Annotated in this window: 36 protein-coding genes, 1 tRNA gene and 2 pseudogenes (1 of these 39 running past the window's edge); 11 read left to right on the top strand and 28 right to left on the bottom strand. The window is 46.4% G+C overall.

Going from position 1 to position 57,671, the window contains the following annotated elements; translation table 11 throughout:
* Nucleotides 1-160: 160 nt before the first annotated feature.
* The 7 genes and pseudogenes from HF894_RS11195 to HF894_RS11225 all read right to left on the bottom strand — a co-directional run.
* Nucleotides 161-592 (bottom strand): annotated as a pseudogene (locus HF894_RS11195) (right-handed parallel beta-helix repeat-containing protein); the annotation flags it as partial.
* Between the two features lie 141 nt (nt 593-733).
* On the bottom strand, nt 734-2,437 hold the full coding sequence (locus tag HF894_RS11200; protein ID WP_021848331.1) for a RagB/SusD family nutrient uptake outer membrane protein: 1,704 nt from the start codon (nt 2,435-2,437) through the stop codon (nt 734-736).
* Between the two features lie 30 nt (nt 2,438-2,467).
* Nucleotides 2,468-5,296 (bottom strand): SusC/RagA family TonB-linked outer membrane protein, encoded by a 2,829-nt coding sequence (locus HF894_RS11205; RefSeq protein WP_204972418.1) that lies wholly within the window; start codon nt 5,294-5,296, stop codon nt 2,468-2,470.
* 35 nt (nt 5,297-5,331) lie between these two features.
* Nucleotides 5,332-7,296: a RagB/SusD family nutrient uptake outer membrane protein gene (locus tag HF894_RS11210; RefSeq protein ID WP_204972420.1), complete on the bottom strand. Its 1,965-nt coding sequence runs from the start codon at nt 7,294-7,296 to the stop codon at nt 5,332-5,334.
* Nucleotides 7,297-7,314: 18 nt separating this feature from the next.
* A complete protein-coding gene (locus tag HF894_RS11215; protein ID WP_204972429.1) occupies nt 7,315-10,494 on the bottom strand; it encodes a SusC/RagA family TonB-linked outer membrane protein in 3,180 nt (1,059 codons plus the stop codon).
* An 860-nt stretch (nt 10,495-11,354) separates the two neighbouring features.
* On the bottom strand, nt 11,355-13,469 hold the full coding sequence (locus HF894_RS11220; protein WP_021848335.1) for a RagB/SusD family nutrient uptake outer membrane protein: 2,115 nt from the start codon (nt 13,467-13,469) through the stop codon (nt 11,355-11,357).
* Nucleotides 13,470-13,504: 35 nt separating this feature from the next.
* Nucleotides 13,505-16,648, bottom strand: a complete 3,144-nt coding sequence (locus HF894_RS11225) for a SusC/RagA family TonB-linked outer membrane protein (protein ID WP_204972431.1) — start codon at nt 16,646-16,648, stop codon at nt 13,505-13,507.
* A gap of 433 nt (nt 16,649-17,081) precedes the next feature.
* Here HF894_RS11225 and HF894_RS11230 point away from each other — a divergent pair, with 433 nt between their 5' ends.
* Nucleotides 17,082-18,215 carry a glycoside hydrolase family 88/105 protein gene (locus HF894_RS11230; protein WP_021848338.1) on the top strand — a complete coding sequence of 378 codons (1,134 nt, stop codon included), beginning with the start codon at nt 17,082-17,084 and terminating at the stop codon, nt 18,213-18,215.
* 182 nt (nt 18,216-18,397) lie between these two features.
* Here HF894_RS11230 and recO read toward each other — a convergent pair whose 3' ends face one another.
* Nucleotides 18,398-19,126 carry a DNA repair protein RecO gene (gene recO, locus HF894_RS11235; RefSeq protein WP_204972433.1) on the bottom strand — a complete coding sequence of 243 codons (729 nt, stop codon included), beginning with the start codon at nt 19,124-19,126 and terminating at the stop codon, nt 18,398-18,400.
* A 295-nt stretch (nt 19,127-19,421) separates the two neighbouring features.
* On the opposite strand from recO, the gene HF894_RS11240 reads away from it, so the two are divergent.
* The 6 genes from HF894_RS11240 (at nt 19,422) to HF894_RS11265 (ending at nt 24,388) form a co-directional block, all read left to right on the top strand.
* Nucleotides 19,422-19,493, top strand: a tRNA-Glu gene (locus HF894_RS11240).
* Between the two features lie 40 nt (nt 19,494-19,533).
* A complete protein-coding gene (rpsT, locus tag HF894_RS11245; RefSeq protein ID WP_075318430.1) occupies nt 19,534-19,788 on the top strand; it encodes a 30S ribosomal protein S20 in 255 nt (84 codons plus the stop codon).
* Between the two features lie 187 nt (nt 19,789-19,975).
* Entirely contained in the window at nt 19,976-21,949 is a 1,974-nt protein-coding gene (gyrB, locus tag HF894_RS11250; RefSeq protein ID WP_204972435.1) for a DNA topoisomerase (ATP-hydrolyzing) subunit B, read from the top strand.
* 479 nt (nt 21,950-22,428) lie between these two features.
* The gene (locus tag HF894_RS11255) at nt 22,429-22,656 is read left to right on the top strand and encodes a winged helix-turn-helix domain-containing protein (protein ID WP_021848104.1); all 228 of its coding nucleotides are present in this window, start codon (nt 22,429-22,431) and stop codon (nt 22,654-22,656) included.
* Nucleotides 22,657-22,660: 4 nt separating this feature from the next.
* Nucleotides 22,661-22,879 carry a winged helix-turn-helix domain-containing protein gene (locus tag HF894_RS11260; protein ID WP_075318428.1) on the top strand — a complete coding sequence of 73 codons (219 nt, stop codon included), beginning with the start codon at nt 22,661-22,663 and terminating at the stop codon, nt 22,877-22,879.
* A 159-nt stretch (nt 22,880-23,038) separates the two neighbouring features.
* Entirely contained in the window at nt 23,039-24,388 is a 1,350-nt protein-coding gene (locus HF894_RS11265; protein WP_204972437.1) for a retropepsin-like aspartic protease, read from the top strand.
* Nucleotides 24,389-24,409: 21 nt separating this feature from the next.
* Here the strand turns inward: HF894_RS11265 and HF894_RS11270 are convergent, their stop codons facing one another.
* The 3 genes from HF894_RS11270 to gpmI form a co-directional block, all read right to left on the bottom strand.
* Nucleotides 24,410-24,730: a DUF3784 domain-containing protein gene (locus HF894_RS11270; protein ID WP_246593225.1), complete on the bottom strand. Its 321-nt coding sequence runs from the start codon at nt 24,728-24,730 to the stop codon at nt 24,410-24,412.
* 15 nt (nt 24,731-24,745) lie between these two features.
* The gene (locus tag HF894_RS11275) at nt 24,746-25,327 is read right to left on the bottom strand and encodes a DUF3109 family protein (protein ID WP_204972439.1); all 582 of its coding nucleotides are present in this window, start codon (nt 25,325-25,327) and stop codon (nt 24,746-24,748) included.
* 324 nt (nt 25,328-25,651) lie between these two features.
* A complete protein-coding gene (gpmI, locus tag HF894_RS11280) occupies nt 25,652-27,169 on the bottom strand; it encodes a 2,3-bisphosphoglycerate-independent phosphoglycerate mutase (protein WP_204969278.1) in 1,518 nt (505 codons plus the stop codon).
* A 321-nt stretch (nt 27,170-27,490) separates the two neighbouring features.
* On the opposite strand from gpmI, the gene HF894_RS11285 reads away from it, so the two are divergent.
* Nucleotides 27,491-29,713 carry a TlpA family protein disulfide reductase gene (locus tag HF894_RS11285; protein ID WP_204972441.1) on the top strand — a complete coding sequence of 741 codons (2,223 nt, stop codon included), beginning with the start codon at nt 27,491-27,493 and terminating at the stop codon, nt 29,711-29,713.
* A 229-nt stretch (nt 29,714-29,942) separates the two neighbouring features.
* Nucleotides 29,943-30,869, top strand: a complete 927-nt coding sequence (locus tag HF894_RS11290; RefSeq protein WP_075318423.1) for a magnesium transporter CorA family protein — start codon at nt 29,943-29,945, stop codon at nt 30,867-30,869.
* A 4-nt stretch (nt 30,870-30,873) separates the two neighbouring features.
* Here the strand turns inward: HF894_RS11290 and HF894_RS11295 are convergent, their stop codons facing one another.
* Nucleotides 30,874-31,479, bottom strand: a complete 606-nt coding sequence (locus tag HF894_RS11295) for a ribonuclease HII (protein WP_021848112.1) — start codon at nt 31,477-31,479, stop codon at nt 30,874-30,876.
* Nucleotides 31,480-31,591: 112 nt separating this feature from the next.
* Between HF894_RS11295 and HF894_RS15190 the strand changes: the two are divergent.
* Both HF894_RS15190 and HF894_RS11300 read left to right on the top strand, forming a co-directional pair.
* Nucleotides 31,592-31,816 (top strand): annotated as a pseudogene (locus tag HF894_RS15190) (LysO family transporter); the annotation flags it as partial.
* A 75-nt stretch (nt 31,817-31,891) separates the two neighbouring features.
* Complete coding sequence (locus HF894_RS11300) at nt 31,892-32,491, top strand: lysine exporter LysO family protein (protein WP_072546782.1); 600 nt, start codon at nt 31,892-31,894, stop codon at nt 32,489-32,491.
* Nucleotides 32,492-33,129: 638 nt separating this feature from the next.
* Here the strand turns inward: HF894_RS11300 and HF894_RS11305 are convergent.
* From HF894_RS11305 to nusA, 16 genes are all read right to left on the bottom strand, one after another.
* Nucleotides 33,130-35,259 (bottom strand): glycoside hydrolase family 97 protein, encoded by a 2,130-nt coding sequence (locus HF894_RS11305; protein ID WP_394369847.1) that lies wholly within the window; start codon nt 35,257-35,259, stop codon nt 33,130-33,132.
* A 33-nt stretch (nt 35,260-35,292) separates the two neighbouring features.
* Nucleotides 35,293-36,708 carry an alpha-galactosidase gene (locus HF894_RS11310; protein ID WP_246593226.1) on the bottom strand — a complete coding sequence of 472 codons (1,416 nt, stop codon included), beginning with the start codon at nt 36,706-36,708 and terminating at the stop codon, nt 35,293-35,295.
* A gap of 6 nt (nt 36,709-36,714) precedes the next feature.
* A complete protein-coding gene (locus tag HF894_RS11315; protein WP_022019551.1) occupies nt 36,715-38,043 on the bottom strand; it encodes an alpha-galactosidase in 1,329 nt (442 codons plus the stop codon).
* A gap of 24 nt (nt 38,044-38,067) precedes the next feature.
* Entirely contained in the window at nt 38,068-38,526 is a 459-nt protein-coding gene (locus HF894_RS11320) for a SusF/SusE family outer membrane protein (RefSeq protein ID WP_072546621.1), read from the bottom strand.
* A gap of 28 nt (nt 38,527-38,554) precedes the next feature.
* Nucleotides 38,555-40,294, bottom strand: coding sequence for a RagB/SusD family nutrient uptake outer membrane protein (locus tag HF894_RS11325; RefSeq protein ID WP_072546620.1), 1,740 nt, complete (start codon nt 40,292-40,294; stop codon nt 38,555-38,557).
* Between the two features lie 23 nt (nt 40,295-40,317).
* Nucleotides 40,318-43,302 (bottom strand): SusC/RagA family TonB-linked outer membrane protein, encoded by a 2,985-nt coding sequence (locus HF894_RS11330; RefSeq protein WP_204972449.1) that lies wholly within the window; start codon nt 43,300-43,302, stop codon nt 40,318-40,320.
* A 159-nt stretch (nt 43,303-43,461) separates the two neighbouring features.
* A complete protein-coding gene (locus tag HF894_RS11335) occupies nt 43,462-45,078 on the bottom strand; it encodes a DUF6377 domain-containing protein (RefSeq protein ID WP_204972451.1) in 1,617 nt (538 codons plus the stop codon).
* A gap of 160 nt (nt 45,079-45,238) precedes the next feature.
* Entirely contained in the window at nt 45,239-47,440 is a 2,202-nt protein-coding gene (locus HF894_RS11340; RefSeq protein ID WP_204972453.1) for a sodium-translocating pyrophosphatase, read from the bottom strand.
* 340 nt (nt 47,441-47,780) lie between these two features.
* Nucleotides 47,781-48,101 carry a heavy metal-binding domain-containing protein gene (locus HF894_RS11345; RefSeq protein ID WP_021848115.1) on the bottom strand — a complete coding sequence of 107 codons (321 nt, stop codon included), beginning with the start codon at nt 48,099-48,101 and terminating at the stop codon, nt 47,781-47,783.
* 89 nt (nt 48,102-48,190) lie between these two features.
* Nucleotides 48,191-49,405, bottom strand: a complete 1,215-nt coding sequence (locus tag HF894_RS11350) for a cysteine desulfurase (RefSeq protein ID WP_021848116.1) — start codon at nt 49,403-49,405, stop codon at nt 48,191-48,193.
* Between the two features lie 27 nt (nt 49,406-49,432).
* Nucleotides 49,433-50,776, bottom strand: a complete 1,344-nt coding sequence (sufD, locus tag HF894_RS11355; protein ID WP_204972455.1) for a Fe-S cluster assembly protein SufD — start codon at nt 50,774-50,776, stop codon at nt 49,433-49,435.
* A gap of 6 nt (nt 50,777-50,782) precedes the next feature.
* The gene (gene sufC, locus HF894_RS11360; protein ID WP_021848118.1) at nt 50,783-51,541 is read right to left on the bottom strand and encodes a Fe-S cluster assembly ATPase SufC; all 759 of its coding nucleotides are present in this window, start codon (nt 51,539-51,541) and stop codon (nt 50,783-50,785) included.
* A 108-nt stretch (nt 51,542-51,649) separates the two neighbouring features.
* A complete protein-coding gene (gene sufB, locus HF894_RS11365; RefSeq protein ID WP_075318419.1) occupies nt 51,650-53,104 on the bottom strand; it encodes a Fe-S cluster assembly protein SufB in 1,455 nt (484 codons plus the stop codon).
* A gap of 36 nt (nt 53,105-53,140) precedes the next feature.
* Nucleotides 53,141-53,638 carry a CvpA family protein gene (locus tag HF894_RS11370; protein WP_021848120.1) on the bottom strand — a complete coding sequence of 166 codons (498 nt, stop codon included), beginning with the start codon at nt 53,636-53,638 and terminating at the stop codon, nt 53,141-53,143.
* A 148-nt stretch (nt 53,639-53,786) separates the two neighbouring features.
* Entirely contained in the window at nt 53,787-56,765 is a 2,979-nt protein-coding gene (gene infB, locus HF894_RS11375) for a translation initiation factor IF-2 (protein ID WP_204972457.1), read from the bottom strand.
* A gap of 128 nt (nt 56,766-56,893) precedes the next feature.
* Nucleotides 56,894-57,671, bottom strand: partial view of a transcription termination factor NusA gene (gene nusA, locus HF894_RS11380; protein WP_021848122.1) — the 3' portion only. It continues 482 nt past the right edge of the window; the window shows 778 of its 1,260 coding nt (coding positions 483-1,260); its start codon lies off the right edge, out of view; the stop codon is at nt 56,894-56,896.

Below are 57,671 nucleotides of genomic sequence, written 5' to 3' on the forward strand. Positions count from 1 at the left end.
ATCTTTAGGCTTAAAGATACAAAATCTTTAGGTAATAACAAAGCCCCAGCTTGTGAAAGTCGGGGCTTTGTGCTAAACAAAGAAGGTGTGCTTTTTGACACACCTTCATATTTTCATAAATATTATAATTGCCTCCCTCATTCCTGAAACATTCGGATTGAGTATGCCCGCGCAAAGTTACTTGCGTTCCTACTACTTCAAAGTTATTAAAATGATGACAGGAGCCATCGACATAAAACACACAAACTCTCAACCCCTGAGGACGAACCTGTGACAAATCAAAAACAGGTCGTTCCAACTGATATCCTCCGATATAAAGCCGTTTTGACACACTGCAATCTGTTCTTGACATCTTAAAGACTCGAGCATATAAATTGGTCTTTTCCATAATTTGCTCTTCCGTAATAACATAGACACCAGCACGAAAATATATGGTATCAACGCCCTCCATAGAATAAGCTTTATTCAATGTAGCAAAAGGAGAATCTATCGTACCTTTATTCAAATCACAGCCATTTGTAGCTACGAAGCAGGTTTTTGCATGTAAACAACATGCATAAAAAAATAAGAATATAAAATAGAATAGTTTCATAGTAAGTTTATCATAATTAAAAGTGAAATGAGGAGGGAATACCCCCTCTTAAAAAGATCGCAGATCTTAAAACATGAATGAAATACCTCATGCTATAAAAACAGCCGATCTTCTATCGGGATATCCTCTCCTCATTACGAATTACCATCCGGCATTCTGATCCAAATTCGGATTTTTCAAACGCTCAGATTGAGGAATCGGGAATAAATACATCTTTTCATTCCACGTACGATTTACCACGTTACGCTCGTATGTAATAGTACCATCTGCATTCTTAGTCAACTTCATTTCTGTGATACTCTTAAGTTTATCACCATCCTTCCACCGTCTCAAATCATAAAAACGATGGCCCTCAAATGCCAATTCAACCATACGCTCATTCTGATATTTAGCCCAAAAAGCATCAGGTGTCAAACCTGCAGCCAACAAAGGCATTTTCACATCAGCTCTGTCACGAACCACATTTACAGCCTCACGCGCCGTCATATTGAACTCAGAAGGATTATCAGCAGAACCTGTATATTTAAATACGGCCTCAGCATAGTTCAAATAGAATTCACCTAAACGATAAGTAATCCATGAATGACGAGCTTTTTTCGTTGTACTGTTTGCACTCAAATCAATAGCAGAATCCAAGTATTTCTTTAGATAATAACCTGTAGGAGTAGCGCCAGAAAGAGGCTCTGCATTCAAACCACCATAAAAAGTTTCAATCGGATCTGAATTCTTTGAAGGCCATTTGGTATCGCCATTCTTCACAATAGTCATTGCGAAACGCGGATCACGTCCTTCATAAGGATTGGCTGGATCATAGCCACTGCCTTCTTCATTCCACAATTTACCCGTAGCTTTCATTTCATAAGCATCCACCAAATTTTGCGTCGGACAGTTACCTGATTTTCCACCAGGAACACCCATGGGGAAATTATAACCTTCAAGGACATTATCTCCACCGTTCACAAAATAACGACGTACAAAAATCATTTCCTTGTTAGTCCAGTTATCAGCTCCCCACAACTCTGTATATTTACCTAATTTGAAACCATACTTAGTACAAGTATCAATGACTGCTTTGTTCGCCTCTGCAGCTCTTTTCCAAAGCTCCTGATTATTATCTGTATTAAATAATGGACTGGCTGCATACAACGCCGCACGAGCTTTCAATGCCAAAGCTGCATATCGAGTAACACGACCACTCTCTGCAGGGCTTATTCCATCAAGTCCCAATTGAGTATAATCAGCAGGCAATTCTTCATATAATTGATCGCATTCCTCAATAATGGCGTCAAAGACTTCCTGAACCGGTGTACGAGTCAACGAATTGACCTGATCTGTAGAAACCATTTCAGTAAAATAAGGAACATCTCCATAAGCACGAGCCAAATTAAAATAGAAGTAAGCTCTTAAGAAACGAGCTTCCTTAAAACTGTTATGATAACGGAACATTTGGGCACGATAATCATCATTTAACTTCAACTCATCAAAAGTCAAACCCTGAAACTCTGCCAAATATTGATTACAAGCTTGAATTCCTTTATAACTTGAAGTCCAAATTGAGGACATCGGATTGGAGGGACTCCAAGAACCGTTTGTAAAATCACAAATATCATTGGATGGATAAGCATATTCAGCCTCATCACAAGCAGAAGCCAACATTCCCCCAGAATAAGTTTGGCCAAAATCATAATCCAACATCGCATAAATATTGGTGACCATACCTATTACATTATCATATGTTTCCTGCACATAATCTTTCCCATAATTGGAATATTCATGATAATCCCAATTACAAGAGGACAAAACAAGCGTACAGGCCACTCCACTCAAAATATTCTTAAGTTTCATAATTATCTAATCAAATTAAAAAATTAATCATTAAAATCCAATGGTCAAACCTGCAACCAAACTACGAGTCAAAGGATTTGTTGCTCCATAAGATTCTGGATCTGAAATCTTAATCTTATCAAAACACAAAAGATCGATTCCTCTTACATAAATCTTTGCGTTACCTAAGATTTTGCTCTTCTTCACTAAATTTTCCGGGAATTTATAGTACAATTCAACAGAGCGCAGTTTCAAGAATGAACGATCTGCCAACCACAGTGTATTTGTCTGATAATTATTCTCATTGCTCTGAGAGCTCAAACGAGGATATTTAGCATTCTGATTACTTTCAGTCCAACGATTATCATAATATTCCTGAGAAATTGTGGTGTTGTTAACCAATGGCCAATACAAACTCTTTGTATTCAACACAGCGGAATATCTGCCTGTACCCTGGAACATAGCTTCCAAACCAAGACCTCTCCATTCTGCACCTAAATTAAAAGAATAATAAAGTTCAGGAGCCGAAGTACTGTAGCCAATAGCAACTTTATCATTTTCATCAATCACATTATCATTATTGATATCTTTATATTTGATATCACCAGGTCTAACCGTTCCAAAAGACTGCTGAGGACTTGCATCAATATCAGCTTGGTCTTTAAAGAATCCCTCTACAACCAAACCATAAGTTTGATTCAAGGGATCGCCCGTAGTCACCAAGTTATCATACATCTTAGGTTCTTCCATCTGCTCAACAATCTTATTCTTAGCTAAGGCAAAATTACCTCCTAAATTAATAAGAACTTCACCAAATTGCTTGTTGTACTTTATACCCAATTCTGTACCCCAACTATCTACAATACCACCGTTTTCATAAGGAGCTGTAAAACCTAATACACTTGAATAATGTCCACTTGAAGACACCCAAATGTCCGAACGTCTTTCATAATAAGCATCAATATTAATATCTAATCCTTTGAGCAGGCTTACATCCCAACCCAAATTGTATTTATAGCCTTTTTCATGAGTCGAATTAATAGATGCCAAACGTCCAAGAGTCCAAGAACTAGTTCCCACTGAATAGTTCGTATCAAATGCATAACCATTACCACTACCATAAGTTTGTTCCCAATAATTAGAAGCAGGAATACGGTCTGTATTAATAATACCCATTGATGCTCTCAGCTTCATGAAATCAATCCATGAAATATTCTTAATAAAATTCTCTTTAGACATCACCCAAGCCAATCCCAAGGTAGGAGAAAATCCCCACTTATGTCCAGGGGCCAGCATATTGGATGCTGAAGCAACCAATGTCAGATCAGCAAAATATCTGTCCTTATAGCCATAATGAGTATAAAAAGAAGCATTTCCTCTATACCAAGTCTGGTCAATACCTTTCGTATTACGATATTCATAATCCCATTTCAACTGACTATAAATCTTATTATCTGCATTAATCTGCTTGTCATAAAACAAAGTCGCAGCAAAATTGAACACACGGGTAAAAGCTATACATTTAGCAGTAGAGCCCATTGCACTTTCCTTACCATCTGTATAATAAGAAGTCGCTGAAGGAACACCATTTTCCCATGCAGTAACAGAATTACTTCCATATACAAACGTCTTTGAATGATCTTCCCAGTACTGAGCATAGTTGTCATAAGAAAGTAATGCACTAGCACCTAATCCAGGAGTAATAGCAGAAAGATCCTGTTCCAAGGTCATATCTGCAAACAAAGTTCTTTCATGGAATTTAGTATAAGCCGCAGCTTGGGACACAGCTACAGGATTCTTTGTACCAGCCCAAATAGCGCTACCACCCCAAGTTCCATTTTCCAATCGAGCTGGATATGCAGCAGAAGGCAATGTGTAAATCATATCCCACAAGTCCGCTCCTGCTTCACCATCAGCACCGGGTGCCCTTGTCTCAGACAGTACGCCCAAAACATTAAGCTTCAACTTAGTATTATCACTTAAGTCAATATCCAAATTTGTACGTAGATTGGCTCTAGAATACTGATCCTGAGTAGAATATCCATCATTCATATATGGATTGGCTATAAAACCTTTATTCGTTGTCAAGTTAGCCATAGCGTAATAACGGAATTTTTTAGCTCCACCACGAAAACTGATATTATAAATGTTTGTGGCATCCATATTACGGAACGTTTCTCCCATCCAATCTACATTAGGATACAAAAATGGATAATTTCCCGTCTTGAAGGCGTTCAATTCATCTGGTGAATAACGAACTGCCAATCCGTCATTCGTTAAAGCCTCATTCATTGCATTCGCATAAGTATAGCTATCTACAAACTTAGGCTTACGAACCTGCCAACCCATCCCATGTTCATATACAAACTTAATCTCTCGAGAATCGTATTTACCACGCTTCGTCGTTATATTAATTACACCGTCAATGCCTTTATAACCATAAAGAGCTACAGCAGCAGCATCCTTTAAGATGCTAACTGATTCAACTTCTTCAGGCGTAATGTCATTAATATCACGTTCAATACCATCTACCAATATCAGAGTTTTTGTTCCTGACAGTGTTTTCAATCCTCTCACGAGCAAAGTTGGATTATAGTCGGCATAAGTACCTGAATTCTGCAAAACAGTCAGACCCGTTCCATATCCAAAAAGAGAATTACCAATATTCTTAGCACTGCGCTTATTAAACTCCTCATTATATATGATAGAAGTCGACGCCGTTGTTTCTTCCAGCGTTTGAGCCTTCTGATAACCAATCTGCACCATTTTAGAATACTTGACAGGTTTGTCAGCAGCTACACTATCCACATATTCCTGCGCGTTGGATTGCATGGCCATCGCAACACAAAAAGCAGAAATTATCAATTTATTTTTCTTCATAATAAGTTCGATCAAAAAAGTTGTTAATCTGTTCTTTACCATCCCGGATTCTGTACCAATCCATAGCCCTTATTTACTTCTGTTGCCGGGAATGGTGACAAGTACCATTTAGGATCAAATCCGTTAGTCCACCAATAACGAACAGGATTGTTCAGCTCATACTTCTCATATTCAAATTTGCTGGGATAAGGCATCGTCTTATCATCGTTACCATACCAAGGTTCATCTCGACGCTCTCCATTTTCGTCCAAACGGTAAATCAAAAGTCCATGAAGCTGTTTCGAGAATATATCTGCACGTTTATAACGAATCAAGTCAAAGAAACGAGCATCTTCCATACCTAATTCACAAGCACGTTCACGCAGGATTTCTTCCAACAGTGCATTCTTATCTGACAACAGATTCTTATCCGGGTTACACTCAACCAATCCTTTCATACCTACACGCGCACGCACAATATCAATCTGATCAACAGCTTTCTGCATATCCCCCTGTTGACTTTGGCAAAGAGCCTCTGCATAAATCAAATGCAATTCCGACAGACGAATGCAAGGCCAATGCACATAACGACGAAGCATATCATCGCCCATCAAGAATTTCATTGGAGCATATCCTGTTGCAAATGAAGCAGTCTGCGTTGTAGGATTAGTACTAGCATCTTTTCCACCAAGCCATGATTCAAAACTACGTCCAGCCATATTACCAGTTGTCCAATCCATAGAAATGCGTTGGCCATTCACAACCGCTTCTTCATACAAGCGTGGGTCACGGGTAAGTACAATATTATCATCTACCACATTACCTGTTTGAAACATTTCATCTAACCGGCCTTCAGCTTTCGTTTTCTCCCAATCAAAAGGAGTTCCATCTTTCCAAGGAAACATCTCAACATACTCTTGCGTAGGACTATAACCTCTGTGAATACTCATCAAAGGATCACCCCACTGATGCCAGTTATAATGACTGGATTTAAAGGCATCATAGTCAATCACACGTGTACTCAGCAACACTTCCGGACTATCCAAATTGGCATAACCAGAACGATAAGCCAAACGATAATCTTCTGGACGTGTACCATTGGCCTGTTGTAAATGATATCCACCCTTAGAAGCTAACTCATTAAAAAACTCCTCACAAGCTTTCAAACAACGATCCCACAGTTCAGCCTTATATCCCCCATACCAGATGGCTGGATTATCCGTAGCACCTGGATAGTAAGGTTCTACATCATTAAACAATGGAGATGCTGCAAATTGCAAAATTCGACATTTATAAGCAAGAGCTGCTGCACGATTCCAACGACCTGCATCGGCAGCAGGTGTTTCCACCGTCCATGGCAAAACAGCTGCGGCTTCATCCAGCAACTGTACCATGAAATCAACATTCTCTTCCACACTATTACGTGGCATTGAATACGTAGCGTCCGTTCCTGTAAAAGTCGCCTTAATCAAAGGCACACCACCATAGTGACGGAAAACATCAAAATATCGAGAAGCTAAGATACATTTTGCTTGCGCAACCATCGACTGCTTTTCTTCCTCGCTTAATCCAGGTACAGCATCAATGTTTTCGATCAACATCCAAACACCACGAACAGCCTCCCAAATATTATTTCTGAGGTAGTCAAACTTATCAGAACGCTTACCGTAGTTTGCAGAATGTGTTCCAGAAAAATAAGGTCCTGATATACCTGCCGAAGGATAAGTAAACACATACAAATCTGTCAAAGCTTCAGGTTTGCCGACATAGTTATTTGAACTTTCCTGATTTGCTACATTCTTATAAGGCAAACCATAATATTGCATTCCATACAGATTTGTTAAAAACTGACGAGTATATTCAGCATTATTAAAAACGGTATCTTTAGTAACCGATCCGCCAGGAGCTTTTTCTAGAAATGCACTTCCGAATTTAATTTCATCCACACAAGATGTAATAGCCATGGAAGTAACAAATAAACCTGAAACAAGCCTTAACGTCCAATTATTATATTTTTTCATCTTTCTATACATGTAATATTAAAAACCTAATTTCAGACTTAACGAATACGTTTTAGTCAACGGATAAGAAGGAGAGTTACTTGCTCTAGACTCAGGATCACCCCAAATATACGGAGTGAAAGTCAACAAGTTATAACCACTTAAAGCTAACTGGAATGTATTCAATTTCAGTTTCTTCATAAACGGCAAATCAAAATTATAAGCGATTTGCAGATTTTTCAAACGAAGATATTTCGAATCTTTCTCCCACAATGTAGACTCTGCATAATTGTTTGCATCACGCAAGAATGTAGGACGAGGATAAGCTGCGTTCGGATCTGGATTATCAGGAGTCCAAGTATTATCCAACATATAAACCAAAAGACCACCTTGATCAGCATCGTTTCGATCTGTAAAAGGCTTACGGAATACGTTTGAAATATTGCGGCTAACATTCCATGCGCCAGTCCACTGCATAGAAACATCCCAACCTTTCCAGCTGAAGCCTAAGTTCAAGCCAGCCATATACTCAGGATCATCAGTAAAACCAAAATCACGTGACATATCATTCGAATCAATCTTTCCATCACCATTCAAGTCCACGTATACGCAATCACCATCTTTCAGGTCTGTAATCAACTGTTCAGGCATATCCACTCCGTATACCTCCTTATAATGTTCAGGAGTCGTTTCCGAATTGTAATATTCAAAGAACTTATACTGACTTCTCGCCCCGAGTCTTCTCCCTTTCTGATACATATATTCTTCATTCATGGGAGCCTCTTTACGTTCCTTTACTCGGTTCTGATTATACATCAGATTCAATCCTACATTGTATCTGAAATCGCTTCCAACCTGGTCGTTCCATTTCAAAGAAATTTCCCATCCCCAACTACGCATAGAGCCAAGATTGGCAACTGGAAGTGCAAAACCTAATACAGAAGGTGCAGTTCCATCGCTCAACATGATGTCTGTTCGATCTTCATGATAATAATCGAATGTAGTGCGCAAGCGGTCATTAAAGAAATTTGCATCCACACCAAAATTCATCTTCAGAGCCTTTTCCCAAGTCACATCTTGATTGTTCTTTGAACTTTCGTATGCTGCAGGGCTAGGCGTGGAATTATTTATACCAAACAAGAAACCATGTCCATCACGATTAATCAATGTTGTATTATTAACAGCATAAGGATCTGACAGATACAAGAATCGTTGTGTATTTCCGTCAAAACTATCATTTCCGACAAGACCCAGCGTATAGCGGAATTTCAAGAAACTAATTACCGGTTTAATAGGCTGCCAGAATTTTTCCTCACTAACTACCCAACCAATAGAACCAGCCGGGAAAGTACCAAAACGTTTACCAGGAGCATAGTTTTCCGAACCATTATAACCGATATTAAATTCTGCCAAATAACGATTCTTCCAATCATAAGTTGCACGACCAACCAAGCCTACCAGGCCTCGGGGAATATCTGAATATGCAGAAGGATAATATGTTTTTGACTGGTTATACAGCAACAAGGCGGTCACATGATGATCGCCAAAATTACGAGCATAATTGAAAGCTGCTTCCATATACCAATTACGGGATTTAGCCGGATCGCGATCTTCATAACTCAATTGGCTATTTTGACCATATTTCTTGTATGCAATAGTACCGTCATCCTGTAACACCGGGGTATAAGTCGCAATGCTGGCCTTAGCCTGCGTATAAGCTGTAAATCCACTGTTATAAGATCCCTTTAAATGAAAAGACAAACCTTTGGTTACAAAATCCAATTTTTGTTTTAACTGTAAGTCAGAAGTCAGTGTATTATTACTAGTCTGCATAAAACCACCGCCATAATAACCGATACCGTTTCCACCTACAAAAGGTAAACGTAAATCTGAGTAATCATTAGCAGCATTGACCAGCTTTCCATCCACAAATCCAGGACTAGAGAAAGGAGTCGAATAATACATATTAATCAACATACCGGCACTTCCTTGACCTGTGTACGGTTTAGAAGCATTATTCACGTTACCAGCAATATTCATCGTCAACGTTGTTGTCTTAGTAACGTCAATATCCAAATTCGAACGATAGTTAAAACGATTATACTGATAAGACAAATTGTAAGGCAAATCAAATTCCTTGAATAAACCACCTTGGGTATACGCACCTGCTGAAATAAAATAGCGAATGCGATCCGTACCACCGGAGATATTCACGTTATGCTGAGTTTGCACAGTCATATCTTTCAAACAGTAATCAATCCAATTGACACTCGGAAAACGAATAGGATCAGAACCGTCCTTAAATTTCTGAATGATTGCTTCATCAAACACAGGCTCCGTACCATCCAATTCATTAATCATGTTATAGAAAGTGGCATATTGGTATGAATTAACCATCTCAATTGGTTTCGTCGGTGCAATGATACTAGCCGATGAAGAAACAGAAATCTTAGCTTTACCTTCCTTACCACGCTTAGTCGTAATCAACACAACGCCATTAGCACCACGTACACCAAATACAGCTGTAGCCGATGCGTCCTTCAAAATAGAAATACTTTCAATTTCGTTCGGGTCGATGTCATTAAAATCACGTTCTACACCATCTACCTGAATCAAAGGAGAAGACTGATTCCAAGTAGCCTGGCCACGCACAAATATCTGAGCAGCATCGCTACCCGGTTCACCAGAATACTGCACCGTTGTCAAACCAGCCATTTGACCAGACAACATATTCGAGATTGATCCTGTAGGTGTTTTTACCAATTCTTCGCCTTTAACACTTGCAATAGAACCCGTCACAGACACTTTCTTCTGCACACCATAAGCTACGACCTCCACTTCACCCAATATCTGTGAATCATCTTTCAAAACAACTTCCATGCTAGGTTTGGCCACAACAGTTTCTGTTGTATATCCAATAAATGAAACGATCAATTTTGCACCTTTAGGCACATTCAACTTGAATACACCATCTATATCAGTAATTGTACCATTTGTAGATTGCCCTTCAACAATGACATTCGCACCAATTATCGGCTCACCATTACTATCTACAACTTTACCAACAACAGATACATTTTGCTGTACTACATTTGTAGCAGCAGACAACGACTGGACCCCCATAGGAGGAGCCATCGTACCAGCAAGCAAACCAAAAAGAAATAGCCACCGATATTGCATGCGGCAGCCCAACAGCGTTTTTTTCTTTCTGTCTCTCATACTTCAATCTTTAAGTTAAACAAAAGTGAAATTACACACTCAATCTCTAAATAATTAATATCATTTAAAAGAAACACATACTTCCTTATATTAGAAGTGGCGCAAAATTAAGTATTAAAAGCTATAGCAGGAATGTCTTTTTGTACACAAGCATGTATTTCCATCTACCTCAAAGGCCTCTAAAAGGGCATAAAATCAAAAGGAGCAGGTCTAAAATCATTTTAATAATACTAAAAGCATAAAACGTAAAAAGGGCCATCGTTAAACAGAATATGCATATCATCAACTGATAATATTAAGCAGAGTACATACCAACTTTGTTAAAAAAGATCCTATTCCCAGATAATACTCAAGAATAAGAATATATCTATAATAAAATAGTCCTACCCCCACTTACATTTTGTATTCTTACGAATCTTTCTCATTTGTCTTACTCTGATGATCTGGTGCTATGAGACGGAATCCATTCTAGGAACCCCAAGTGTAAAAAAGCATAAGATTTATTTTAACGGCAATACGATTCTAATAACCATACTAATTGCCAATACAGAACTTTAGCAAAAATATTAATAGTATATGAGAACTGTAAACATCAACTTTAGCAACGTAATGTGCCACTTTAGAAAGCTAAAGAGGGACTCTGCAAATATTCCGTGAAACATCCAACGAAAGGCATAGTAACATCCAAGTAGGAATTTTGGTCTTTACAAAAATGGCTTCACGCCTTCACAGCTCAATAGTAAGCTGGTAACAAGAGAGTTGCGGTGAAAGATATGTTTCACCACAACACACAAAAGGCCTTCATGCCACTAAGGGACAATGAAGGCCTTTATTCCTACTAATAATTATGAATAATCACATTAATATCCCGGGTTCTGCATAGCAGCTTTTTCAGCATCAGAATAACTTGAACCATCTTCATGCTGTAAACCATCCAAGAATGTCTGAGGTATAGGACGCAATTCATGTTTATTCTCCGTTATCGCTTGTGCTTCAGGATTAAATGCTTTTGCACGCTTAATCAAAGTTCCTGTACGGCTCAATTCATCCCAACGGTTCCATTCACCTAACAATTCGCGAGTACGTTCATTTAACAAGAAGTTAATCATACGATCTTTATCACTTGTACAACCCAAAGTCGCTAAAACAGCCTCATCCTCCTCCGGAAGATTTCTATAATCAGTAATCTGCAAATTAGAAGCCGCAGTTGTACGTTCAATGCCAGTAGACAAATAATACGTATTCTTCTGAATGAAAGAAACTTCATAAGCTTGCGCATTCGTCAATTTATTACCCTCAGCATCCTTACATTTTCCTAATGTTGCAGAAGCTGTTGTATTTTCTGAGAATGCCATTGAACCATCTGTATAATACTCGCGATCTTCACCATCTTTCCACTGTGCTCTAGCACGAAGTTGATTTACTGTTGCGATAGCACCTTGGTAATCCTCTAATCTTACCTGGGCTTCTGCTTTCACCAGATAAGTTTCACCTGTACGGGCCATAATTACATCACGATGTGCATCACCCTTCTCTGCAGTACGGGTACCATCCTCTGTCTTATTAATACCACAGAACACATTCGATTGAGAAGGATCGCCACTAACACCATAAGTATTCAATACATACTGTCCATTTAAAAATACAGGAAATGCATTGGGCACCCATTTACCAGTTTCAGGGTTGACAAAAGAATGAGCCTTGCCCCCACGTCCAAATGTACCAAAAGGTTCACCATCAAAGCGAGTATCATTTTTCTTATTCAAAATAAAGATGATGCCCTGATCACCTAATGTAGGTACTTGATCAGCTGTAATACCATTTTCTTCCATAACAGTTTTTGCATCTTTCGCAATATTATTCAGGCCAAAAACTGTTTTAAAAGTCTTCCACATACGAGCATCATTCACATTATCAAAGATTGAATAAGTATACTCTGTCGGACGACAACGCTGGAAGTCCATACCACCGATGTATTGTCCTCTTTGTACCCAACCACCAGAAAAATTAGAAAACTGAGGATTGAAATAATTATAGGTACGGTTACCAAAACGTCCTTGAGTAGAACTATCATCATTATGTTCAGCAGTCATCAGAATCTCACTCAAACCTTCATTTGCACAATCTACACCGGTCCATTCAGCATAAAGCTGATTATAATCATTAGCCAAAGGACAGGCTTTAATAACTTCATCACATAATGCGATTACACGATCCAAATCTGTCTTAGCTGGATATTTGGAATTCCAATCATTACAACGTTCGCTTTGACGATACAAAAGAGCCTTTGCCAAGAAATGGGCAGCAGTGTAACGCGTCCAAGTACCATTACCCCGCCATTTATCAGTCGGCAACATTTCATAAGCTTGTTCAAGATCCGCAATTACCTGATTCAGAGTTTCTTCTGCTGATGCACGTTCAAAACTACGAACGACTCCATCCAACGGTTTAGTTTGAAGAACAACACCTCCGTACTGAGCAAATAAACGATAGTAGTTATAGCCTCGCAAAAAATAAGCTTCACCTAATGCCTTATTACGGCTATCTTCATCTGCAACCTTTACAGCTTTATCAATCACCAGGTTAGCTGTCGAAATACCGTAATACATTTCATTCCACAAAGCAGACACACCAGGGCAGTTATTGTTAGCAGCACCTGTTGCAACGGTACAATCCATTGGGTTCAAACGAGTATCGTACGTATTCCATGGTTCACTGGTCAAATCCGCACCATTCGTAAATTCATCTGCTCCATACAAAGTGATACCATATGCCCATTCGTAACCAAAATGCCAACGAATATTTCCATACAGACCAGCAGCCATAGCCAAAGCTCCATCAGGAGTTTCCAACAGACCGTCAGTAACCATATGATTAGAATTTTCTTTCAAAAAGTCATCAGTACATGCAGTAGAACCAGCAAGTAATGAAAGTGCCAATGCACCAACATATAATTGATTTTTTATATTGCTCATAAATCTATAATTTTAAAATTTAACAGTACATCTTTTTAGAAACCAACTTGAATACCAAATGTAAATCCACGATTATAATAAGTCGTTCCCAAATCCAGATCCATAAAGTCTACAGTGGAGAATAGGTCACCTAAATTCTTACCCTGTGCATAAACTTTCAAAGAACCAATTCCTAACTTATTACAGATGTCCTTATTAAAGTTATAACCCAACGAAATATTACGTACCTTTATAAAAGATGCATCTTTAAAGCCGAGCAGGCTTGAATACTCATCACCACCAGCCGTACTATAAATAGGCTTTTGCCATTCTGCATCGGTATTATCTGGTGTCCAATAGTCGATCTCACGCTGATTATACATACCATACTGGCCTTCACCACCTGTACTAATCATATATTTGAAACGGCCATAAAGTTCAATACTCAAATCAATGCCTTTGTAGCTAAACGTATTGCTCCAACCCATAGTCCAACGTGGATTTTTATTTCCCAAAATGACACGGTCTTTATCATCGATTACATAATCACCGTTTTGGTCTACTGGTTTTACCTTACCAGGCTCAAATTTATGCCCATTTGCATTAAATTTCTCCATTTCGGCGGCATCGCTTTCCTGCCACAAACCATCAGACGCAATACCATAATGTACTGCTATTGATTCTCCAATAAACCATGCATTTGAGATATCATCAACTTTGCCATTGGAAAGTTCTACAATTTCATCTTTCTGATAAGCCAAGTTCAAATCAGAAGCCCATTCAAAATCTTTTGTACGAACTGGTACCAGATTCAATGTCATATCCACACCAAAGTTTTTTGTCTGACCGACATTTGCCATCATTGCAGGATAACCACTCAAAGAAGGAATTGTCATTTGCATCAACAAATCGGAAGTTGTAGAGTGGTAAATATCAATAGCACCACCAACACGACCATTCAGGAAGCTAAAGTCAATACCATAGTTAAACTGCGTAGTCTTTTCCCAACTCAAATCCTTGTTTGACATCAAATTGGATGAAGAAGAATAATAAGGTTCATTAGTTACGAAAATCATTGTATTACCTGTACTGAAAGGCATCCAATAGGCACCAATTACACCTAATGTACCGTAAGGATCAACAGCTGCATTACCTGTAGTACCCATACCGAAACGAAGTTTCAATTGATTAATCCAAGAGATATCCTTCATAAAGTCTTCCTGATCGATACGCCAACCCAAAGCTGCAGATGGGAAGAAATCCCATTTATTACCTTCTGCCAAAACAGAAGATCCATCATAACGTCCTGAAACTGTCAACAAATAACGATCTTTGAATGAATAATTAATACGAGCCATATAAGAAGCCAACTGGCTTTCGGTTAATCCTGTACCCATACTGGCCGCGTACTTAGCACTTGTAATATCTATCAAGCCCATATTATTCCACAAAAATTCAGGAATCAAAACGTTCTGTTCGCTCATGCTTCCATTTTCTTTATTATATTTTGAAGCACTCTGCAACAACGTTACGCCAATAGAATGATCGCCGAAAGTTTTGTTGTACAGAATCATGTTATCAAGTGTCCAAGAAAAATAACGCTCACTGTCCCAACTAGCATAATTACTACCCCCTGCACGAACAGCAGAACTGCTATCAATGAAAATACCTTTACGATAATGACGGAAATCGGGACCAAAAGCAAATTTGTAACTTAAACCTTCCAAAGGTTCCCAGATCTTACCAAAATCCACCTGTGCATAAAAGCTTCCTAATGCACGGAATGTCTGACGGTTATCATTAGATTTTGTCCATTCATCAACTACCGTATATACATTGGTTACAGAACCACCCGGGTTCAAAATAATATCGCCATTTTCATCATAAGGTACCGTATAACGGGGTATTGCCTTCGCCGCACTATAAATATCAGTCGGACCAGACTTAGAAGATTGACCAGTACGAGAATAGCCATAATCCTGCACGCTCCAGGCAGCATTGATAGAACCGCCCATCTTGAACCAAGGCTTAGCCTGTAAATCAACAGACATTGCCATGTTGTAACGTTCGTATTCCTGTCCCTTCTGAGTACCTTCATTATTCAAATAACCAAAAGAGAAGAAACCCTGCATATTTTCCGTACCACCACTAGCACTCAACGTATGCTCATGAGTGATACCTGTTTGTGTCACCATGCCGCCCCAATCTGTATCTGTCACCTTCGAGCCATCCCATGTGCCATTCACCCAGCCTTTATTCACATTAGCCAAAGCCGCAGCATCACCAGAGAAGTAGTCTTGATCCTTTTCATAATTAGGCTGATTACCCATCGGATTGCTAGAAGGATTAGAGTTATAATAGGCCCAACGACGCCAAGTAATATAGTCACTTGCACTCATAGCCGGCGATTTATCAACCAAGCTTTCAAAAGTTACAGAACCCGAATAGTTCAAAGTCAACGCACCTGTTTTACCACGTTTGGTTGTAATCAAAATTACACCGTTAGCACCACGAGAACCATAGATGGCTGTAGAAGAAGCATCTTTCAAGATGTCGATTGATTCAATGTCACGCGGGTTGATCGTCTCAATGCCACCAGAGTTCAAAGGCACACCATCTACTACATAAAGTGGTGAATTGGAAGCATTCAACGAACGGTTACCACGAATACGAATATCACCCAGTTCACCAGGACGTTGACTGGACGTAATATCCACGCCGGCAGCCTTACCTTGCAAAGCCTCAAAAGCATTAGATACAGGCTTTGTATTCAATTCTTCAGAAGAGACACTAGCCAAAGCACCCGTCACATCCGACTTCTTTTGAACACCGTAACCTACGACAACCACCTCATCCAACATCTCTGTATCTTCTACTAAAGTTACATCTATTTTAGATTTACCTGCAACAGAGATTTCTTGAGATTTATAACCTACAAAACTAATTTGCAAAATAGCATCATTGGCCACTCCTTGAAGAGAGAAATTACCATCAATATCCGAAATGACACCATTACTTGTACCTTTTACTAATACACTAGCGCCGATAACTGGTTCACCAGTCGAATCAATGATCTTACCAGTAACCGCCTTGCCTTGCGCATAGCCATTCATCGTAACCAAAGAAAAGAGAGCTGTAAGAAATAGCCATTGGATGAAATACATCCGACTAAACAGACGTAGTCTTTTGTTGTTTTCCATACATTAAAATTTTAATTAGACATATCAGTTAAAACAAAATTTTATATCTCACCATGGAGACATGTGCAAATATATGGCAAGTTCCACATATTGGAAAATGGAAAATTGTACAATAACATGTAAATACGTATCCTGAACAGTTTACAAACGAATGTAAAATCAAAACAATTATTCATAAAATCATTTTGAATATGACACAAGCACAACCATTTACAATACTTCTGCCTTATCTCCCTAACAAGATTGCTAATAAAAATATTTTTTCCCAAGCTCACACACCCCGTATTTTTATTTCTCAGAGATCAATAAAACAAACCGATTCAAAAAATTCACCTTTCAAAATAGCTTTGTATAAAATTCATGGAAACTGTACAAATCTCCATTGTAAAACAAAATCCCGGCAACTACTTTTGTGACAAAAATCTATTTAAACATGAAAACAAAAAAAATAGCAGCCCTGCTCATCGGACTTTTCAGCTTCAGCATCATCTCCGCACAGGAAATGCCTGACCGAAAAGAAACGTTGAAGACTATTGTTAAAGTCAACGACTACTTCATGAAGAAGTACAGCGATTATCGGACTCCGTCCTATGTGAACAAGGTCATCCGCCCCAGCAACATCTGGACAAGAGGCGTTTATTATGAAGGACTGATGGCCCTTTATTCCATCTACCCGAGGGACGACTATTATAAATACGCCAACGACTGGTCTGAATACCACGAATGGGGATTCAGAAATGGCACCATCACACGCAACGCTGACGATTATTGCGCAAGTCAAACATACATTGATTTATATAATATCTGCCCCAACCCTGAAAAGATACGCAAAGCAAAGGCTAACATTGACATGCTGGTCAACACCCCTCAAGTGAACGACTGGTGGTGGATAGACGCTATCCAGATGGGTATGCCCGTTTTCGCCAAACTGGGACGACTGACAGGCGAACAAAAATACTTCGACAAGATGTGGGACATGTACGAATATACAAGAAATGTACATGGAGAAAATGGTATGTACAATGAAAAAGAAGGCCTGTGGTGGAGAGACCAAGACTTCGATCCTCCCTACAAGGAACCTAACGGAAAGAATTGCTATTGGAGCAGAGGCAACGGATGGGTATACGCCGCACTCGTCAGAGTACTGGACGAAATACCTGCAAACGAACAACACCGCACAAACTATATAAATGATTTCCTGACCATGAGCAAGGCCCTCAAAGACTGTCAACGCAAAGACGGCTTTTGGAATGTCAGCCTCCACGACGAATCGAACTTCGGCGGGAAAGAGACATCTGGAACAGCTCTCTTTGTCTACGGCATGGCTTGGGGTGTACGTAACGGGCTCTTAGACAAGAAAGAATACCTCCCCATCCTGCTGAAGGCATGGAATGCAATGGTCAAAGAGGCCGTCCATCCGAATGGTTTCTTGGGCTATGTACAAGGAACAGGCAAAGAGCCCAAAGACAGCCAACCTGTCACTTACGACAAAGTCCCCGATTTTGAAGACTTTGGCGTAGGATGTTTCCTATTGGCAGGAAGTGAAGTCTACAAGTTAGAGGATTAACAACACAGATTCACACACAAAAGATTTCCGCCGTCTTCTTTTCCGAATCCCTTAACTTCGGACGAAGACGGCGGACTTTTTTTATCTATGCCAGATATCTTTCAAAGAAAACACTGCTTTCTTCCTCGAAAAACGCCGTTTTCATCGAAAGAAAACGATGCTTTCCTCAAAGCTTAACACTATCAGTCGAAAAGTTCTTTCAGAACATCCAAAGATTTCAGCTCTGGAAAGTCGGGCAGGTGCAAACGATAATATTGCTCGATGACCGTCAGACAACGCATCCGCTCCACACGACTCATGGCAAAAAGGTGCATCGTATCGTAGTTCATCCGCATCAACGTAAGAAGACGTGCCGCCTCAATCGGTCCGATGTAATGAGAATGCCCCGAAGGACGAAGCGATGTAAAACAGGCATTCAACAAATCGAAATAACAGCCTTCCGAATAGCCCTCAAGATTTGGATAAAGTCCCAAGAAGCGAGAAAGGCGCATAAGAAAAACCAGATGAAAGTTTGCAAAGCCCGTGCGACACTCGTCCAGCCACACGATAGAATGTCTTAAATAAGAGAAAAGAGCTCGATTATCAGCCTCCACACGAACAGCACGACACAAAAACTCCGAAAGAAACAAAGCAATAGCCGATTTATAAGGATCGTATGGCAAGGAAACAAATGGATGCCATGACTTAGCCTCTTTTATCTTATATATAGAAGTGTTAGGACGAAAATCTGCCTCCAGCTCGACCAATGACAAAGGTTGAAACAAAACAGACTTGACCGACGCCTTACGCGAACGAGGCAACGGCACCATAAAAGACACCCGCCCTGCTACGTCCGTATAGACGTCAGCAATAAAAGCTGTATCCTTATATTTCACTGTGCGAAGCACGATTCCTTCCGCCTTTTGCAACATATCTCGTCCGTTTGTATCATAAATCCGCCTACAAATCTACAAAAAAAGAAGCGATAAATGAAGATATAATAGCGTCCTCCTCTTTCTTTCTAAAAAAATCACGGTCCGCACGACATTTTTTCATTTCACTTAAATCACTGTATACCAGACGCTATCATTCATATTTAAAAGAAATTCCAATATTAAGTTCAAAAAAAATAGCAGGAACATTTTGCCAATTCAAAAATAGTTCCTACCTTTGCATCCGCAAACGAGAGATAAAGCGCTTGCGAGCGGAAACGCTCAACAAAAGGATGGCCCGTTCGTCTATCGGTTAGGACGCAAGATTTTCATTCTTGAAAGGGGGGTTCGATTCCCCCACGGGCTACTAAAATAAAAAGATAAACGAATTAAAAAGATTAGTCGAGATGGCAAATCACAAATCATCACTGAAAAGAATCAGACAAGAAGAGAAAAGAAGACTTCACAACAGATATTATGGCAAGACCATGAGAAATGCTGTTCGCAAACTTCGTGCTACTACTGACAAGGCTGCAGCAGTATCTATGTATCCTGGATTGGTTAAGTTGCTGGATAAGTTGGCTAAGACTAACGTTATTCATAAGAACAAAGCCAATAACTTGAAGTCTAAATTGGCTCTGCACATCAACAAGCTTGCGTAATAAAGAGCGTAAAGTTAAGTAACGTATAACAAGAAGGTTGGACAAAAGTCCGACCTTTTCTTGTTTATAGACATCCCCAAAACAAGGATGCTAAAAAGCCGTAAAGGCAGAAAAAACTCCTCACCTCAGTGGCATAATCCAAAGATTTTCACTATTTTTGCTCAGTTATTACAATAAGCACAAATTTATGACTGAAGCAGAAAAAATAAACGGTGAAAACAATTATTCGGCCAGCAACATCCAAGTGCTGGAAGGATTGGAAGCGGTAAGAAAACGCCCCGCCATGTACATTGGCGACATCAGCGAAAACGGTTTGCACCACCTGGTCTACGAAGTGGTGGACAACTCCATCGACGAAGCGATGGCCGGCTACTGCGACCACATCGAAGTGACCATCAACGAAGACAACTCCATTACTGTACAAGATAACGGCCGCGGTATCCCCGTCGACCTGCACGAAAAAGAAAAGAAATCGGCGCTGGAGGTCGTAATGACCGTACTCCATGCGGGTGGTAAGTTCGACAAAGGTTCCTACAAAGTATCTGGCGGTTTGCATGGCGTCGGCGTATCGTGTGTCAACGCTCTTTCTACACACATGACTACTCAAGTATTCCGCAACGGAAAAATCTATCAGCAGGAATACGAATGCGGCAAACCGCTCTACGCCGTCAAGGAAGTAGGCACCTGCGAACCTGGCTTTACAGGCACAAAGCAGACTTTCTGGCCTGATGGAAGCATTTTCACCACGACCGAATATAAGTATAGCACCCTGCAGGCCCGCCTGCGTGAGTTGGCATATCTGAACGCCGGTATCCGCATTACCCTGACCGACCGCCGTCAACAGGACGAAAATGGTGAATACATAAAGGAAGTATTCCACTCCGTAGAAGGTGTAAAGGAATTTGTCCGCTACCTGAACAGCAACAACACACCGCTCTTCGATGACGTCATCTACCTGAATACTGAAAAGGCAGGTGTACCCATCGAGTGCGCCATCATGTATAACACAGGCTATCGTGAAAACCTGCACTCCTACGTGAACAACATCAACACGAAGGAAGGTGGTACGCACGAAGCCGGCTTCCGCGCCGCCCTGACCCGCGTACTGAAGAAATACGGCGAAGAGACCTGCGCCAAGCAGTTGGAGAAAGCCAAAGTAGAAATCTCAGGAGAAGACTTCCGTGAAGGACTCATCGCCGTCATCTCCGTCAAAGTAGCCGAACCTCAGTTTGAAGGACAGACCAAGACGAAGCTGGGCAACAGCGAAGTGAGCGGCGCCGTCAATCAGGCAGTTGGCGAAGCTCTGACCTATTACCTGGAAGAACATCCGAAAGAAGCCAAACTGATTGTCGACAAAGTGATACTTGCCGCAACTGCCCGTGTAGCAGCCCGCAAGGCTCGTGAGTCCGTACAACGCAAATCGCCCATGAGCGGCGGAGGCATGCCCGGCAAACTGGCCGACTGCTCCAGCAAGGACCCCGAAGAATGCGAATTGTTCCTCGTCGAGGGTGACTCGGCAGGCGGATCGGCCAAGCAGGGACGAAACCGTCAATACCAAGCCATCCTGCCCCTGCGCGGTAAAATCCTGAACGTAGAAAAAGCCATGTGGCACAAAGCCTTCGAAAGCGATGAAGTGAACAACATCATTCAGGCATTGGGTATTCGCTTCGGCCTGAACGGCGAAGACAGTAAGGAAGCCAACATCGACAAGCTGCGCTACAAGAAGGTGATTATCATGACCGATGCCGATGTCGATGGATCTCACATCGACACGCTGATCATGACGTTGTTCTTCCGTTACTTCCCGCAAGTTATCCAGCAGGGCTACCTGTACATCGCTACTCCCCCGCTCTACCTCTGTACAAAGGGTAAGGTAAAAGAATACTGCTGGACCGACCAGCAACGCCAACGCTTCATCGATACTTACGGCGGCGGTTCGGAAAATGCCATCCACACACAACGCTACAAAGGTTTGGGTGAAATGAATCCCGAACAGCTGTGGGAGACAACCATGAACCCCGAGAACCGTATGTTGAAGCAGGTAAACATCGAAAACGCAGCTGAAGCCGACTACATTTTCTCCATGCTGATGGGCGAAGACGTAGGGCCACGCCGCGAGTTCATCGAAAAGAACGCTACTTACGCTAACATCGACGCATAAAGAAAAACAGATCACTGTAGGTAGTCAAGATGGTTAATGCCCACAGTCAATCTCTTATTAATATTTATCTAACCATCATTAATTAACCAACCTCACATCTTACAACGAGGCAGTCCCGGCAGAACAGGATAATCCTGTGGTCGGGACTTTTCTTTTATCTGACCATAAAAACGAATAAGAACTGTCGATATCATGAATAGCCGTAACATTCCTGAAAAACTTTCAGTCTAATTGAACAAAAAAAGCGGCAAAAGCGACATACAAGATAAAAGCACAAGAAAAAAAGTTACGGAAAAGTTGTTTTATAATTTAAAAAGTCTAATTTTGCCACAAATTGGTAGCAGAAGGGAGCCTTCTGTAACAAAAAAAAACAGAAAATACGGCGCTTCGAAAACCAACCCGACCTCCCGCGAGGGTAACACATTGCTGCCCCGAACGGTTTGTGATAAGTAGGATAAAAACATTTTAAATTTTAGCTTATGAACGTACAAAGTATCGGCGAAAATGCAGGAATTATCTGGAGACTACTCCAAAGCGAAAGCAGAAAATGGGACTACCAAGAAATCAAGAAAGAAACAGGACTGTCGGACAGAGATATCAATACCGCTATCGGATGGTTGGCGCGCGAAGGGAAATTGACTATCGACGAAACAAAAGTCGGAAGAAGAAACGTAATCTATATTGAATTGAACTATTATATCGGTTAATTTTATGGATAAATACACTATCGGAAACAACGCCGGCATCGTCTGGAAACTGCTGAACAATGGGAAGCGTTGGAGCTACGAAGACCTGAAAAAAGCCTCTGGACTGACGGACAGAGACCTGAACGCCGCCATCGGATGGCTGGCACGCGAGGATAAAGTCTACTTCGAAACGGATAAGAACAGTACGGAGTTCCTTTACCTTTCCGTCAATGTCTACTATTAAGGCAGAATACGGCAAGAAAGAACAAATGCGCCGGACGGGACACGCTTCCGCTCCGGCGCTCTTCTTTTCCATCGGAGTTAAGACTTAATAAGACTGTTTTCTTGGCGCGTTCCGACAAAAACTCCATCTTTAAGCCCGAAAAGCAAAAACGGAAAACCCATGAAGAAGTTATTATTGGCAATCTGCCTCGCCACCGCGCAGACAGCCCTCGCACAAACCGCCGACACGCGCATCGGTACCCTCATCAACGAAAGCAACTGGTTCGAATTGAAACGCACGATGGAGGTGACACCCCGCGACTCCGTCAGTCCTCTGCTCTATCGGATGGGGACAGCCATGACAGCCCACTACTTCAACCGCCCCGACTCGGCCTGCACCGCCATCGGCACACTACTGAACGATCACCAGGCGGAAATGGGCGGACAAAACTCCGTGCACATGGTCTCGCTGATGGCCACCAATCTAACGCGCTGCGGCCGCTACGAGGAAGCCGCCGCCCTGATGCAGAGCCTCGCTGAGCAGCTACAGGCACAAGGCGTAGATACCGCCACCACCGCCGCCATTCGCAAGGCGGCCGACGTCTACGCGATGTATGCCCATGAATCACCTCTCTGTCGCCCACTCCACCCGGCAGGTGAATATCACATTCCCTTTACATTCAACGACGACATGCACAAGGGATACAAGAAGAGCGGTCACTTCCTGATGTTGGATGCACGTATCAACGGGACGAACGAACCGGTAGTGTTCGACACCGGTGCTGGCATGAACATCATCAGCAGCAGCCAAGCCAAGGCATGTGGCCTGCGACAGACTGAAATCACCATCGACATGCAGGGCATCGGCACGCAACAGGGACGCATCGCCTTGGCCGACACGCTGCGCATCGGCCCGATGGCATGGCAGAATGTCCCCTTTCTGATTGTCGATACACGCACGGGCGATGCCGAAGCCGACAGCGTCGGAGGACTGCTGCAACCCGTCATCGGACTCCCCATTATGCTGAGCATGAAAGAAGTGCAGTTTGATTTTGAACACCGCGAACTGGTGATTCCCGCCACGCCAACACCTAATCCGTTAGGTAAAAGCAACCTGCTGCGCACGGACAGCGAAGGCTTGCGCGTGGAGAGCCGCGACGACGAGGGGCACACGATGTACATGCATCTCGACACGGGTTCTTATGGTAGCGATCTGACCGCCCGCTGGTATGCCACCCACCGTGCGCAGGTGGAGGCACAGGGCCAACCCGACTCGATCCGCATGGCGGGCATCGGGGGCGTCAGCAGGCAGAAGACCTACCGACTGCCAAACTTCACCTACCGCATCGGGCGAGGTGAAGCGACCATTGAAGACGTACACGCCAGCACGGGCCTCGACCTGCACACAGGCCAGCCCGTTGGAGAAATGTTTGGCATCGGCGATATAGACGGCATTATCGGATTAGGACTGCTGGAGCGATTCCGCCGTGTGACGCTAAATTTGGAGGAGATGTATCTCGACGCGGAATGAGGCGCGAACATTTACCACGCCTCATCGCCCGTGGTCATAACGCTGGGCACCGGCTACCATCACCACTGAGCCCACAACGGATACTGCGATTATGCTGACCAGCACGGCCGCCATTTCGGCCATCCCTCCCCACAACAACAGGTAATAGACAAGGAGTACAAGCAGCCCGATGATACAAAACGCCCGGCACATGAAAGCCGTCAGTCCCTTGACATCGACCAGCATCTGCCGTTCGGGCGACATCGTATTATACCCGGCTATCAGCTTGGGATACTTGCGCACAAGCAGGCCCAGAAGAACAAAAAGGGCTGCGAAAATCCAGACAAACAGACTATCCATCATTCTATATTTACTTAATTACAACATCCCCTGCTTCTCCAGCTCCTCCGCCGCAATTTCCAGTTCCTTGTACCACGCCTCGCCGAACTTACGGATGAGAGGTTCGCGCAGGAACTTATAGACAGGTACATTCTCCTTGCGCCCCAGCAGAACGGCGGCCTTGCAGACGTCCCAACGGTGGTAGTTCACCGCCTTATAGGGACCGTAGTCGCCCACGCGGATGGGATAGAGGTGACAGGAAACGGGCTTGTAGAAGTCGGTCTTGCCTTCGCGGAAGGCTTTCTCGATGGCACAATAGCAGCACCCCTTGTTATCGTAGCAGGTGAAGACGCAATCCTTGTTGTTGACAATGGACGTCACCAGGTCGCCCTCACAATCGGTATATACCACCCCCTGACGGTCGATGACGGCCCGTGCTTCGGGACTGAGGTCGTCCCATATCACGGGAAGCACTTCTTCGAGCTTCTCCACCTCGTCCAACTCAACCGGCGCTCCGGCATCTCCCTCGATGCAACACTCGCCCTTGCAGGCAGACAGGTCGCACAGAAACTTCTCACGCAACACGTCGAGACTTACCACTACATCGTCTATCTGTATCATAAATTACCGTTCTTTTATCAAAGACTTTCCTCACAATCGGGCGTTCACATAAACCGTTATGAATCAAATATATATCAGTTTATTTTAGTTTATAATAAATAAACTCTCAGTTTAATGCTGATAAACTGACAGTTTAAACGTACTAAACTGGTAGTTTAAACGGAGTAAACTGACAGTACAAAGGCTTTAAACTGACAGTACAAACGGAGTAAACAGTGCCCCTCGTGAAGGAAGACATTCCTTAAAAATACAAAGGCAGACAGAAGGAATCTTTTCATCAGCACCTTCTGCCTGCCCTCTATTCATTTATATTCTTCCGAATAATTACTTAATCAGATCCTTACCGGTCATCTCAGCAGGCTGAGGCATGCCGAGGATGTGGAGGATGGACGGAGCTACGTCGGCCAGCACACCGTTCTCTACCTTAGCATCCTTGTTGTCCGTCACGTAAACGAAGGGCACAGGGTTCAGCGAGTGAGCGGTGTTGGGTGTACCGTCGGCGTTCAGAGCGTGGTCGGCATTACCGTGGTCGGCGATGATGATCACCTCATAACCGTTGGCCTTGGCAGCCTCAACGGTATCCTTCACGCAGTTGTCGATGGCTACAACGGCCTTCTCGATAGCCTCGTAGATACCCGTGTGGCCCACCATGTCGCCGTTGGCGTAGTTCACCACGATGAAGTCGTACTTCTGTGTACCGATAGCCTCAACCAGCTTGTCCTTCACTTCGTAAGCGCTCATCTCAGGCTTCAGGTCGTACGTAGCAACTTTCGGAGAAGGAACGAGGATACGGTCTTCGTTGGCATACGGAGTTTCGCGGCCACCGTTGAAGAAGAAGGTTACGTGTGCATACTTCTCTGTCTCGGCGATGTGCAGCTGCGTCTTGCCGTTGTTGGCCAGGTATTCGCCCAGTGTGTTCTGTACGTTCTCCTTGTCGAAGAGGATGTGTACGCCAGTGAACGAAGCGTCGTACGGCGTCATGCAGTAGTATTGCAGACCAGGGATGGTGTGCATGCCCTGCTCCGGCATATCCTGCTGGGTCAGTACGATAGTCAACTCTTTAGCGCGGTCGTTGCGGTAGTTGAAGAAGATCACTACATCGCCTTCCTTGATGGTGCCGTCGAAAGCGCCATTTACGATGGGTTTGATGAACTCGTCCGTCACGCCGTCGTCATACGACTCCTGCATGGCCTGTACCATGTCGGTAGCCACGCGACCCTGTCCGTTGACAAGCAGGTCGTATGCCTGTTTCACACGCTCCCAACGTTTGTCGCGGTCCATAGCATAGAAACGGCCCACGATGCTGGCAATGCGGCCGGCCGACTGTGCACAATGGGCAGTCAGCTGTTCGATGAAGCCCTTACCACTCTTCGGGTCGGTATCACGGCCATCCATGAAGCAGTGAATGAACGTCGTATCCTGCAGGCCATATTCCTTGGCGATGTCGCAGAGCTTGAACAGGTGGTCGAACGAAGAGTGAACGCCGCCGTTCGAAGTCAGACCCATGAAGTGGATGTTCTTGCCATTCTCCTTCGCATAAGAGAAAGCAGAGATGATTTCCTTATTCTTCAGGATACTTCCATCGGCACAAGCGCGGTTGATCTTCACGAGGTCCTGATAAACGATACGGCCCGCACCGATGTTCAGGTGACCTACTTCAGAGTTACCCATCTGACCGTCGGGCAAACCTACGTTCTCGCCGCTCGCCTGGAGCTGTGAGTGCGGATAGTTGGCCAGCAGACTGTCCCAGTAAGGCGTGGGAGTGTTGAAGATCACGTCGTCCTTCTGATGGTCGCCACAACCCCAACCATCGAGAATCATTAAAAGAGCTTTCTTTGCCATAATGCTTAAAGTATTTAAAGTTTGAATCTGTCTTATTTCTTTTCGCCCGCAAAGTTACAAAAAAAGATGCGTATCTGAGGGATTAATCTATGTTAAGTTGGCAAAGAAACCTGCTTTCGCTACTCTTATCTTATCCGCACCCTCTCAGTAAGTTTTACCCCGCAGCATCCGATGCTACGGCCTCTTTCCTGCACGAAGAACAAAAGAAATATCAATCTTCACATCATTTTCCTACACGAGATTTTTCATCTATCTGCCTTTTTTTTACCTTTGTACGAAACTTAAGTAGATACGACCAATACTGATATCACCATGAATCCAATGAAAAAAATCTTTTGCAGTCTTTTGTTTCTTTTGTCGGGACTCCTGCTAACGGCACAAACCATCGAGAACCCCACGTTCAAGGCCCGCAATGGCAGCATCCGTAACATCACCCGCATCGAACGGACGCCCGAGTGTACCAAAGTCTATATCCACGCCATTTTCCGCCCGCACTGGTGGATTATGGAAGACGGCGACAGCTATCTGGAAGATGCCGCCACCGGCAAACGCTACGCACAAACGGGAGCCGAAGGCATCCAGCTGAAAGAAAAAATCGTCATGCCCGACTCGGGTACAACGGACTTCGTCCTGCTATTCGAGCCGCTGCCGGCGGATGTACAGACCATCCACCTCATCGCCCCCAACAGCACGGAAAGCAACACCTACGACATCTCGCTCGTCCCCTCTCCCAAGGATAAGCAGCCCTTGAAGTCGGTGGAAGGCAACTGGTTTGCCGACGACACACAAGGCCGATGGGCGTATGGCATCTACGACTCACTCGTCATCGCAAACAACCGCCTGTACGACCTGAAGGAATGCCGCAAGAAAGGCAAACGGCTGATACTGGCTGCACAAAGCCGCGCCGACGGCTCTTCCGTAACGCTGCAGCTGACACCCCGCAAGGATGGTTCCTGCCTCATTGCCCTTGAGGGCGACGAAGCACAACGTTACGTCCGCACCCGTCCCGCCGCCCCCGCCGTAGAAGCCGACGAGGGCTACGACGAAGACTTCTTCCGTCGCGACAGCGTCTGGCTGCAAGGCTACGTGGACGGCTACGATCCGCGGCTGGAATTCGACAGCGGCATTCTCTATCTGGAGAACGAAATCAGCCGGCAGGACTATCCCACGGTTGTTCCCATCCGCCCCGACGGCAGTTTCCAGTGTAAGTTCGTCCTGCAACATCCCGTCTGCCAGGACCTGGTCATTCACAACAACTGGATTCCCTTCTATGCCGAACCGGGCGACACCATCACCCTCTATCTGGACTGGGAAGACCTCTTGGCACGCAGCCGTGCACGCGACAGCTTCTTCCCGCTCTCCCATACCGCCTACATGGGGAAGAAAGCCGGCCTCTCATACCTCGCCATGACACTGAGCCAACACTTCAACTATCCCTACGACAAACTGATGAAGGCACAGAAGACGCTGACGCCCGCCCAATTCCAAGAGCAGCTGCAGCCTACCATAGCCCAATGGCAGCAACAGGCCGACTCCCTCTGCCGGCTCTACGCACCTTCAAAGAAAGCCGTTCAGCTGACACGCAACCAGATAGCCATGCAGACGGGATACACGTATCTGGAGTACCAGACGAGCCGCAGCTACTACGCCCGGCAGGACAGCACCAACCAGGCCTTGAAAGTGCAGCCCGACGCCTCCTACTACAGTTTCCTGAAGGAGATACCACTGAACGAACCGTCCCTATTGGCCAACAGATACATCAGCGTCTTCATCAACCGCTTCGAATACATGGACCCGCTCAATGCGGCCTACAAAGTTTATGCACGGCTGCCGAACACTGAGACCTTCAAAGCCCTGCCCGACGACGAAAAACGCATCCTGCTTCAAACAGCGATAAGCGAGGCCAAAGACAGCATCGCCGGCAGCCTGTGCGGCACAGCCTCGCCTTTGCTTTGGCAGGTGGCCCGCGTGAGAGATCTGCGCTACACCTTGCCCGAAATGCAGAACCGCCGGGACGCCGAACGCCTCATCGGCCGGTTGGAGCAAACCGTCACCCACCCCTATCTGCAAGCCACGGCCCGCGAGATGCTGGATGAGCTGTGCCCCGAAACGGAGCAGGCTTCATACCGGCTGCCCGAAGGGAAAGCCACCGACATCTTCCGCCGCATCATAGCCCCCCATGCGGGCAAGGTGCTGTTCGTCGACTTCTGGGCCACCACCTGCGGTCCCTGCCGGGGAGGCATACAGGCGACGGCCGACCTGCGCAAACAATACCGCAACCACCCCGAATTCCAGTTTGTCTACATCACCAGCGAAAACGAATCGCCCGAGAAATCCTATACAGACTATGTGGAGAAGCACCTGAAAGGCGAAGCCTGCTACCGCCTGTCGGACACGGAATACAAGTACATGCGCCAGCTCTTCCAGTTCAACGGCATTCCGCATTACGTAGTGGTGGAGAAGGACGGCAGTATCTCTACCGAGGAGGTGGGTACCCACAACCTGGCCGACTTCCTGAAACGGCGCTTCGGGGACAAACAATGAAACCGACAGCAGCACCGTAAAATCGAAACAAAACCTAAAAAACAGAATCGGAGGCACCGCAAATGCCTCCGATTTTCTATCTTTGCCCCGCAAAAAAAAAATTGAGAACAACAGATATGGACGATTCCAATCCACGAACGTGTAACAACAGTATGAATCCCTAACCGCGGACGGAGAACTTCTGCATCGCCAGCCTCCGTACGCAACCAAAGAAAGGAGGCCTTAACCGATGAGAAAGTATCTCTACAGCGAAAACGGTTTCGTTGAGAAACCTCTGTGGGCGCCCAATTGCTGGGTAAACGTAGAATGCCCCGACCACGACGATTTCCAGTTCCTCACCCGCGAGCTGAACGTTCCCGAATCTTTCCTCGAAGACATTGCCGACGCCGACGAACGGCCCCGTACCGAAACCGAAGGTAACTGGTTGCTCACCATCCTGCGCATCCCCATGCAGAGCAGCAACCCGCAGATTCCCTTCATCACCGTGCCCATCGGCATCATCACCAACAACGACATCATTGTCTCCGTCTGCTATCACCGTACGGAACTGCTTCCAGACTTCATCCAGCATACGCGCCGCAAGAACATCTGCGTGAACAACAAGTTGGAACTGATTCTGCGCCTCATCTACTCCTCGGCCGTATGGTTCCTGAAGTACCTGAAGCAGATCAACAACGAAGTGGCCAACGCCGAAAAAGAACTGGAAAAGAGTATCCGCAACGAAGACCTGCTGCGCCTGATGAAGCTCCAGAAAACGCTCGTTTACTTCGACACCTCCATCCGTGGCAACGAGGTACTGATAGGCCGTCTGAAGAACATCTTCCAGAACACCGGTATGCTGGACATGGAGCTGCTGGACGACGCCGTCATCGAACTGCGCCAGGCCTACAACACGGTGAACATCTACAGCGACATCCTCACTGGCACAATGGATGCTTTTGCTTCCATCATCTCGAACAACGTGAACGACATCATGAAACGCATGACGAGCCTCAGCATCACACTGATGATACCCACTGTAATCGCCAGTTTCTACGGCATGAACGTAGACATCCATCTGGATTCGTTCCCCCATGCTTTCCTGTTCATCGTACTACTGTCAGCAGCCATCTCGGCAGGGACATTCGTGTGGTTCAGGCGAATCAAGTGGTTCTGATATCTCAACCGAAGTCCAGGGAGAGCTGGCCGTCACCCAGCAAGTTGAACGACAAACGATGATAGGGCGTCGTGCCATGCTCAGCAATGGCGGCACGATGCTCTTTCGTGGGATAGCCCTTATTGCGGTTCCATCCGTAGCAGGGGAATTCTTCGTGCAAGCGGTTCATGTAGTCGTCGCGGTAGGTCTTGGCCAAGATGGACGCGGCAGCGATAGAAAGATACTTGCCATCGCCTTTCACTACCGTGGTATGGGGAATATCTGGATACTTGCGGAAACGGTTGCCGTCGATGAGTAAGTGCTGCGGACGAACAATGAGCTGGTCGATGGCACGATGCATGGCCAAGAACGAAGCGTTTAAGATATTGATTTCATCAATTTCCTGCGGCGAAACGACACCGACAGCCCATGCTACGGCTTCACGTTCGATAACCTCGCGCAAGGCGTAGCGCTGATGCTCGGTCAATTGTTTGGAGTCGTTGAGCAGGTCGTTACGAAAATCCTTCGGCAGGATGACAGCAGCGGCATAGACAGCTCCAGCCAGGCAACCGCGACCGGCTTCATCGCAACCACCCTCCGTCAGATCGGTATTCAGATAGGGAAGTAACATGGTCTTATAATCTTTTTACACAACGCAAAGATAAGAGGAAGCTGACAAAATATTGTTATCTTTGCCCCGTTTTTCAAAAGAATAATAAAAGATGTTCACAGTCATAGGACTCATGCTGACGGGAATGGTTGCCGGTTTTCTGCTACGCAGACACCGTTTAAAGGGCATCCAGCGTTTCATCACCATCCTCATCTGGCTATTGCTCTTCCTGCTGGGCGTAGAGGTAGGAGGCAACAAAGATATCATACAAGGCCTGCACACCATCGGGCTGGAAGCCATCCTGCTGACAATAGGCGGCACACTGGGCAGTGTAACAGCGGCCAAACTGTTGTGGCACATGCTCAACAGACACAAAAAAGCACAAGAGCAGACTTCTTCCGATGCGACAAAGGGTAGCGGCAACCTGCAAGCCCTGAAAGGCAGCCTTGTCATTGTCATCTTTTTCGTTCTGGGAATCATCAGCAGCTTATTCCATATCCTGCCTGCACAACCGGGCAGCCACATCAGCTTCTACGCCCTCTGCGCACTGATGACCAGCGTGGGCATCAGCGTCGGCAACGATCCCCAAACACTGAAAAACTTCCGCACGCTCAACCCGCGACTTATCTTCCTCCCCGTCATGACCATTGTGGGCACACTGGCGGGCACAGCCGTTATAAGCCTGCTGCTGACCCACCGCAGCCTCACCGACTGCCTGGCCATAGGTTCCGGCTTCGGCTACTACTCACTGTCGAGCATCTTCATCACTGAATACCGCGGAGCCGAACTGGGCACCATAGCCCTGCTGGCCAACATCAGCCGCGAAATCATTACCCTACTGGCAGCACCACTGTTGGTACGCTGGTTCGGGCGTCTGGCACCCATTTCGGCCGGAGGTGCCACCACAATGGACACCACGCTTCCCATCATCACCCGCACTTCGGGACAAGAGTTTGTCGTAGTGTCCATCTTCCACGGGTTCACGGTGGACTTCAGTGTACCATTCCTCGTAACGTTGTTCTGTTCACTTTAAAAGCACCCCACAACATCCACCGATAGGAAAACATAGTATATTTTCATCGGGGGAAAGGAATAATTTGCATCTAAACATCCAATACTTTACACCGCAAAAGGTAATGCGCCGCCACAACTCTTCACACCACTAAATAGAGCTAAAGGCTACTCTTAGTCGATTATCTCGGAGAATACTAACAAGTATCAAACGAAAACATTATAGGCAGGGGCAATATTTCGCTTCAGCCATTATGACTAAAAACAGGAAACACACAAAAATACGAATAAAACCAGAGACAATCCACAGTAGTTTACAGCCAACTTGGCAAGAGTTAACTCGCAGCATGATAACAGTTAGTTCACAGCATGGTATCAGTTTACTCCTTGGTTACGACTTTCCTAAGCCATGCAAGTATCCGTCAAATGGAATTCAATTGTCTATACATTTCCATAAACAACAAAAAACGGACGGTTCGAAAAGCATTTCTTGCCATATTTAAACAAAAAGAGATGCTTCACAAACCATCCAGGGGGAATATTTAACAAATTCAAAATAAGCAATCGTACAATCCACATTACTAACCATCTACCCCACTTGCACGAACAAGAGAAAAAGAGCAAGAACACAAACGATTGCTTCCTCCTATAGTAGGAAGATTATTGAGGCCGTATACTGATGGCATATCCACCACCTGCCGCCGTCCAAATCTTCAGTTTCGTCTTAGGAGACACTTTCTTAGTACTGATGACATAGTTTTGAGGATTCTCTTTATAATGAGCATCTTTACCGTCCTGATAGATGATCGCCACATACTTGCCTGCCGGCAAGAAATTGAGGTTAATGACCGAAATACGGGGTTGTTCACCGTTGGTACCGCCCACAAACCACAAATCTTTTCCTTTGGCCTTGCGTGCCACGGTGACATACTCCATCGGTTCAGCCTCCAGATACCAGCTTTGATCCCAATCCACTTCCACGTCTTTAATGAATTGGAAGGCATCCATAAACCGTTCGTAGGTTTCGGGTAGGTCGGCTGCCATCTGCAACGGGCTCGACATGCTGACGTACAGCGAGAGCTGGTTGCACAACGTTGTGTTTACCCACGAAGAGTTGTTGGGGTTGTACTTCTTTATGTCGTTTTCAAACAGGCCGGGGGTGTAGTCCATGGGGCCGCCTATCAGTCGTGTGAAGGGCAGGATGGCCGTGTGGCCGGGCTTGCTGCCTCCGAAAGCCTGATACTCGGAACCGCGCGCCGACTCGTTGCCGATAAGGTTGGGATAAGTGCGGCACAAGCCGGTGGGGCGCACGGCTTCGTGGGCGTTGACCATAATCTTGTATTCGGCCGCTTTCTTCACGGCATACAGGTAGTGGTTCACGTGCCATTGGTTGTAGTGGTTCTGTCCGGGAGGAATGATGTTGCCCACATAGCCGCTCTTCACGGCGTCGTAGCCGTTTTCTTTCATAAAGCGGTAGGCCTCGTCCATGCGGCGCTCGTAGTTGCGGATGGAAGACGAGGTCTCGTGGTGCATAATCATCTTGATGCCTTTCTGCCTGGCATAGTCGCGGATGCCCGGCAGGTCGAAATCGGGATACGGCGTCACGAAGTCGAACACTTCGTCCTTGGCGTTGCCGAACCAGTCTTCCCAACCGATGTTCCATCCTTCCACCAACAGGGCGTCGAAGCCGTGTTTTGACGCGAAATCAATGTACCGCTTCACGTTTCCGGTTGTGGCGCCATGGCGTCCGTGGGGTTTCAGTTTGGCATAGTCTGTCTGGCCCAAGTGGATGTTGGGCGCATCGTAAGTGTAGCTCCACTCGCTCTTGCCGGTAATCATTTCCCACCAGACGCCCATGTACTTGCAGGGCTTTATCCAGGATGTATCTTCCAGCTTGCAGGGCTCGTTCAGGTTCAGCGTGACGCGCGAAGCGAGGATGTCGCGGGCGTCGTCGCTGACAATGACCGTACGCCAAGGCGTGCGGCAGGCCGATTGCATGTAAGCCTTGTCGCCGTTGGGGTAGGGCGTAAGCCAGGAGGTAAAGACAAAGTTCTTGTCGTCCAGGTCGAGGTGCATGCACGGATAGTCCACCAGAGCGGCTTCGTGCAGGTTGATGTACAGGCCGTCGTCGCTCTTCAGCATCAGGGCCGTCTGTACGCCGGTGGGCGAGAAGCTGGTTTGCGACAGGTTGCCGGTGATAGAACCTGTCATTAGGCCACGTATCTCGCTCAGGCGACTACGTGTGTAGTCATACTCCTGCGTGTCGTAATCACCTGGAATCCACCAAGCAATGTGGTCGCCTGTCATAGCAAACTGCGTACATTCGTCGGTGATGACAAAATAGCTCAGGTTACGCTGTTGCGGAAACTCGTAACGGAAGCCCAAGGCGTGGTCGAATACACGGAAACGGATGTTCATCAGCCGCTTGGAAGAGGTTTGCTCCAGTTCCACCAGCAGCTCTTTGTGATGGTCGCGTATTTCGTTCTCTTCGCCCCACACGGGTTTCCACGTCTCGTCTTTCTCGCTTTGGGATGCTTTCACCAGCCTGAAATAATCTACCAGGGCCGTGCCGTCCTTCAGCCGGAAGCCCATCCCGCTGGGTTTGACCACATCCTTGCCTTTATATTGCAACGAATAGCGGGGCGCTCCTCCTTCGCCCAGTTCGAAACGGAGGGTCAGGTTTCCGTCGGGCGACGTGACCGACTGTACTGTGCTTTCTTGTGCCTGTGCCAGTAAGCCCATGAAAGAGGCTGACAAGGCCAGGCAGATGGTTTTGAAAAAAGGTCTCATGTTGTTTGGTTTAAAATGATTACTCAAGATACGTTATTTCTTACTCAGTTTTACTATTTTGCAACCATGCGGAGGCAGCTCCACTTCCAGTCGCGAGGCTTCGCCTTCGTCGGTGTGTGTCCATAAGTCGCGCACGTCCATGCTGCCTTCGATGCCCAGCTCGGCAAACTCCACAGAACGTTTCTGCCTGCTGTCTTCGCGGTTGAAGAGCCCCAACACCCAATCGCCGTCAGAGAGTTGCCCGTACCATATCTGGCTTCGGCTGTCCCAGCGGTCGGCGGCAAGCGGCTTCCCGACAAAGCGGTCGGCGTTCAAGGCCAGCAGTTCGCTGTTCTGGTAGAAGCGGAGGTTGTCGCCTATCGTGTGATACTGGTCGGCCACGGTCACGGGGCCTCCGGCCATCAGTTGCAACGAGATGACCGACTGTTTCTCCTCGTCCGTGCCGAAGGTGTTCAGGCGGATAAAGTCACCGTCCAGAATCACGCCGTTCCGTCCGCTCACATCGGAGAAGTGGAGAAATCCGTCGAACATGTTCATGCTTGCGGGCCAGGAGCCGTAAATCTTCCCCCGTTCGTTGGCAGAGAAATGTCCCCACCCTCCATCGCCCGTATCGGCCACGATGCGCACCATGTTGCCGTAGCGTTTCTCCAGGTCGGCATGGTCGAACAGGTGAGGCATGACCAATGAAGTAAACACGCCGTACTTTTGTGCCGATTCGCAGATGTACTGCAAGGCCAGCCGATAGGTCTCGCGTCCGTAGCCACGCCCCACGACGCCCATTGAACGGTCTTGCCCGTTTTCATACCAGCTCAGGAAATCAATGCGGATGTAATCCACCCCCATTTCCGAAAAATGCTTGAAGAATCCGTCAATGTATTCCTTGGCGCCCTTATGTGAAGCTACCACCCAGCTGAACCAAGTGTCGTCATGCCCGGAATTATCTATCTTATCGCCCGACTTGTATTTTAGATCGCCAAAGGTCACGTCCGTGCCCGGTATCGGGGTATCGTCGGGTCCGTGCAGCCACAAGGGGTTGTCGTAGACGCCCACTTTCAGACCCTTTGCCCTGCATCTGGCAATGAGCTCCTCCAGCGGCATGCTTCCATAACGGGTCATATATCCCGATTCATCGTCGGCTATCATCGGAATGAATCCGTCGGTGCATATCATGTCGTATCCGTAAGGCTTCAGGTCGCGTGCCACCCAGTCGATGATGTTGTCCCATTCGTCCGGGCTGATGTCCATATCCTCATTGGCCACTCCGTTCTTGCTCTGGTTCCAGCAATATTCGTACACACTCCAGTACAACGGGGCTTTGTAGACGTGAATGTCCGTTTCAGGCTCCTGCGGCTCCTGCAAAGAACCGCTTCCAGAATCCTGGCATCCTCCTAAAAGGAATGCCAGGACTATCATCAAAATACCCATATTGAAAACTGTTGCCAATTTCATCCCTAATTACTTTGTTATACGTATTACTTGGCAACTGTGAGGCTCTAACGTCACAGCATAGGAGCCTTCCATAGCGCCCAAGTCCTGATGTGTCCAGAGGTCGCGCACATTTCCCGCTTTTCCCGTTTCGATGCCCAGTTCTTTCCCGAAATCGATGCGGTATTCGTCCGCTGCATCTTCACGGTTGAAAAAAGCGACAATCCAATCGCCGCAAGGCAATTTCCCAATCCAGCGGGAACTGTCTTTGCTCTTGACATCCCGGGACAACGGTTGGGCACAGAAGCCAGCCTTGTTCAGTTCTATCAGCTCCTTGTTCCGATAGACCTCCAAGCACTCCTCCGTCGCCGTGTCAAACTGGTCTGAAACGGCCAGCGCAGACCCTGTGACAACCATCAACGAGAACAGGAAACGGCGTTCGTCCACATCGGCCATAGTGTTCATGCGCATAAAATCTCCGTCCATAATCAACCGGCCGGGGGCCGCTATGTCAGAGAATCCGATGAAGCCATCGAACGCATTGCCGTATTGCGGCCAGTTTTCCTGACGTTCGCCCCTCCGGCGTCCACTCACAAAGTCCCATCCGCCTTTGAAGCAATCGTCACTGATGCGTATCATGTCGCCATACGGTATTTCGTTCTTGCCGTGACTGAAACAGTTGGGCATCACCAGGCTGATGAAAATCTCATCGCCTGCTTCCTCCTTAATCCATTTCAAGGCTTGCACGTATTTGTCCGAACCGTAGTTCCGCTCGTAATTCTCCAGGAAGTCGATGCGCAGGTAAGTGGCCCCTAAGTCGATGAAATGACGCACATATCCCTTTATCCACTGCTCGGCTCCGGGACGGGCGGTATCCACCCAATACAAATCGGCGTTGAAACTGTTCTTCCCCACGATTTGGCGGGCGGTGGTTTCCGCGCCTGCCACCGGACAGTCTTGCTCCCACGCGGCACGTGTCAGCCACATCGGGTTGTAGTAGACGCCGAACTTCATCCCTTTGCCACGGATGTAATCACTCCAATAGCTGAAGTCATGCTGCCAATCACTGTTGTACTTGGTGATGTATCCGTTGGCATCTATCGTTTGCGCCTGTTCTATCCACCCGTCAGTGCATATCATATCGTAGCCATACGCTTTCAGATGCGTGTCCATCCAATCGATGTTTTTCTTGTAACGGTCTTCGGGCAGAGGCCGGTTGTTGTCGTAGCAATACTCGTAGGCCATCCAATACATCGGACCGCTGCCCTTGCGGGTAAACTTGCTGTCGCGGGAGTGGACGGGGAGGAAGTTTGCCAGAAGCAAACTTCCCAATAAGAATAGTCTAAAAACGAAGTTCATATACCATACAAATCGTTTTAGTAATTATTCGCCCAAATAAGATGCCGAGATGGTCCAGTTGCGCAGGTCGAAGGTCAGATTGTAGGTTCCCGCAGCGGTAACCTTCCACTTCAAATCTTCGCCTCCGGCGTACATCAAGAATACTTCGGCATTGATGCCGCTCTGGTTTATCTCACGTCCTTGCGTAATAGGATGTACGAACGGTGCATCCCAACTGCCCGTCACCAAGCAGCATTTCAACTCGCCGGTGTTCAGATGCCCTTCATACACGAAAATCAACGGATCAGCTTCCGTCGGTGTCAAAGCCGTAGGGTTGCTGATATCCCACCCTGCTGGAGTGGCATCGCCTACCATGTAAAACGTTTCGGTTTTAATCGGCAGATTTCCTTCGATGACAATCAAGTCTTTTTCTCCTTCGCAACCAGCCAAGGCTATGGTCAGCAGCAACACGGCTGCTTGTACAAAATGATATAGCTGTTTCATAAGAATAAGCCTTTTTTAGTTATAAAATTTATTTGTCGTATCCAGGATTTTGCTTCAAATTATGATTAGCATTCAGCACGTCGCGCGTAATGGCAAAAATCTCGGTATGATTATCGGAATCAGCCTCCTTATCCCACCAACATCCACTGTTGAACTGTCCGAAACGGATAAGATCAATGCGGCGGCGTCCTTCAGCAAAGAACTCGCGTCCCCACTCATCCAGCAATTCGCTCTCAGTAAGTTGGGCTTGTCCTTCGGGTGCATAAAGGTTACGTGTCCAGCTTTCCGCCGGATAGTTGCGCTTGCGCACACTGTTCAATAACTTGGCCGCTCCCTCTACATCACCTTGGCGGAATTTGCATTCAGCCAATGAGTAGACAATCTCAGCCAGGCGGATTTCAGTAAAGTCAGATTCCATCTGCTGGTCATCTTCGTCACTATAGAAAGGATACTTACAGAAGTGCCATCCTGAATTGTGATCGCCCGTTGTGAGGTTACTGGTCTTGTCGTCTGGATACTGTCCTTCGGGAAGTCCGTGGAACTTTCCAACGGCATCGCGGATACACAAATCATAATCTGAATTAGGAGAAGGTACATACTTCAGTTCACCGTTTTCATCCGTGTAGGGCAGTTTGCCGTAAAGGAACATTCCTTCACGAGTATTATTGCCCAAGTTCCTATACAATTTCAAACGTTCATCTTCAGGATATTTGCGGAACTTCTGGATAGGCATACCCAACGTGTACTCATACAAATTGCCACTCAAGTCATAGCTGGGTGAAGCAGCATACTTACAGTTATGATCACCCGCCTTTGCCTTGGAGTCGTTGAAGTAGAAACGGATGCGCGCCGGCACAGTCCACCAATAGGTATCGCCTTGATAGTGCCAATAAGAGTAGCCCTGTGATGCAGGGAATCCAAAGATGACTTCGTCGCATGTCTCGTTATTCCAATCGAACGGAGCATCCCAAGTGGCAGCCAATTCGTACTTGCCATACTTGCCGTCCAAGATTTCCTGAGCGTAAGTGGCACAATCGGCATAGCGGTTTTCGTCGATATAGGTCTCTGCATTGAGGTAAAGCCGTACCAACAAAGAGGCAGCCGCTGCTTTGGTCCATTGTCCCTGAATACCTTGATTACCTCCCAACGTCTCTTTCGTGGTCAGCAAATTCAAGCATTCTTTCAGCTCCGTCTCAATGAATTCAAAAATGACTTTCGGCTCTACTTGCCCTTCAGAGTTCAACGATACATCATTGAAGCTTACTGCCAACGGGACGTTGCGGAAAGCATCCAATAATCTCAGGTAAAACCAAGCTCGTAATGCTCGGCACTGTGCCTTGAGGTTGTTGAACTCGTCATCCGTAAAACCAAATTTCTCGGGCGATAACGAACTGAGGTCTTCAATCACATAGTTGGCCTGCATGATACCTTGGAAACATCCGTTCCATTCAGTCTGTGCATCGCCGTCTTCAATCGTCCACGTATGGTAATGCAAACGGCGCCAGCGCCCTCCGTCATCCCACCAACCGTCACGCGTCGGTGTTATCAACTGATCGGCCGAGAGTTCGTTCAAAACATGTCGAGACTGTATGCTCCAGAAAGCATGTTCAAAAGGACGGAATGTAGCACGTACCACATCCATCTGGGTATTGTAATAGTTCTGGGAACCCACTTGGTCGTAAAGGGTTTCATCCAAATTGGTGCAACCGGTTGCAAACACGGTAGCTAATGCCGTTGCGGCTATATATATCTTTTTTAAGACTTTCATATTCTTATTAATTTTAAGGAATCTTAGAAATCAATCTGCACACCTACAATAAACTGGCGGCTCGACGGATAGTAACTGCGCGAACCGGTACCCCCCGGATTCAGTCCGTTTACCTGATAGGTAGAAGGATCTACACCACTAAATTTAGTGAAAGTCAACAGGTTCTTCCCGGTACCATAAACACGTAATTTCTTCAGGTATTTCCATTGAGGATTGAAGGTATAGCCCAAAGTCAACATATCCAGCTTCACGTAATCGCCGCGCTCCAAGAAATAATCACTTACTACCGGGTTGGCAGTAATCTGTGCATTCTTCTCATAAGCTTTCTTCAGCACGTTACCAATGAAGCTCTTGGTGCCATAGTAAAAATCATGGATGTTAAAGATATCATATCCAAAAGCGCCACGGAAGAAAATGGAGAGGTCGAAATTCTTATAACGGAAATTATGAGTCATAGAGCCAGTAAACTTAGGAAGTCCGTTGCCTACAATCTGGCGGTCTTCATCCGTAGCCTGGTCGGCTTTAATCATATCTCCGTCCTTGTCATACACAATCCAGTTGCCCTGTTCATCGATACCGGCATATTTGAACATATAAAAGTTTCCTAAACGCTTCCCTTTCTCAATGCGCTGCAAGTAATGGAAAGGATAGGGATCCTCAGTACCCACTACGTCGTAGAAATCTTGTCCCACATATTCCGAGTTACTGAAATCAACAAACTCATTACCCATGGTCGAACCGACTACTGACACTGAATAATCAAAGTCTTTGGTCTTCACAGCATCCCAAGTAATATCTATTTCCAGACCAGTATTCTTCATTGTACCTACATTGACAAACGTTGTGTCAAACAAGTAGGGCGGAACCGACACTTTGTAATCACCCAACAAGTCTTGCTGACGACGGTTGAAGTAATTGATAGAACCGTACACTCGGTTCTTGAAGAGGGCAAAATCAATACCTATGTTCCAGTTCTTTCCTTTTTCCCATTTCAAATCAGGATTTACGTTCTTTGACGGACCCCATACCTGGAAATAGCGACCATTGTAATAGTAATAACCAAAAGACGACATTGTACTCAGTGACTTATAGCTGTCGAATTCTTGGTTTCCTGTTATACCGAAGTCACCGCGCAGCTTCAAATCATTAATCCAGTCAATACCCTTCATAAACGATTCTTCCGAAATACGCCATCCGAGTGAAATGGCCGGGAAGTTACCCCACTTGTTGTTAGCTCCAAACTTTGAAGAGCCTTCATGACGCAGTGAGGCTGTCATCAGATACTTGCCCTTGTAATCGTAACTGATACGGCCAAAGAATGCTATGAGTTTTGAATCATTCTTATAAGAGCCCATTCCCACTTCGCCTTCATCTTTAGCATATTCACCCGAGCCAATATTGTTGAATCCCAAACCATCGTTGGAAAAATCCTTGTTTGAAGCATTCAACCCGGAATATTGCGAATACTGGTAAGAATAACCGGCCATAGCCTTCAGGTTGTGGCCACCGAAAGATGTCTGGTAGTTAGTTATCCACTCCAACACGTGTTGGCGTTCCTTGCTATACGAGCGAGAAGCCTCTCCGTCACGTCCAGCATTTATACACAACGTACTGGTAGAAGGACGGAACCAGCCGTTAAAGTTGTCATATTGGTGATCGGCAAATGTGATTTGTGTGTTCAGCGAATGATTGCCGGTCTTGTCTTTCAGCAACAAAGGCAACAGGTTCAAACGGGCCGTAGCATCCCAGTCAAGCAACTTGGTTTCTCCTTTGTCTTCTTCCAAAGCCATCAGTTCCACAGGATTGTATCCTGCCGTCTGCCCTTGGAAGTTATAATATTTTGAAGGATCTTGAGGGTCACGAATTGGCGTGGTAGGATTGGCCTCAATAGCGTTGCGGAACACATCCCACGCTGCTTGGTCACGATAAGCGATACGTGGAGCGATGTTAACAGTAAACGTAAACAAGCCATCAGCCGTTGTATGGTTTAAAGAAGCACGTGCACCATATTCTTCACGCCCTGAACGAAGGTCGATACCGCGTGCATCGCGATAATCTGCACTTACACGATAGGAGGTACGGTCGTTTCCGCCACTTAAAGTCAGCGTATGCTGCATGCTAAATCCTGTCTGGCTTACGGCATCCAGCCAATCATCGTTACCCCCTAAATCATAACCTACCGATGAATCAGAACGCAAGTCGCGGTATTCTTGTGCAGTAAGCATATCCAGTTCTTTCTTCATCACATCGAACGAGAATGTGCCGGTATAAGATGTATGTATGCTGCCGTCCTTGCTACCTTTCTTAGTCGTAATCAGGATAACACCGTTGGAACCCCGTGTTCCATAAATAGCCGAAGCCGCGCCGTCTTTCAATATATCGAAACTGGCAATGTCATTTGGATTAAGATTTGTAAGATTACCTCCAGGCACACCGTCAATTACAATCAACGGGCCCAAACCTGCCGCACGCGACGAAACGCCACGTATCTGAATACTGGCTTGGTTGTTGGGGTCGCCCGCACCGGTATTGGTAATAGACACTCCGGGCACTTTGCCTTGAATCATCATGGTAGGGTCAATACTGCTCACGGCAAGAAAATCTTTTTGAGAAACGTGCGAAATGGCTGAAGTCAGTTCTTTCTTATCCATCGTACCATAGCCAATAACCACCACTTCGGCCAACATCTCAGTGTCTTCACCCAAGGCAATTTTCAGCTCTGTACGCCCATTCACCGGCACTTCAACAGTTTTGTAACCAATGTAGGACACTATCAGCACATCATTTTTGCCTACTCCCTCGAGCACAAACTGCCCGTCTAAATCAGTAATGCAACCTTTTGTTGTAGATTTAACTTGGATGTTTACTCCAGGAAGTGTTTCTTGAGTAGCTGCGTCTGTCACTACTCCCTTTACGCTTAATTGCTGCGCCCACGCAGTTTGAGCCAGTCCTCCAAGCACAAACAACAAGCATAATAAAAAACCCAGTTTACGGAATTTTCTTCTCATAGCTTTACATTTTAAAGTTAAACAATGTGGTTCATTTGTTTACATGCAAAGGTAGATAAGATGTCTTCCAAGAGCAACTAATTTAGGTCATTTTAATACTACTTCTTACATTGCGCCACTATAAATCAGCTAAATACAAAATATTAAATCAACATAAAATTAAGATTCCCGAGGTTTACAAATACGCAAAATATGATTGTCAAATTCATCTTTTGAAACGAGCGATTTAGCTTTTACCTTAGCTTTGTAGACATAAATCGTATTTTGTGAAATATTCAGGTATTTGGCCACCAATGCCGTGTCGGCAATACCCAACCGCATTAAGGCAAAGATACGTACTTCGGTGGGCAACATGCCACTATCGGTCAGACAAGCCTGATATTCCTCTGGAAAGAGTTTGTTATATTCCTCCAAGAAAGTAGGAAACAGTTTCAAGAAGGCGGCATCAAACGATGAAGACATACGCTCACGCTCCTGCCTGATATTGATTCCGTTAATGATAGACAGCAAATCATCATACTGTTTGGCTTTCAGTTTACGTTTCAACTGCTTACACTTCTCCTCTACATCATTCACAAAGGATGAATCACCATACAACGACTGAACGATATAACTGTCTTTTATCTCATTAGCCTCTTGCAGCTGCATATTGATGACAGACAACTGCCGATTGACCGCATCACGTTCACAGGCCTTCCGCTCGACTTCATTCCTTGCCTCGCACAAGCTACGATTCTTTTTCTTCAAAATGACATACAAAACGGCTAACAACAGCAAAGTAAGCAAAACAAAAGCGCCGAAGGCAAATAGGAAATTCCGCTGGCGGCTCATCTGTTCGTAACGGCGGCTTTCTATCAGCGGCAATATGGAGTTGATTTCCATTTTACGAATACGCGTGTTATAGAAGTTGGCATCACTCTGTGCCCTATGCACATAGCGTGTCGCACGGTCAATGTCGCCTGCCTCGTACATATAAGAGGCAAGCGTCTTGCCGGCGGAAGTCTCACGCGTATTAGAGCGAATGTCATTAATGGCAGAAAGCGCCATGTAATAGGTGGCTTCGGCTCTCCGCCCCAACTTGTCGCACATTTCACCTATCATGAAACATTGCACTGCCTGATCGTGTAGCGACAACGAATACTTACCCAGCAACTGTTTCCGCCTCTCAATAATAGAAGCCGGCGGAAGGAACTCCACCGAAAGCATGTCTTTCGTGTAAGTCCTCCGGTATACGTCAGCGTTCATAGCGGCACTTGCCAGCACTTGATCACGAGCCTGTTCACGCAAAGACTCGTAATGTTGCCAAAGGCTGTCGTTATCTACCGAAAAATCACGCATATTCTGATATAAATATAGGCATTGCGCGTAATAATGCTCCAACATTTGGGGACTCAAGCCTTCCACCGAAAAACTTCTATTCATCTCGTCGGCCTCTTTGTAAAACCCTACTGCCGTATAACAAAACATCAGGCTGCTCTTGGCCAACGCTATCGACTCCGGCTGCTGCAACTTCTCTGCCATCCACAAAGAACGCACAGCGTACACGTAAGCCGAATCGTATTGATAATGTTTGTATTCTTCAAACAGCTCGTTACATAAAGCAAAAGTGTGTTGGTCATCAGCCGACTGATGCAACAGGCTCTTCAATGAAACCAGTTTTTCTTCCTTCTTTTGCGTATATGCATCACACTGGCTCATCTCGTAATCCAACACATTCAATATCGAATCAATATTCAACCCCGTAACATCCGCTTGTGCCCTACTGGCAAACGACATTCCAACCAGAACTAATAAGGCAAAACAATAATTTAACCAGAATCTTGAAACCATTTCTTCCTTAATAAACATAAAGAACAAACTCACAAGGTGATACACAGAAGACTACCTCACCTCGCCAACTTGTCTACTGAAACAAAATTACGTTGTCCACTCCTACTCAGAACACACTCCACGCCACCGTCAGCCCGGCCATCACAATGGCCACCATCGACATCAGCTTGATAAGTATGTTCAGGCTCGGACCTGACGTATCCTTGAAGGGGTCACCTACGGTGTCGCCCACCACGGTGGCCTTGTGCACCTCGCTGCCCTTGCCGCCAAAGTTGCCTTCTTCCACGTATTTCTTGGCATTGTCCCAAGCACCACCCGAGTTTGCCATGAAGATAGCCAGTACAAAGCCACTGCTCAATCCGCCGATAAGCAACCCTAATACACCCGGTACGCCAAAGATAAGGCCTGTCAGAATAGGAGCAATGATGGCTATGAGCGATGGCACCACCATCTCACGTTGTGCACCTTTGGTCGATATGGCTACGCACCGTGCATAATCGGGTTCAGTCTCACCCGTGAGGATACCTTTGATTTCGCGGAACTGACGACGTACTTCGTCCACCATGTGTGCAGCAGCACGCCCTACGGCGTTCATCGTCAGACCGCAGAAGAGAAAGGCCATCATGGAGCCGATGAACATGCCCGAAAGCACCTTGGGATTCATCAGTGTCACGTCATAGTGATGCATGAAGTCAAAGAACGTGGCATCCTGCAAAGGCACCGTCGTGCCGCCCACATTGATTTCCGTCGTGCCCAGGCGAGTCAGCCCGATGCGTATTTCCTCCACATACGACGCCAGCAGAGCCAGTCCCGTCAAGGCTGCCGAACCGATGGCAAATCCCTTGCCCGTGGCCGCCGTCGTGTTGCCCAGCGAGTCGAGTGCATCGGTACGCTTGCGCACCTCGGCACCCAGCCCCGACATTTCGGCATTGCCGCCCGCATTGTCGGCAATGGGTCCGTAAGCATCTGTAGCCAGCGTGATACCCAGCGTGGAAAGCATACCTACAGCAGCAATACCGATTCCGTACAGACCAAGACCTACATTACTGAAATCAAAGCCTGAGGCAAAGAGATAGGAAGCAATGATACCCACCACCACAGCAATTACTGGAATGGCTGTAGAAAGCATACCCAACCCGATGCCCGAAATAATGACCGTAGCCGGCCCTGTCTTACCGCTTTCACTCAAGCGCTGCGTGGGTTTATAGGATTGCGAAGTATAGTACTCCGTCGAACGACCAATGACGATGCCTACCAGCAGCCCCACGACGACAGAACAGGAAATCCACATCCAATTATCGAGCTTAAGCAGCCAGAGGATGAGGAACGTAGCCACAACGATAAGTACCGAACTGAGATTTGTACCAAAGCCAAGCGCACCAAGCAGATCTTTCATCGTGGCATTCTCCTTCGTACGTACCGAAAAGATACCAATAATGGAAAGTATAATTCCCACCGCCGCGATGAGCATTGGTGCAATGACGGCCTTGTACTGCATCGTCGTATCCCCCGAATGAATAAAGGCCGCTGCACCCAGTGCCGCCGTAGCGAGAATGGAACCACAGTAACTTTCATAGAGGTCGGCACCCATACCAGCTACGTCGCCCACATTGTCGCCCACATTGTCTGCGATGGTCGCCGGATTGCGCGGATCGTCCTCAGGGATACCTGCTTCAACTTTACCTACAAGGTCGGCACCGACATCGGCAGCCTTCGTATAGATACCACCACCCACACGAGCGAACAGTGCCTGCGTAGATGCACCCATACCGAAGGTCAGCATCGTAGTAGTAATGACACAAAGTTTGTGCGTAGGCGTCAGTACGTCAGCTGGAATAACAGCGTTTAGCAGCAAATACCAAAATGAAATGTCCAGCAGACCTAATCCCACAACAACCAGCCCCATCACCGCGCCGCTGCGAAAGGCAATGCGTAGACCACCATTCAGCGACTGCCGGGCAGCATTAGCAGTACGAGCCGAAGCATACGTAGCCGTCTTCATGCCCAAAAAGCCCGACAAGCCCGAGAAGAAACCACCCGTCAGAAAGGCGATGGGCACCCAGTGGTTCTGCACATCAAAACCGTAAGCCATGACTGAGAACAGGATAACAAGGCCTAAGAAAACCCAGCCCACAATCTTGTACTGCTGCTTGAGATAAGACATGGCGCCTCGGCGTACCGCTGCGGCAATTTTAATCATCTGAGGCGTACCCTCACTCTGTTTCATCATCTGGCGATGGAAGTGCCAGGCAAAGCCGAGAGCCAGCACGGAAGCTGCCGGCACCAGCCAGAAAAGCAGTTGGTCCATAGCATTCTCAATTTTAAAGGTTCGAAATGATTGATTGCGCTAAAATATGGATTTAGAATGAAAAAAGCAAATCCGTACGCCAAGAATATCGCCTGAGCAAAAGCTATATCCCGTTAAAAAACAAAAACCAAAACCCTTCTTACCTACAAACAAGACAACGCTCTGCCAGCCTACTTCAAAGGACGGACCGTCGCTATAAACTATTTCTTGTGCACTGTCAAAACAGGCAGAAATATGTCGTGAAAATGAAAAACGAAACGAGAACGAAACATGTACCTCGCATCAAAGCGTTGCGGAACGTGTCTCGCCCTCGTTGCCCAATGTGGGAGGCTCAGAAGCGTCACTCCACCGTCACAGCCGTACCTGCAGCGGTCACCATCAGCATAGAGCCACTACCGCCCACGGTCTCATAGTCCAGATCGACGCCGATGACGGCGTTGGCACCTAGTGCGCGCGCCTGCTCTTCCATCTCGCGCAAGGCCGTTTCCTTGGCCTCGCGGAGCACTTCTTCGTAAGAACCACTGCGCCCACCCACAATGTCACGGATGCTGGCAAAGAGATCGCGGAAAACATTGGCACCGATAATGGTTTCGCCGGACACGATGCCATAGTAGCGGGTGATTTTCCCGCCGTCAATCATAGAGGTTGTTGTCAGTAACATAATTCGTTCGTTTTAAAAAGTCATTTGCTCCTATTAGACGCAGCGCAGTGGCAAAAAGTTGCAGCGAGCCGTTATTTTTCAACACCCGATCAAAACATCCGACTGACCCGCTCCACACCGGCAACCAACGCATCAATTTCTTCCTTCGTATTATACAGGGCAAACGAAGCACGGACAGTACCCTCAATGCCAAGGCGCTGCATCAACGGCTGAGCGCAGTGATGACCCGTACGGACGGCAATACCGAGACGGTCGAGTAAAGTACCCATATCGAAATGGTGGATGTCGCCCACAAGAAAGGATATAACGCTCCCCTTCTCGGCGGCCTCACCGAAGATGCGCATGCCGGGGATTTCCTTCAGGCGACGAGTTGCGTACTCAGTCAGATCGTGCTCGTAGGCGGCAATGCGGTCCATGCCAAGGGTCGTAACATAATCAAGTGCACGGGCCAGTCCGGTGGTGCCAATATAGTCGGGTGTGCCGGCCTCAAACTTGAAGGGCAGTTCATTAAACGTGGTCCGCTCGAAAGAGACGTGCTGAATCATCTCACCGCCGCCCTGATAGGGAGGCAGTTTATCGAGCCATTCCTCCTTGCCATAGAGCACGCCGACACCCGTTGGACCGTAGACCTTATGTCCGGAGAAAACATAAAAATCAGCATCGAGCGCCTGCACATCGACGGGCATGTGGGGGATGCTCTGGGCGCCGTCCACCAGCACGGGTACGCCGTGAGCGTGGGCAGTGGCAATCATATCTTTGACCGGATTGACCGTGCCAAGTACATTACTAACGTGCGTCACGCAGACAATGCGGGTACGTTCGGTGAAGAGCCGTTCGTATTCGTTGAGCAGCAGCTCGCCACAGTCGTTCATAGGGATGACACGAAGCTTGATGCCCTTGCGCATCTGCAGCAACTGCCAGGGGACAATGTTGCTGTGGTGCTCCATGGTGGAGACGATGACCTCGTCGCCCTCGCCGAGGAAGGCTTCGCCGAAGCTGGAGGCGAGCAAGTTGATGCTCTCCGTGGTGCCGCGGGTGAAGACGATTTCGTTGGTGCTGCGGGCGTTGATGAAGCGACGGACAGTCTCGCGGCTGGCTTCGTGGAGTTCAGTAGCCTGCTGAGAAAGGAAGTGAACACCGCGGTGGACGTTGGCGTTGACGCTGTAGTATTCATCAGTGATGGCATCAACTACGCATCGGGGCTTCTGGGTAGTAGCGCCGTTGTCCAGGTAAACCAGCGGCTTGCCATAAACAGTACGGGCGAGAATCGGAAAATCAGCCCTTATCTCTTCTACATTATACATAATAATAACAATTGATTGTCATTGATTTCATTTACAGATAGCACACCCCTGACATTTGTTCAGCTCGCCACGAAAGCGCTTCTCTACCAGCAGGTGCAACCGGTCGCGCAAGGCATCGAGACGAATAGTGTCGATAACCTCGTTGACGAAAGCAAACATCAACAGCAGACGGGCCTCATGCATCGGAATACCGCGCTGCCGCATATAGAACAGAGCTGCATCGTCCAACTGTCCGACCGTCGCCCCGTGGCTGCACTTCACGTCATCGGCATAGATTTCCAGCTGCGGCTGCGTGTACATGCGGGCTTCACGCGTAGCACATAGATTCCGATTGGTCTGTTGCGAAGAGGTATGCTGTGCCCCAGGACGCACCAGAACAAGTCCGGCAAAAGCACCCGTAGCCTGATCGTCGAGCACGTATTTGAAGAGTTCGTTCGATGTACAATGGGGCACAGCGTGGTCGATAGCAGTATGGTTGTCTACATGCTGGTTCTTATCGGCGATAACCATGCCGCAAAGATTGATTTCAGCTCCCTCGCCAGCCAAAGTAACATTGACGGAGTTGCGCGTCGTACCGCCTGTCAAGGTCATACCGTTCAGCAACACGTTGCTTCCGCTGTCCTGCTGGACATACATATTGCTGACACGTACAGTACTGTTGTGGGTTTCTTCCAGTTCGTAAAGGTCAAGAACAGCGTCGCGTCCCACAAAGATTTCCACCACCTGCGTAGCAAGGAAATTGACGGCATCCATGGCGTGGTCGCAAACCAGCATCCGTACCTGTGCACCGTCCTCCAATACGATAAGCACGCGACGGTTTACCATCAGATTGACATCGCTACGCAATATATTTACCAATTGTATGGGCCGTTCTACCACCACACCACTGGGCACGTAGAGCAACACGCCGTCCTCGGCCAGGGCGGTGTTGAGGGCCGTCACGCCATCTTTCTCGGTATCGGCCAAACGCCCGTAATACTTCTTCACCAATTCTGGATGTTCTGTCGCCAACTGTCGCAGGCTTCCCAAAAGCACACCTTCAGGCAGGTGCGACTTGGGCAATACTTTGTCATAAAAGGCATCGTTAACGACAAAATAGAGCGAAGTGCTCATGTTGGGCACATCACACTTGAACACGTCATAAGGATTAACGGGGATATCAAGCTGTTTCAGGTTGAGCCCATAGTCAGGTTCAAAGAGTTTACTGATATCAGTATATTTGTATTTCTCGTCCTCACGGGTGGGGAAACCGAGGCGCTCAAAGTCTGCAAAGGCCGCAGCACGCGGAGCATTCATTACCTCACAACTATGCTGGCATATCATAGCCTCACACTGCGAGAACAGATCAATGTATTGTTGTTCGGGTCTCATAATTCCTCACTCCTCATTTAACTGCTCTTTTTTTATCCAGTCGAAGCCGCGGCGTTCGATTTCCGTTGCCAATTCCGGTCCGCCCGTCTTCACAATACGGCCACCCAGAAGGACATGCACCACATCAGGCTTCAGGTAATCCAACAAGCGTTGATAATGCGTGATGACCATCGCAGACGTCTGCTCCGTACGCAGTTTATTGAAGCCTTCAGCTACAATACGCAAAGCATCCACATCGAGGCCAGAATCCGTTTCGTCCAAAATGGCAAAAGTCGGTTCGAGCATCGCCATCTGAAAGATTTCATTACGTTTCTTCTCGCCGCCACTGAAACCTTCGTTTACAGAGCGGTTGGCCAACTTACTGTCCAGTTCCACAATAGCCCGTTTCTCACGCATCAGTTTCAAAAACTCCGAAGCCGACAAGGCAGGCAGGTGGCGATACTTGCGTTGCTCATTGACAGCCGTACGCATAAAATTCACCATTGACACACCAGGAATCTCAACAGGTGTTTGAAAAGACAGGAAGATACCTTCATGAGCACGGTCTTCGGGTGACAAGGCCAATAAATCTTTGCCATTGAAGGTAATAGAACCATGTGTCACTTCATAAGCGGGATGTCCCACGAGAACATTACTCAACGTACTTTTTCCGGCACCGTTCTGTCCCATAAGGGCGTGCACCTCACCGTCACGAATCGTGAGGTTGATGCCTTTCAATATTTCTTTGCCATTGATGCTGGCATGAAGGTCTTTAATCTCTAACATAATTTTTATCATTAAGAATGAAGAATAAAGAATGAAAGTTGCCTTTCCTCATCCTGTCTTCCTCATCCGACTCATTTTATTCTTAATTCTTTATTATCCGTTCTTTATTTAACCCACGCTTCCTTCCAACGAAATACTCAACAGCTTCTGAGCCTCAACGGCAAACTCCATCGGCAACTTGTTGAGCACTTCTTTGGCATAACCATTCACAATGAGTCCTACGGCATCTTCACTCGAAATACCACGTTGATTACAGTAGAATATCTGATCTTCACTGATTTTACTGGTGGTCGCTTCGTGCTCCACCACTGCAGTTTCGTTATGGATATCCATATAGGGGAAGGTGTGTGCACCGCATTTATCACCCAACAAGAGCGAATCACACTGACTGTAGTTACGCGCATTGTCAGCCTTAGGGCTAACACGTACCAGTCCACGGTAGGAGTTCTCGCTCCGTCCGGCAGAAATTCCTTTACTGACGATAGTCGAACGGGTATTCTTTCCGATGTGGATCATCTTCGTACCCGTATCGGCCTGCTGGTAGTTATTGGTTACAGCCACACTGTAAAACTCAGCAATCGAATTATCACCCGCCAGGATACAAGAAGGATATTTCCACGTGATGGCACTACCCGTTTCTACCTGTGTCCACGACAGCTTACTATCTACACCTTTACAAATGCCACGTTTGGTAACGAAATTGTACACGCCACCTTTGCCTTCAGCATCACCCGGATACCAGTTCTGTACAGTGCTGTATTTCACTTCCGCACGATCATGTACTACAATCTCTACGATAGCAGCATGCAATTGGTTCTCATCACGCATAGGAGCAGTACAGCCTTCGAGATAGGAAACATAAGCATCATCATCGGCCACAATGAGCGTACGCTCAAACTGCCCCGTTCCCCGCGCATTGATACGAAAATAAGTAGACAATTCCATCGGGCACCGCACTCCTTTGGGAATATAAACGAAAGAACCGTCAGAGAACACAGCAGAATTGAGCGCGGCAAAGAAATTGTCGCGATAAGGCACCACAGAACCTAAATACTTCTGCACCAAATCGGGATGTTCACGGATAGCCTCACTCATGGAACAAAAAATGATACCTTTCTCCATTAATGTTTCTTTGAAGGTAGTCTTCACGGAGACAGAATCCATCACAGCATCCACAGCCATACCACTCAATGCCATCTGTTCTTCCAAAGGGATACCCAGCTTATTGAAGGTCTTGATCAGTTCGGGATCGACTTCGTCCATACTTTTCGGCCCTTCTTTTTTCTTGGTAGGGTCAGCATAATAGGAAATGGCCTGGTAATCAATTTCAGGAATACGGAGGTGAGCCCATGTAGGCATCTCCAGCGTCAACCAATGGCGATAAGCCTTCAGGCGAAACTCCAGCATCCAATCGGGTTCGCCCTTCTTCTCGGAAATCAAGCGGATGATATCTTCGTTCAAGCCCTTCTCGATGACGTCAGTGTGCACATCGGTCGTGAAACCGTACTTGTACTTTTCCTGCGTAAGTTCCTTGACATATTTATTAGGTTCTTCTTGTCGCATATCTTGTCTATATTCAAGTTCATCAAAATTTCACTGTCATAAGAATTCGACAGCCATTTCTTTAGCCGCAGGTAAAAAGACACCTGCAAACTTTTCCAACGGATAATATAACACAGACTCCCGCTTTTTTGTTTTCTTCAGGAGCGCATTGTCCGTATCAATATATTCGACCACACAAATCAGCAGACTTACCAGCAAAGCAGACTTCAGCAGGCCTAATCCGGCACCCAGCAGACGGTTGACCCATCCTAACGAAACGGCTTCCATCGCCTTGGTCAACAACAAAGCCAACAGCAAGAATGCCAGCGGAACAGCCAGCCAAATAATCACGAAAGCGATGCCTTGTGCCACTGTCAACGAGTCGGTTAGCGGCAGAAATATCCGCTCGGCCACGGTAGCATACAATGCCTTGGCGATCAACAGACCGGCTACAAGCCCCAGCAAACCAGCTAACTGTCTGAGAAAGCCTTTGGCAAACCCCACTATGGCTCCCGCCCCCAGAATGACGAGTATAATGATATCTATGGTGGTCATACTTTTTATGATATAAATAAATCAGCCGCAGACTACACCAACAACGCAGATTTCACCCGTTCCTACAGCTCGGCAGCACGATTGATTCGCGCAGCATAAAATCCGTGTCGTCCGCGTTGTCTGCGGCTGAAAGTCTAACTATTCAGAATCAGAGTGTCTGTTTTACTTCCACTTCCTCGAATGTTTCGATGACATCGCCCACCTTGATGTCGTTGCAACCAGTCAGGCTAATACCGCATTCAAAGTTAGTTCCGACTTCTTTCACATCATCCTTGAAGCGCTTCAAGGCATTGATATTGCCGGTAAATACCACAATACCATCACGAATCAGACGAGCCTTATCGGTACGTTTCACCTTACCGGTCTTCACCATCGCACCGGCTACTACGCCAACCTTACTGATATTGAAGACCTCACGCACTTCGATAGTAGCGGTAACCTGTTCCTTCAATGTCGGAGCAAGCATACCCTCCATTGCAGACTTCACCTCCTCGATAGCATCATAGATGACAGAATACTTACGGATATCTACACCCTCCTGTTCGGCCAGTTTGGCAGCAGCTCCCGAAGGACGCACCTGGAAGCCTACGATAATGGCATCCGAAGCAGCAGCCAAGGATACATCCGATTCAGAAATCTGTCCCACGCCTTTGTGGATAACGTTGACTTGGATCTGTTCTGTAGACAACTTGATCAACGAATCGCTCAAGGCCTCTACCGAACCGTCCACGTCGCCTTTCACGATGACATTCAGCTCGTGGAAGTCGCCCAATGCCAGACGGCGGCCCACTTCGTCGAGCGTCAGCATCTTCTGCGTACGCAGACCCTGTTCGCGCTGCAACTGCTCACGCTTATTGGCAATCTCGCGTGCTTCCTGTTCGGTTTCAATCACGTGGAACGTATCACCTGCGGCAGGGGCTCCGTTCAGGCCCAGAATAAGAGCAGGTTCAGACGGACCGGCCTGTGTCATTCGCTGGTTACGCTCGTTGAACATCGCTTTCACCTTACCATAATTGGTTCCGGCCAAAACGATATCACCTACTTTCAACGTTCCGTTGGATACCAACACAGTTGCTACATAACCGCGACCTTTGTCAAGCGACGACTCGATAATAGATCCTGTAGCTTTACGATTGGGGTTAGCCTTCAGTTCCAACATTTCAGCCTCCAACAATACTTTCTCCATCAATTCAGGAACGCCAATACCTTTCTTAGCCGAGATATCCTGAGACTGGTACTTACCGCCCCATTCCTCTACCAGGAAATTCATGTTGGCCAGTTCTTCCTTGATCTTATCGGGATTGGCAGTCGGCTTATCTATCTTGTTGATGGCAAATACGATGGGAACGCCGGCAGCCATGGCATGGTTGATAGCCTCCTTGGTCTGCGGCATGACGTTATCGTCGGCTGCCACAATGATGATGGCAATATCCGTCACCTTGGCACCACGGGCACGCATGGCGGTAAATGCTTCGTGACCCGGCGTATCAAGGAACGTAATCTTACGTCCGTCTTCCAACGTCACGTGATAAGCACCGATGTGCTGCGTAATACCGCCCGCTTCACCGGCAATCACATTCGCCTTACGGATATAGTCGAGCAACGATGTCTTACCATGGTCTACGTGACCCATCACGGTTACAATCGGAGCACGAGGTTCCAAATCTTCCTCTGCATCCTCTTCTTCCACGATGGCCTGTGCCACTTCCGCACTTACATATTCCGTCTTAAAGCCGAATTCTTCAGCCACCAGATTAATGGTCTCGGCATCCAGACGCTGGTTAATGGACACCATGATACCGATGCTCATGCAGGTACCGATGACTTGCGTAACGGGTACGTCCATCATATTGGCCAGCTCGTTGGCTGTCACAAACTCTGTCAACTTCAATACTTTGCTATCAGCCATTTCCTGACTTTCAAGCTCATGCATACGGTCGGCAGCCTGTTCACGTTTCTCCTTGCGGTATTTGGCTCCTTTACTCTTGCCTTTCGATGTGAGACGTGCCAAAGTTTCTTTCACCTGTTTAGCAACATCTTCCTCACTGACTTCCTGTTTGATAACAGGTTTCTTGAAACGATCTTTATTTTTCTTGCCTCCCTGTTGCTGTCCGGCGGTATTTCCACCCTTCTGATGGTCGCCTTTCTGATAGCTGGAAGCATTGTTGATATCTACTTTCTCCTTGTTGATACGAACGCGTTTCTTTTTACCACCGCCTTCACCATCATTTTCATCCCTCATCTTGCTGTCTTCACGACGGATTTCTTTCATGATGGCTTCTTTCATCTGACGTCTCTGGTCAAGGCGCTGTTTTTCCTTTTCTTCACGTTCTTTACGCTTTTCCTCCTTCGACTTCTTTTTGGGGCGAGTCGACTGATTCAAAGCAGCAAGGTCTATTTGACCGATAACGTTAATTTTCGAAACAAACTCAGGTTTGCGAATTGTAAAGATCTCCTCAGAGCTATCAGCCGACTTTGTTTCTTCAACTGGAGCTTCCTCTTCTTTTTCTACCTTCACGTCTGTTGTTTCATCCGAATGGTGTTCCTCTTCAGTCACATCCTGAGTCTGAGGTTCTTCCACAGGCGCTTCGACAGCCTTCTCTTCCACGGTTTCCTGAACAGGCTCTACTTCCGAAACTTTTTCGGCAACTTGTGCCTCAACCTCTTCCGAAGGCATTTCTTTAACTTCCGGCTTCGGTTGAACTGGCTCTACAACCGGTCCTGGTTTCTGCTCTTCCACTTCTTTTTCTTTCTCAACCACAGGTTTCTTACCCAGATTATCCAAATCAATCTTGCCTACAGGTTTAAACTTAGGACGTACATCTTCGGGAATTACAGTTTTAATTTCCTCCACCTTTTCCTTCACGGATTCCTTCGTTTCATAGCCTTCGATAGCCACAGACGCTTTGTTGCGTTCTTTGGTTTGACGTTCCTGCAAGAAGCGCTCGGACTTCATTTTAAGATCCTTGTCTGTACTGAATTCTTTTTTCAGCAACTCAAACTGTTCATCGGTAATTTTCGTATTCGGATTTGCCTCTACGACAAAACCCTTTTTCTGTAAGAATTCAACAGCCGTCGTAATTCCCACATTCAAATCTCGTGTTACTTTATTTAACCTTATCGTCATATTTTACTTTTAATGATTTTAATGTGCCAATGTACTAATGTGCCAATAAATCGCCCCTCTTCCTCGATGTGCCTCACTGCTTTCACCAGTACATTAGCACATTCAAATCATATATATTAACACATCTATTATTCTTCTTCAAATTCCTGTTTCAAAATGCGCAGCACTTCGTCTACAGTTTCTTCCTCCAAGTCGGCTTTTTCAATCAGCATCTCACGAGGAGCGTTCAATACAGCCTTGGCTGTATCGATACCGATACCCTTGATTGCATCAATAACCCAACCTTCGATTTCATCACGGAATTCATCCAGATAGATATCTTCATCTTCCACATTTCCATCAATTTCGCGGAAGACATCAATGGTATATTCAGTCAGCATACTGGCCAACTTGATGTTCAAACCACCTTTACCAATGGCCAATGAAACTTCTTCGGGTTTCAAGAACACTTCCGCCTTGCGTTCTTCCTCATTCAAGCGGATGGAAGAAATTTTGGCAGGGCTCAATGCACGCTGGATGAACAGCTGTACATTCGAAGTATAATTGATGACATCAATGTTCTCATTGCGAAGTTCGCGCACAATACCGTGGATACGGCTTCCCTTCACACCGACACATGCGCCTACCGGATCAATACGGTCGTCATAGCTTTCTACAGCAATTTTAGCACGTTCGCCAGGAATACGGGCTATCTTACGAATGGTAATAAGGCCATCATTGATTTCAGGTACTTCCATCTCGAACAGACGCTGCAAGAAGACGGGAGAAGTACGGCTCAAGATAATCTTCGGATTGTTGTTCTTGTTGTCTACACGAGCCACCACCGCACGGGCAGTTTCTCCCTTACGATAGAAGTCGCTCGGTATCTGCTCGGTCTTAGGCAGCAGCAATTCGTTGCCTTCATCG

This window comes from Caecibacteroides pullorum, assembly GCF_019239235.1.
GTDB classification, from domain to species: domain Bacteria; phylum Bacteroidota; class Bacteroidia; order Bacteroidales; family Bacteroidaceae; genus Bacteroides; species Bacteroides pullorum.

Excerpts from the sequence above, each read along its gene's own strand:
- HF894_RS11345 (WP_021848115.1), bottom strand. The coding sequence starts at position 48,101 with ATGTTACTGACAACAACCTCTATGATTGACGGCGGGAAAATCACCCGC.
- HF894_RS11285 (WP_204972441.1), top strand. The coding sequence starts at position 27,491 with ATGAAAAAAATCTTTTGCAGTCTTTTGTTTCTTTTGTCGGGACTCCTG.
- HF894_RS11295 (WP_021848112.1), bottom strand. The coding sequence starts at position 31,479 with ATGTTACTTCCCTATCTGAATACCGATCTGACGGAGGGTGGTTGCGAT.
- HF894_RS11200 (WP_021848331.1), bottom strand. The coding sequence starts at position 2,437 with ATGAAACTTAAGAATATTTTGAGTGGAGTGGCCTGTACGCTTGTTTTG.
- HF894_RS11275 (WP_204972439.1), bottom strand. The coding sequence starts at position 25,327 with ATGATACAGATAGACGATGTAGTGGTAAGTCTCGACGTGTTGCGTGAG.
- infB (WP_204972457.1), bottom strand. The coding sequence starts at position 56,765 with ATGACGATAAGGTTAAATAAAGTAACACGAGATTTGAATGTGGGAATT.
- HF894_RS11220 (WP_021848335.1), bottom strand. The coding sequence starts at position 13,469 with ATGAGCAATATAAAAAATCAATTATATGTTGGTGCATTGGCACTTTCA.
- HF894_RS11350 (WP_021848116.1), bottom strand. The coding sequence starts at position 49,405 with ATGTATAATGTAGAAGAGATAAGGGCTGATTTTCCGATTCTCGCCCGT.
- HF894_RS11315 (WP_022019551.1), bottom strand. The coding sequence starts at position 38,043 with ATGAACTTCGTTTTTAGACTATTCTTATTGGGAAGTTTGCTTCTGGCA.
- HF894_RS11230 (WP_021848338.1), top strand. The coding sequence starts at position 17,082 with ATGAAAACAAAAAAAATAGCAGCCCTGCTCATCGGACTTTTCAGCTTC.
- HF894_RS11310 (WP_246593226.1), bottom strand. The coding sequence starts at position 36,708 with ATGAAATTGGCAACAGTTTTCAATATGGGTATTTTGATGATAGTCCTG.
- HF894_RS11335 (WP_204972451.1), bottom strand. The coding sequence starts at position 45,078 with ATGTCGTTTGCCAGTAGGGCACAAGCGGATGTTACGGGGTTGAATATT.
- HF894_RS11330 (WP_204972449.1), bottom strand. The coding sequence starts at position 43,302 with ATGAGAAGAAAATTCCGTAAACTGGGTTTTTTATTATGCTTGTTGTTT.
- gyrB (WP_204972435.1), top strand. The coding sequence starts at position 19,976 with ATGACTGAAGCAGAAAAAATAAACGGTGAAAACAATTATTCGGCCAGC.
- HF894_RS11260 (WP_075318428.1), top strand. The coding sequence starts at position 22,661 with ATGGATAAATACACTATCGGAAACAACGCCGGCATCGTCTGGAAACTG.
- HF894_RS11215 (WP_204972429.1), bottom strand. The coding sequence starts at position 10,494 with ATGAGAGACAGAAAGAAAAAAACGCTGTTGGGCTGCCGCATGCAATAT.
- gpmI (WP_204969278.1), bottom strand. The coding sequence starts at position 27,169 with ATGGCAAAGAAAGCTCTTTTAATGATTCTCGATGGTTGGGGTTGTGGC.
- HF894_RS11205 (WP_204972418.1), bottom strand. The coding sequence starts at position 5,296 with ATGAAGAAAAATAAATTGATAATTTCTGCTTTTTGTGTTGCGATGGCC.
- HF894_RS11270 (WP_246593225.1), bottom strand. The coding sequence starts at position 24,730 with ATGATGGATAGTCTGTTTGTCTGGATTTTCGCAGCCCTTTTTGTTCTT.
- HF894_RS11325 (WP_072546620.1), bottom strand. The coding sequence starts at position 40,294 with ATGAAAGTCTTAAAAAAGATATATATAGCCGCAACGGCATTAGCTACC.
- HF894_RS11255 (WP_021848104.1), top strand. The coding sequence starts at position 22,429 with ATGAACGTACAAAGTATCGGCGAAAATGCAGGAATTATCTGGAGACTA.
- HF894_RS11265 (WP_204972437.1), top strand. The coding sequence starts at position 23,039 with ATGAAGAAGTTATTATTGGCAATCTGCCTCGCCACCGCGCAGACAGCC.
- sufB (WP_075318419.1), bottom strand. The coding sequence starts at position 53,104 with ATGCGACAAGAAGAACCTAATAAATATGTCAAGGAACTTACGCAGGAA.
- HF894_RS11290 (WP_075318423.1), top strand. The coding sequence starts at position 29,943 with ATGAGAAAGTATCTCTACAGCGAAAACGGTTTCGTTGAGAAACCTCTG.
- sufD (WP_204972455.1), bottom strand. The coding sequence starts at position 50,776 with ATGAGACCCGAACAACAATACATTGATCTGTTCTCGCAGTGTGAGGCT.
- HF894_RS11305 (WP_394369847.1), bottom strand. The coding sequence starts at position 35,259 with ATGAGACCTTTTTTCAAAACCATCTGCCTGGCCTTGTCAGCCTCTTTC.
- HF894_RS11210 (WP_204972420.1), bottom strand. The coding sequence starts at position 7,296 with ATGAAAAAATATAATAATTGGACGTTAAGGCTTGTTTCAGGTTTATTT.
- HF894_RS11370 (WP_021848120.1), bottom strand. The coding sequence starts at position 53,638 with ATGACCACCATAGATATCATTATACTCGTCATTCTGGGGGCGGGAGCC.
- recO (WP_204972433.1), bottom strand. The coding sequence starts at position 19,126 with ATGTTGCAAAAGGCGGAAGGAATCGTGCTTCGCACAGTGAAATATAAG.
- sufC (WP_021848118.1), bottom strand. The coding sequence starts at position 51,541 with ATGTTAGAGATTAAAGACCTTCATGCCAGCATCAATGGCAAAGAAATA.
- HF894_RS11340 (WP_204972453.1), bottom strand. The coding sequence starts at position 47,440 with ATGGACCAACTGCTTTTCTGGCTGGTGCCGGCAGCTTCCGTGCTGGCT.
- HF894_RS11225 (WP_204972431.1), bottom strand. The coding sequence starts at position 16,648 with ATGGAAAACAACAAAAGACTACGTCTGTTTAGTCGGATGTATTTCATC.
- HF894_RS11320 (WP_072546621.1), bottom strand. The coding sequence starts at position 38,526 with ATGAAACAGCTATATCATTTTGTACAAGCAGCCGTGTTGCTGCTGACC.
- rpsT (WP_075318430.1), top strand. The coding sequence starts at position 19,534 with ATGGCAAATCACAAATCATCACTGAAAAGAATCAGACAAGAAGAGAAA.